Origin of the sequence: Xylophilus sp. ASV27 (genome assembly GCF_016428875.1) — a bacterium.
Lineage (GTDB): Bacteria > Pseudomonadota > Gammaproteobacteria > Burkholderiales > Burkholderiaceae_C > Xylophilus.
In genome coordinates, this window is the sequence record NZ_JAELTO010000001.1 from 55,383 (window position 1) to 111,303 (window position 55,921).

At 68.9% G+C, this 55,921-nt stretch carries 53 protein-coding genes (2 of these 53 only partly in view); 40 read left to right on the forward strand and 13 right to left on the reverse strand.

Going from position 1 to position 55,921, the window contains the following annotated elements:
* The 13 genes from JHD63_RS00265 to cydX all read left to right on the forward strand — a co-directional run.
* Positions 1 to 231: the 3' portion of an ABC transporter substrate-binding protein gene (locus tag JHD63_RS00265; RefSeq protein WP_198968652.1), read on the forward strand. It extends 948 nt beyond the left edge of the window; the window shows 231 of its 1,179 coding nt (coding positions 949–1,179); its start codon lies off the left edge, out of view; it ends in the stop codon at positions 229 to 231.
* Between the two features lie 266 nt (positions 232 to 497).
* Positions 498 to 1,370, forward strand: coding sequence for a branched-chain amino acid ABC transporter permease (locus JHD63_RS00270; RefSeq protein WP_198968653.1), 873 nt, complete (start codon positions 498 to 500; stop codon positions 1,368 to 1,370).
* A complete protein-coding gene (locus JHD63_RS00275; RefSeq protein WP_198968654.1) occupies positions 1,370 to 2,350 on the forward strand; it encodes a branched-chain amino acid ABC transporter permease in 981 nt (326 codons plus the stop codon). The genes JHD63_RS00270 and JHD63_RS00275 overlap by 1 nt, the downstream gene beginning before the upstream one ends.
* Entirely contained in the window at positions 2,347 to 3,132 is a 786-nt protein-coding gene (locus JHD63_RS00280; protein ID WP_198968655.1) for an ABC transporter ATP-binding protein, read from the forward strand. The genes JHD63_RS00275 and JHD63_RS00280 overlap by 4 nt, the downstream gene beginning before the upstream one ends.
* Positions 3,125 to 3,829: an ABC transporter ATP-binding protein gene (locus tag JHD63_RS00285; RefSeq protein ID WP_198968656.1), complete on the forward strand. Its 705-nt coding sequence runs from the start codon at positions 3,125 to 3,127 to the stop codon at positions 3,827 to 3,829. The genes JHD63_RS00280 and JHD63_RS00285 overlap by 8 nt, the downstream gene beginning before the upstream one ends.
* A gap of 16 nt (positions 3,830 to 3,845) precedes the next feature.
* Complete coding sequence (locus JHD63_RS00290) at positions 3,846 to 4,169, forward strand: c-type cytochrome (RefSeq protein ID WP_370590354.1); 324 nt, start codon at positions 3,846 to 3,848, stop codon at positions 4,167 to 4,169.
* A 290-nt stretch (positions 4,170 to 4,459) separates the two neighbouring features.
* The gene (locus JHD63_RS00295; protein ID WP_198968658.1) at positions 4,460 to 4,675 is read left to right on the forward strand and encodes a SlyX family protein; all 216 of its coding nucleotides are present in this window, start codon (positions 4,460 to 4,462) and stop codon (positions 4,673 to 4,675) included.
* An 81-nt stretch (positions 4,676 to 4,756) separates the two neighbouring features.
* The gene (locus JHD63_RS00300; RefSeq protein ID WP_198968659.1) at positions 4,757 to 5,977 is read left to right on the forward strand and encodes a CaiB/BaiF CoA transferase family protein; all 1,221 of its coding nucleotides are present in this window, start codon (positions 4,757 to 4,759) and stop codon (positions 5,975 to 5,977) included.
* A gap of 428 nt (positions 5,978 to 6,405) precedes the next feature.
* Positions 6,406 to 8,103, forward strand: coding sequence for a thiol reductant ABC exporter subunit CydD (cydD, locus tag JHD63_RS00305; protein WP_198968660.1), 1,698 nt, complete (start codon positions 6,406 to 6,408; stop codon positions 8,101 to 8,103).
* Entirely contained in the window at positions 8,100 to 9,809 is a 1,710-nt protein-coding gene (locus JHD63_RS00310) for an amino acid ABC transporter ATP-binding/permease protein (protein WP_198968661.1), read from the forward strand. Before cydD ends, JHD63_RS00310 begins: the two co-directional genes overlap by 4 nt.
* Positions 9,810 to 9,851: 42 nt before the next feature.
* Positions 9,852 to 11,471, forward strand: a complete 1,620-nt coding sequence (locus tag JHD63_RS00315) for a cytochrome ubiquinol oxidase subunit I (RefSeq protein WP_198968662.1) — start codon at positions 9,852 to 9,854, stop codon at positions 11,469 to 11,471.
* Positions 11,468 to 12,622: a cytochrome d ubiquinol oxidase subunit II gene (gene cydB / locus JHD63_RS00320; protein WP_198968663.1), complete on the forward strand. Its 1,155-nt coding sequence runs from the start codon at positions 11,468 to 11,470 to the stop codon at positions 12,620 to 12,622. Before JHD63_RS00315 ends, cydB begins: the two co-directional genes overlap by 4 nt.
* Before the next feature lie 18 nt (positions 12,623 to 12,640).
* A complete protein-coding gene (gene cydX, locus JHD63_RS00325) occupies positions 12,641 to 12,790 on the forward strand; it encodes a cytochrome bd-I oxidase subunit CydX (RefSeq protein ID WP_081267010.1) in 150 nt (49 codons plus the stop codon).
* A 54-nt stretch (positions 12,791 to 12,844) separates the two neighbouring features.
* Here cydX and JHD63_RS00330 read toward each other — a convergent pair whose 3' ends face one another.
* The 4 genes from JHD63_RS00330 to JHD63_RS00345 form a co-directional block, all read right to left on the reverse strand.
* Positions 12,845 to 13,429, reverse strand: coding sequence for a GbsR/MarR family transcriptional regulator (locus tag JHD63_RS00330; protein WP_198968664.1), 585 nt, complete (start codon positions 13,427 to 13,429; stop codon positions 12,845 to 12,847).
* 73 nt (positions 13,430 to 13,502) lie between these two features.
* A complete protein-coding gene (locus JHD63_RS00335; protein WP_198968665.1) occupies positions 13,503 to 14,447 on the reverse strand; it encodes a magnesium transporter CorA family protein in 945 nt (314 codons plus the stop codon).
* The gene (locus tag JHD63_RS00340) at positions 14,444 to 15,568 is read right to left on the reverse strand and encodes a peptidase C39 family protein (protein WP_198968666.1); all 1,125 of its coding nucleotides are present in this window, start codon (positions 15,566 to 15,568) and stop codon (positions 14,444 to 14,446) included. The genes JHD63_RS00335 and JHD63_RS00340 overlap by 4 nt, the downstream gene beginning before the upstream one ends.
* Before the next feature lie 16 nt (positions 15,569 to 15,584).
* A complete protein-coding gene (locus JHD63_RS00345) occupies positions 15,585 to 17,231 on the reverse strand; it encodes a RimK family protein (RefSeq protein ID WP_198968667.1) in 1,647 nt (548 codons plus the stop codon).
* A gap of 355 nt (positions 17,232 to 17,586) precedes the next feature.
* Here JHD63_RS00345 and JHD63_RS00350 point away from each other — a divergent pair, with 355 nt between their 5' ends.
* From JHD63_RS00350 to JHD63_RS00360, 3 genes are all read left to right on the forward strand, one after another.
* Entirely contained in the window at positions 17,587 to 18,003 is a 417-nt protein-coding gene (locus tag JHD63_RS00350) for a GNAT family N-acetyltransferase (RefSeq protein ID WP_198968668.1), read from the forward strand.
* Positions 18,004 to 18,103: 100 nt separating this feature from the next.
* Entirely contained in the window at positions 18,104 to 19,045 is a 942-nt protein-coding gene (gene ylqF, locus JHD63_RS00355) for a ribosome biogenesis GTPase YlqF (RefSeq protein WP_198968669.1), read from the forward strand.
* Positions 19,046 to 19,049: 4 nt separating this feature from the next.
* On the forward strand, positions 19,050 to 20,372 hold the full coding sequence (locus tag JHD63_RS00360; RefSeq protein ID WP_198968670.1) for a chloride channel protein: 1,323 nt from the start codon (positions 19,050 to 19,052) through the stop codon (positions 20,370 to 20,372).
* Positions 20,373 to 20,940: 568 nt separating this feature from the next.
* On the opposite strand, the gene JHD63_RS00365 is transcribed toward JHD63_RS00360, so the two are convergent.
* Genes JHD63_RS00365 through JHD63_RS00385 form a run of 5 tightly spaced genes read right to left on the reverse strand, consistent with a single transcriptional unit; the run spans position 20,941 to position 24,853 of the window.
* Positions 20,941 to 21,309, reverse strand: coding sequence for a response regulator (locus tag JHD63_RS00365; RefSeq protein ID WP_198968671.1), 369 nt, complete (start codon positions 21,307 to 21,309; stop codon positions 20,941 to 20,943).
* A 44-nt stretch (positions 21,310 to 21,353) separates the two neighbouring features.
* The gene (locus tag JHD63_RS00370) at positions 21,354 to 21,773 is read right to left on the reverse strand and encodes an RNA-binding S4 domain-containing protein (RefSeq protein ID WP_198968714.1); all 420 of its coding nucleotides are present in this window, start codon (positions 21,771 to 21,773) and stop codon (positions 21,354 to 21,356) included.
* A gap of 37 nt (positions 21,774 to 21,810) precedes the next feature.
* The gene (locus JHD63_RS00375; protein WP_198968672.1) at positions 21,811 to 23,280 is read right to left on the reverse strand and encodes a sensor histidine kinase; all 1,470 of its coding nucleotides are present in this window, start codon (positions 23,278 to 23,280) and stop codon (positions 21,811 to 21,813) included.
* The gene (locus JHD63_RS00380) at positions 23,277 to 23,966 is read right to left on the reverse strand and encodes a response regulator (RefSeq protein WP_198968673.1); all 690 of its coding nucleotides are present in this window, start codon (positions 23,964 to 23,966) and stop codon (positions 23,277 to 23,279) included. The genes JHD63_RS00375 and JHD63_RS00380 overlap by 4 nt, the downstream gene beginning before the upstream one ends.
* Positions 23,967 to 24,010: 44 nt before the next feature.
* Complete coding sequence (locus JHD63_RS00385) at positions 24,011 to 24,853, reverse strand: GntR family transcriptional regulator (protein WP_198968674.1); 843 nt, start codon at positions 24,851 to 24,853, stop codon at positions 24,011 to 24,013.
* A 62-nt stretch (positions 24,854 to 24,915) separates the two neighbouring features.
* Between JHD63_RS00385 and JHD63_RS00390 the strand changes: the two genes are divergently transcribed.
* From JHD63_RS00390 to JHD63_RS00450, 13 genes are all read left to right on the forward strand, one after another.
* On the forward strand, positions 24,916 to 25,683 hold the full coding sequence (locus JHD63_RS00390) for an SDR family NAD(P)-dependent oxidoreductase (RefSeq protein ID WP_198968675.1): 768 nt from the start codon (positions 24,916 to 24,918) through the stop codon (positions 25,681 to 25,683).
* Position 25,684: 1 nt separating this feature from the next.
* Positions 25,685 to 26,446, forward strand: a complete 762-nt coding sequence (locus tag JHD63_RS00395) for an SDR family oxidoreductase (protein WP_198968676.1) — start codon at positions 25,685 to 25,687, stop codon at positions 26,444 to 26,446.
* 2 nt (positions 26,447 to 26,448) lie between these two features.
* Entirely contained in the window at positions 26,449 to 27,351 is a 903-nt protein-coding gene (locus tag JHD63_RS00400) for a BKACE family enzyme (protein WP_198968677.1), read from the forward strand.
* 8 nt (positions 27,352 to 27,359) lie between these two features.
* Positions 27,360 to 29,435, forward strand: a complete 2,076-nt coding sequence (locus JHD63_RS00405) for a hydantoinase/oxoprolinase family protein (RefSeq protein WP_198968678.1) — start codon at positions 27,360 to 27,362, stop codon at positions 29,433 to 29,435.
* 42 nt (positions 29,436 to 29,477) lie between these two features.
* Positions 29,478 to 31,298 (forward strand): hydantoinase B/oxoprolinase family protein, encoded by a 1,821-nt coding sequence (locus tag JHD63_RS00410; protein WP_233167446.1) that lies wholly within the window; start codon positions 29,478 to 29,480, stop codon positions 31,296 to 31,298.
* Positions 31,295 to 32,365 (forward strand): porin, encoded by a 1,071-nt coding sequence (locus JHD63_RS00415; protein ID WP_198968680.1) that lies wholly within the window; start codon positions 31,295 to 31,297, stop codon positions 32,363 to 32,365. The genes JHD63_RS00410 and JHD63_RS00415 overlap by 4 nt, the downstream gene beginning before the upstream one ends.
* Positions 32,366 to 32,393: 28 nt before the next feature.
* A complete protein-coding gene (locus JHD63_RS00420) occupies positions 32,394 to 33,374 on the forward strand; it encodes a Bug family tripartite tricarboxylate transporter substrate binding protein (RefSeq protein WP_198968681.1) in 981 nt (326 codons plus the stop codon).
* Between the two features lie 64 nt (positions 33,375 to 33,438).
* Positions 33,439 to 34,518 (forward strand): serine hydrolase domain-containing protein, encoded by a 1,080-nt coding sequence (locus tag JHD63_RS00425; protein ID WP_198968682.1) that lies wholly within the window; start codon positions 33,439 to 33,441, stop codon positions 34,516 to 34,518.
* A 174-nt stretch (positions 34,519 to 34,692) separates the two neighbouring features.
* On the forward strand, positions 34,693 to 35,658 hold the full coding sequence (locus JHD63_RS00430) for a Bug family tripartite tricarboxylate transporter substrate binding protein (RefSeq protein ID WP_198968683.1): 966 nt from the start codon (positions 34,693 to 34,695) through the stop codon (positions 35,656 to 35,658).
* A 204-nt stretch (positions 35,659 to 35,862) separates the two neighbouring features.
* Positions 35,863 to 36,414, forward strand: coding sequence for a tripartite tricarboxylate transporter TctB family protein (locus JHD63_RS00435; protein ID WP_198968684.1), 552 nt, complete (start codon positions 35,863 to 35,865; stop codon positions 36,412 to 36,414).
* A gap of 33 nt (positions 36,415 to 36,447) precedes the next feature.
* Entirely contained in the window at positions 36,448 to 37,959 is a 1,512-nt protein-coding gene (locus JHD63_RS00440) for a tripartite tricarboxylate transporter permease (protein ID WP_198968685.1), read from the forward strand.
* Between the two features lie 804 nt (positions 37,960 to 38,763).
* Complete coding sequence (locus tag JHD63_RS00445) at positions 38,764 to 39,291, forward strand: DUF4124 domain-containing protein (RefSeq protein ID WP_198968686.1); 528 nt, start codon at positions 38,764 to 38,766, stop codon at positions 39,289 to 39,291.
* A 163-nt stretch (positions 39,292 to 39,454) separates the two neighbouring features.
* Positions 39,455 to 40,087, forward strand: coding sequence for an ABC transporter ATP-binding protein (locus tag JHD63_RS00450; RefSeq protein WP_198968687.1), 633 nt, complete (start codon positions 39,455 to 39,457; stop codon positions 40,085 to 40,087).
* A 181-nt stretch (positions 40,088 to 40,268) separates the two neighbouring features.
* Here JHD63_RS00450 and JHD63_RS00455 read toward each other — a convergent pair whose 3' ends face one another.
* Complete coding sequence (locus JHD63_RS00455; RefSeq protein ID WP_198968688.1) at positions 40,269 to 41,384, reverse strand: AI-2E family transporter; 1,116 nt, start codon at positions 41,382 to 41,384, stop codon at positions 40,269 to 40,271.
* A gap of 156 nt (positions 41,385 to 41,540) precedes the next feature.
* Here JHD63_RS00455 and JHD63_RS00460 point away from each other — a divergent pair, with 156 nt between their 5' ends.
* The 9 genes from JHD63_RS00460 (at position 41,541) to JHD63_RS00500 (ending at position 52,046) form a co-directional block, all read left to right on the forward strand.
* Complete coding sequence (locus JHD63_RS00460) at positions 41,541 to 43,970, forward strand: DUF3772 domain-containing protein (RefSeq protein ID WP_198968689.1); 2,430 nt, start codon at positions 41,541 to 41,543, stop codon at positions 43,968 to 43,970.
* A 55-nt stretch (positions 43,971 to 44,025) separates the two neighbouring features.
* Positions 44,026 to 44,385 carry an HPF/RaiA family ribosome-associated protein gene (locus tag JHD63_RS00465; RefSeq protein WP_198968690.1) on the forward strand — a complete coding sequence of 120 codons (360 nt, stop codon included), beginning with the start codon at positions 44,026 to 44,028 and terminating at the stop codon, positions 44,383 to 44,385.
* A 62-nt stretch (positions 44,386 to 44,447) separates the two neighbouring features.
* On the forward strand, positions 44,448 to 45,938 hold the full coding sequence (locus JHD63_RS00470) for a sigma-54 interaction domain-containing protein (protein ID WP_198968691.1): 1,491 nt from the start codon (positions 44,448 to 44,450) through the stop codon (positions 45,936 to 45,938).
* A 146-nt stretch (positions 45,939 to 46,084) separates the two neighbouring features.
* On the forward strand, positions 46,085 to 47,281 hold the full coding sequence (locus JHD63_RS00475) for a substrate-binding domain-containing protein (RefSeq protein WP_198968692.1): 1,197 nt from the start codon (positions 46,085 to 46,087) through the stop codon (positions 47,279 to 47,281).
* 85 nt (positions 47,282 to 47,366) lie between these two features.
* Positions 47,367 to 48,131 (forward strand): ABC transporter ATP-binding protein, encoded by a 765-nt coding sequence (locus JHD63_RS00480; RefSeq protein ID WP_198968693.1) that lies wholly within the window; start codon positions 47,367 to 47,369, stop codon positions 48,129 to 48,131.
* Entirely contained in the window at positions 48,128 to 48,856 is a 729-nt protein-coding gene (locus JHD63_RS00485; RefSeq protein WP_198968694.1) for an ABC transporter ATP-binding protein, read from the forward strand. The genes JHD63_RS00480 and JHD63_RS00485 overlap by 4 nt, the downstream gene beginning before the upstream one ends.
* A gap of 89 nt (positions 48,857 to 48,945) precedes the next feature.
* Complete coding sequence (locus JHD63_RS00490; protein WP_198968695.1) at positions 48,946 to 49,929, forward strand: branched-chain amino acid ABC transporter permease; 984 nt, start codon at positions 48,946 to 48,948, stop codon at positions 49,927 to 49,929.
* Positions 49,930 to 50,072: 143 nt separating this feature from the next.
* The gene (locus JHD63_RS00495) at positions 50,073 to 51,143 is read left to right on the forward strand and encodes a branched-chain amino acid ABC transporter permease (RefSeq protein WP_198968696.1); all 1,071 of its coding nucleotides are present in this window, start codon (positions 50,073 to 50,075) and stop codon (positions 51,141 to 51,143) included.
* A 3-nt stretch (positions 51,144 to 51,146) separates the two neighbouring features.
* Complete coding sequence (locus JHD63_RS00500; RefSeq protein WP_198968697.1) at positions 51,147 to 52,046, forward strand: alpha/beta fold hydrolase; 900 nt, start codon at positions 51,147 to 51,149, stop codon at positions 52,044 to 52,046.
* Positions 52,047 to 52,203: 157 nt separating this feature from the next.
* Here the strand turns inward: JHD63_RS00500 and JHD63_RS00505 are convergent, their stop codons facing one another.
* Positions 52,204 to 53,262: a GGDEF domain-containing protein gene (locus JHD63_RS00505; RefSeq protein ID WP_233167448.1), complete on the reverse strand. Its 1,059-nt coding sequence runs from the start codon at positions 53,260 to 53,262 to the stop codon at positions 52,204 to 52,206.
* A 47-nt stretch (positions 53,263 to 53,309) separates the two neighbouring features.
* Positions 53,310 to 54,404 (reverse strand): ferrochelatase, encoded by a 1,095-nt coding sequence (gene hemH, locus JHD63_RS00510; RefSeq protein ID WP_198968698.1) that lies wholly within the window; start codon positions 54,402 to 54,404, stop codon positions 53,310 to 53,312.
* 73 nt (positions 54,405 to 54,477) lie between these two features.
* Here hemH and JHD63_RS00515 point away from each other — a divergent pair, with 73 nt between their 5' ends.
* On the forward strand, positions 54,478 to 55,188 hold the full coding sequence (locus JHD63_RS00515; protein WP_198968699.1) for an HAD family hydrolase: 711 nt from the start codon (positions 54,478 to 54,480) through the stop codon (positions 55,186 to 55,188).
* Between the two features lie 13 nt (positions 55,189 to 55,201).
* On the opposite strand, the gene azu is transcribed toward JHD63_RS00515, so the two are convergent.
* Complete coding sequence (gene azu, locus JHD63_RS00520) at positions 55,202 to 55,654, reverse strand: azurin (RefSeq protein WP_198968700.1); 453 nt, start codon at positions 55,652 to 55,654, stop codon at positions 55,202 to 55,204.
* A gap of 175 nt (positions 55,655 to 55,829) precedes the next feature.
* On the opposite strand from azu, the gene JHD63_RS00525 reads away from it, so the two are divergent.
* Positions 55,830 to 55,921: the beginning of an OmpW/AlkL family protein gene (locus JHD63_RS00525; RefSeq protein WP_198968701.1), read on the forward strand. Its footprint extends 562 nt past the window's final position; only the first 92 of its 654 coding nucleotides appear in the window; it begins with the start codon at positions 55,830 to 55,832; the stop codon falls past the right edge of the window.

Genomic DNA, 55,921 nt, shown 5'->3' on the forward strand with positions numbered 1-55,921 from the left:
TACCAGGCGCTCAAGGCCACCGATGGCAAGGGCGACGGCCCGGCGCTGCTGGCGGCCATGAAGGGCCTGAGCTTCGAGAGCCCGCGCGGCCCGGTCACCATCGACCCGCAGACACGCGACGTGATCCAGGACGTCTACCTGCGCAAGGTTGAGAAGAAGGACGGCAAGCTCTACAACGTCGAATTTGATTCGATCAAGCAGGTCAAGGATCCAGCAAAAGCAGGCAAGTAAGGCGGCGCGCGGCAGGGTTTAAGGCAACGCTGAACAAGTCCCTCGCGTGTCGCGCATCCCTGCTGTGGGCGGTCTGCGGCGTTGCAAATCCTCGCCATAGCTGCGGCTATGGCTGCGGTTTGCGCCTTGCATCCCATCCCACACCAGGGCGCGCGCCACCACGCGGACTTATTCAGCGTTACCTTAAGCGCCGCCGTACCATGCCGAATTCCGGTTGCGCCCTTGGGCCCATGGTGGGCAAGGGCGCTTGTTTTTCCGTCAGCACCATGCTCACCATACTTTTCGACGGCATCGCCTACGGCATGCTGCTGTTCGTGCTTGCGGTCGGGCTGGCTGTGACGCTGGGGCTGATGAACTTCATCAACCTGGCGCATGGCGCCTTTGCCATGGCGGGGGGCTACATCACGGTGCTGGCCATGCAGCGCCTGGGCGTGCCCTTCCTGGCCTGCCTGCCGCTGGCCTTCGTGCTGACGGCGGCCTTGGGCGCCCTGCTGGAGTGCACGCTGTACCGGCCCATGTACAAGAAGCCGCACCTGGACCAGGTGATGTTCTCCATCGGGCTGGCCTTCATGGCCGTGGCGGCGGTGGACTACTTCGTCGGCGGCTCGCAGCAGAACGTGCAGATACCGCAGTGGCTGCGCGGGCGCACCGAGATCGGCGAGGGCGCGCTGCTGCTGGGCATGGGCCACTACCGGCTGTTCATCATCGCCATCTGTGCGGTGCTGACCGTGGTGCTGCAACTGCTGCTGTCCAGGACCCGCTTCGGCAGCCGCCTGCGCGCCGCGGTGGACGACCCGCGCGTGGCCGCGGGCCTGGGCATCAACGTCAACGTGGTGTTCCTGCTGACCTTCGCCATGGGCTCGGGCCTGGCCGGCCTGGGCGGCGCGCTGGGCGCCGAGATCCTGGGGCTGGACCCGACCTTCCCTCTCAAGTACATGATCTACTTCCTGATCGTGGTGGCCGTGGGCGGCACCTCTTCCATCACCGGCCCGCTGGCAGCCGCGCTGCTGCTGGGCATTGCCGACGTGGCCGGCAAATACTACATCCCGAAGATGGGGGCCTTCACGGTCTACCTGCTGATGATCCTGATCCTGCTCTGGCGCCCGCAAGGCCTGTTCACCCGTGGGGGCCGCCGCTGATGGACGCGCCACGCTACCTGGCGGCATTGCGTGCCGGTTCGCGCCCTCGCGCGTGGGAATTCGTGTTGTGGGCGCTGGCCTTTGCCGCGCCGCTGCTGGTGCCGCAGCATGCGCTGATGGTGAACGAGATCGCCATCGTCGCGCTGTTCGCGGTGTCGCTGGACCTGATCCTGGGCTACACCGGCATCGTCTCGCTGGGCCATGCGGGCTTCTTCGGCTTTGGCGCTTACGTCGCGGCGCTGTTCGCCAAGCACGTCATGCCCGACCCCACCGTGGGCCTGCTGGTGGCCATGGCCGCGACGGCGCTGCTGGGCGCGGTGGCCAGCCTCACCATCCTGCGCGGCAGCGACCTGACCCGGCTCATGGTCACGCTGGGCACGGCGCTGCTGCTGCTGGAACTCGCCAACAAGCTCGACTGGCTCACCGGCGGCGCCGACGGCCTGCAGGGCGTGGTGCTGGGCCCGGTGCTGGGCCTGTTCGACTTCGACCTGTACGGCCGCACGGCGGCCTGGTATTCGCTCAGCGTGTTCCTGCTGCTATTCGTGCTGATGCGCCGCATCGTGCATTCGCCCTTCGGCGCCACGCTGATGGCGATCCGCGACAACCGCCTGCGCGCCTCGGCCATCGGCATCCCCGTGGTGTCGCGGCTGGCCGTGGTCTACACCGTGGCGGCGGCCATCGCGGGCGCCGCCGGCGCGCTGCTGTCGCAGACCACGGGCTTTGCCTCGCTCGACGTGCTGGCCTTCGACCGCTCGGCCGACGTGCTGCTGATGCTGGTCATCGGCGGCATCGGCTGGCTCTATGGCGGCATTGCCGGCGCCATCGTGTTCAAGGTGCTGCAGGACAGCCTATCGTCCATCACGCCCCAGTACTGGATGTTCTGGATCGGCCTGATCCTGGTGCTGCTGGTGCTGGTCGGCCGCGACCGCCTGCTGCGGCCGCAGACCTGGTTCCGCGGAGCGAAGGGGACCAAGGCATGAGCGCGGTACTTTCGGCCAAGGGCCTGGTGATGCGCTTTGGCGGCATCGTCGCCACCAACGACGTCAGCCTGGACTTGGAGCACGGCGCGCGCCATGCGCTGATCGGCCCCAACGGCGCGGGCAAGACCACGCTGATCAATATCCTGACCGGCGTGCTGCGGCCCAGCGAAGGTCGCATTCTGCTGGAGGGCGAGGACGTCACCGCCCTTGCGCCGCACCAGCGCGTGCAGCGCGGCATGGTGCGCACCTTCCAGATCAACCAGTTGTTCGACAGCATGACGCCGCTGCAGACGCTGGCCCTGGTGGTGGGGCAGCGGCGCGGCCTGGGCGGCAGGTGGTGGCAGCCGGTCGGCAGCGACGCCGGCGTGGCCGCCCGCGCCGGCGAACTGCTGGAGCAGTTCCGCCTGGCCGAGGTGGCAACGCAGCCCACGCGCCACCTGGCCTATGGCAAGCGCCGCCTGCTGGAAATCGCCATCGCCCTGGCCTGCGAGCCGCGCGTGCTGCTGCTGGACGAGCCGGTGGCGGGCGTGCCGGCCGGCGAGCGCGAGGAGCTGCTGCAGACCGTCGCCGCGCTGCCGGCCGATGTCTCGGTGCTGCTGATCGAGCACGACATGGACCTGGTCTTCAGCTTCGCCAGGCGCATGACGGTGCTGGTCAATGGCACGCTCCTCACCGAGGGCAGCCCCGAGCAGATCGCCGCCGACCCGCGCGTGAAGGAGGTCTATCTCGGCCACGGCAGCGCGCATGCAGCGCCCCACGGAACGGAACTCCAGCATGGCTGAACTGCTACGGGTAGAGAGGCTGCGCGCCGGCTACGGCGAGGCGGTGGTGATCGACGGCGTGTCGCTCGGCCTGGGCGCGGGCGAAACCCTGGCGCTGCTGGGCCGCAACGGCACCGGCAAGACCACCTTGATCAACACCCTGGCCGGCGCCACCCGGCAGCACGGCGGCAGCATCATGCTCAACGGCGCGGCCCTGCACACGCTGGCACCGCACCAGCGCGCCGCCGCCGGCATCGGCTGGGTGCCGCAGGAGCGCAACATCTTCAAGTCGCTCACGGTGCACGAGAACCTGAGCGCCGTCGCGCGCCCCGGCAAGTGGACGCCGGAGGGCGTCTACCGCATGTTCCCGCGCCTGGCCGAGCGCAGGGGCAACCTGGGCAACCAGTTGTCGGGCGGCGAGCAGCAGATGCTGGCGGTCGGCCGCGCGCTGGTGCTCAACCCGCAACTGCTGCTGCTGGACGAGCCGCTGGAGGGCCTGGCGCCGATCCTCGTGGAGGAGCTGCTGCGCGCCATCCGCCGCATCACCCGCGAGGAGCGCCTGGCGGCCATCATCGTGGAGCAGCATCCCCAGGCGATCCTGGCCATCTCCGACCGGGCCGTGGTGCTCGACCATGGCACGGTGGTGCATGCGGGCACGGCGCGGCAGTTGCGCGATGCGCCCGAACTGCTCGAACGCCTGCTCGGCGTGTCGCGCTGAGGCCGGGGCATCGGGGGTGCCGCGGATCGTTGCGCTGTCGCTGCTGCTTGCGCTGGCGGCCGCACCGGTCGCGGCGCAGGAGCCGGCACCGGCGCTGGCGCGCAAGAACGGCTGCATGGCCTGCCACGGCATGGTGCACAAGCAGGTCGGACCGGGCTTCGCGCAGGTCGCGGAGCGCTACCGCCATGACCCGGCCGCGCCGGCACGGCTCGCCGCGAAGATCCGCAGCGGCAGCGTGGGCACCTGGGGCCGGGTCATCATGCCGCGCCAGTCCCATGTGAGCGAGGCCGACGCGAAGCTGCTGGCGCAGTGGGTGCTGTCGCAGCCGCCGGTGCCGTGAATCCGGCGCTTTGGGATCGATTTTTGAGGAAAAGTGGATGTAGCCCAGGTTCCATCTAGGCTGTGTGCTATATATTTCATAGCTAACGTGGCCTGCGGCGATTCCCGGAAAACCGGGCCATGCTTCGCGAACTGGCGCACGTGGGGCCAGCGCTCCGCGTCGCCCCCGCTCAGCGCATCGGGGGGAGTGCGTCTGCACCTGCAGCGCTCCGTAGCAGGGCGCGCCCCGCACTCTACCCGCTGGCGACGGCACCGGTTCCGGCGGCGCGCGAAATCCGGTCCAATATGCCGATGGATTCCACCCGCACCACCGACCAGCGCCTGACCGATCTCGAGGTCAAGGCCAGCTTCACCGAAGACCTGCTGGACCAGCTCAACCTCACCATCTACCAGCAACAGCAGCAGATCGACCGTCTCGTGCGGCAGGTGGGCCAACTGCGTCAGCAGATGCCCGAAGGTGGCGGCGCCGCGCGCAACCTGCGCGACGAGCTGCCGCCGCACTATTGACGCCCGCGCGGCTCGCCTGGCGTGCAACGGCCGGAAGTTCCGGCACCCCAGACTGAACCCGACCGAACCTGCCATCCCCGCATGACCCCCACCGACACCGTTCCTACCGACACTCCCCGCCGCCTGCCGCTGCAAGGCATCCGCGTCGTCGAATTCACCCACATGGTCATGGGACCGACCTGCGGCATGGTGCTGGCCGACATGGGCGCGGAGGTGATCAAGGTCGAACCGATCGAGGGCGACCGCACCCGCCATCTGCTGGGGGCGGGTGCGGGCTTCTTCCCCATGTTCAACCGCAACAAGAAGAGCATCGCCCTGGACCTGCGCACGCCCGGCGGGCTGGAGGTGGCGCACAGGCTCTGCGGCAGCGCAGACGTGGTGACCGAGAACTTCAAGCCCGGCACCATGGCCAAGTACGGGCTGGACTACGCCGCGCTGAGCCGGGTCCACCCGCGCGTGGTCTACGTCAGCCACAAGGGCTTCCTGCCCGGCCCCTACGAGCACCGCACCGCGCTGGACGAAGTCGTGCAGATGATGGGCGGCCTGGCCTACATGACCGGCCGCCCGGGCGACCCGCTGCGCGCGGGCAGCAGCGTCAACGACATCATGGGCGGCATGTTCGGCGCCATCGGTGCCCTGGGCGCGCTGATGCAGCGCATGGGTACGGGCGTGGGGCAGGAGGTGCAGTCCGCGCTGTTCGAGAACAACGTGTTCCTGGTCGGCCAGCACATGCTGCAGTACGCCATCACCGGCCAGGCCGCCGCGCCCATGCCCGAGCGCATCTCGGCCTGGGCCGTGTACGACGTGTTCACGGTGAAGGACGGCGGCCAGATATTCCTGGCCGCGGTCAGCGACGCGCAATGGGCCATCTTCTGCGACGCCTTCGGCTTTGCCGACCTCAAGGCCGACCCGGCGCTGGCCACCAACAACCTGCGGGTGCAGGCGCGTGCCACCATGATGCCCATGCTGCGGGCGCGGCTGGCTGCGTTCACGGTGCAGGAACTGTCGGACATCTTCGAGGCGCGCGGCCTGCCGTTCGCGCCCATCGCCAAGCCCGAAGAGCTGTTCGACGACCCGCACCTGCAGGCCACCGGCGGCCTGGCCGACATCCGGCTGCCCGACGGCGCGCGCGCGGGGGAAACGGCCCAGGCCGCGCTGCTGCCCTTCAACATGGCCGGGCAGCGCCTGGGCGTGCGCCTGCAGCCCCCCACGCTGGGCGAGCACACGCACGAACTGCTCGCAGGGCTGGGCTATGGCGCCGCAGCCATCGCCGCGCTGCGGGAGGGCGGGGCTGTGGGGTGAGACGGGGCCACCCCCAGGCTACGCGCTTCGCGTCTTCGCCTTCCCCCTCAAGGGGACATATCCTGCGGCCCGGCAAAGCCGGTTCCGCGGATGTCTGCGCATGGCCTGCTCCGCGGCCTTTCGTTCCTTTGTGTTTCGCGCGCTGCGGGTGGCAAGTCAGCGCAGTGAATAGCTGAAATGAAACACCCCCAGGCTACGCGCTTCGCGTCTTCGCCTTCCCCCTCAAGGGGACACATCCTGCGGCCCGGCAAAGCCGGTTCCGCGGATGTCCGCGCAGGCCAGGCCTGCTCCGCGGTCTTTCGTTGCCTTGGGCTTCCTGTGCTGCGGGCGGCGCGTGCGCGCCACGGACAACCGGCATGGCAACCCGGGCATCTCGGCTTTGGTATGATTGTTCAAATTTCAGTAATTACTGAAAATACGTAAGAGTAATGAACAAGCCACCACCCCGGTCGCCGTTCCATGCCTTCACGTCGCCCGACGTGGGTGGGGTGGTGCAGGGCGCTGCCGCCTTGTTCTGGCTGCCGCAGGCCGCGTTGCTCGGGCTGGCGGTCCAGGGGCTGGCGTCGGGGCAGGGCTTCGCGGCGGTGCTGTGGCCGGCTGCCGCCATCCTGGTGCTGGGCCTGCTGCGTGCGGGCTGCGAGGCCTGGGGCGCGCGCCGCACCTTTGTTCGCGCGCGTGCGCAACTCAGTGCCCTGCGCGCGCAGGCGGTGCAGTCGTTGGCCGCCGGTTCCCCCCTCGACCGCAGCCGCGCGCACTCGGGCGAGGCCGCCAGCATGCTCGCCGAGCAGGCCGAGGCGCTGGTGCCCTACCTGGTGCGCTACCAGCCGGCGCGCTGGCGCGCGATGGTGGTGCCGCTGGTCATCCTCTGCGCGGTGGCCGCCTTCTCCTGGGTTGCCGCGCTGGTGCTGCTGATCGCGGCGCCCCTGATTCCGATCTTCATGGCCGTCGTCGGCTGGCGCGCCAAGGCCGCGAGCGAGGCGCAGATGGTGGAGATGGGCGGCATGAACGCCTTCCTGCTCGACCGGCTGCGCGGCCTGGCAACGCTGCGCGCGCTCGGCGCGGTGGACGCCACGGCGCAGCGCCTGGGCGACGCCGCGCAGTCGCTGCGCCGGCGGACCATGGCGGTGCTGCGCATCGCATTTCTCTCGTCGGCGGTGTTGGAGCTGTTCTCGGCGCTGGGCGTCGCGATGGTGGCGGCCTACGTCGGCTTCCATCTGCTGGGCACGCTGGGCTTCGGCACCTGGGGGCGTCAACTCAGCCTGGGCGAGGGGCTCTTCGTGCTGCTGCTGGCGCCGGCCTTCTTCGAGCCGCTGCGCGAACTCTCGGCCGTGTGGCACGACCGGGCGGCGGGTGAAGCCGCCAGGGAGTCGCTCGATCGGCTGCAGCGCCACAGCTTGCCGCTGCCGGGCGCGAACGCCGTGCTCACGCGCGCGCCAGTGGGCGGGAAGGGCGCTGCGCTGGCGCTGCACCAGCTGCATTTTTCCTGGCCCGGCAAGCCGGCAGGGGCGCAAGAAGGGCAGCAGGTTTTCGACGGCTTCGAGCTTCGCGTCGCCGCTGGCGAGCACGTCGCGCTGAGCGGCCCGAGCGGCTGCGGCAAGACGGTGCTGCTGTCGCTAATCGCCGGGCTGATTCCGGCCAGCCGCGGCGACATCGTGATCGGCGGCGTGACGCTCGGCGAGCACACCGCAGCCGGCCTGCGCCAGCGCATGGCCTGGATGGGGCAGGCGCCGCATGTCTTCGCCGGTTCGGTGCAGGCCAACGTGGCGCTGGGCCGCGCAGGCGTGGAGGCGCCTCAGGTCACGGCTGCGATGCGCCTGGCCGCGCTCGAACCGGTGGCGCAGGCACACCCGGGCGCGGCGCTGGGCGAGGGCGGCAGCGGCCTGTCGGGTGGCGAGGCGGTGCGGCTCGCGCTCGCGCGCATCGCGGTGCATGCGCAGGCCGATCTGCTGCTGGTCGACGAGCCGACCGCGCACCTGGACACCGAGACCGCCGAGCGCGTGGCCGACGCGCTGGTCACGCTGGCGCGCGGCAAGACCCTGATCGTCGCCACGCACGACCCGGTGCTCGCCGCGCGCATGCACCGCACGGTGCACCTCGGCAAGGAAACGATGGAGCAGGCCGCATGAAGGGCGCCTCGTCTTCGTCCTCCAACTGGCGCGATCTGCGCCTGGTGCTGCGCCCTTTCCTCGCAGCGCAGCCGCGTCCGTTGCTGCTGGGCTGCCTGCTCGCGGCCGTCACCGTGCTCGCCGCAATGGCACTGCTGGGCCTGTCGGGCTGGTTCATCACCGCGACCGCCCTGGCCGGCCTGCATGCGGCTACCGCGTTCACCTTCGACGTGTTCATGCCCTCGGCCGGCATCCGCCTGCTGGCGCTCGGGCGCACCGCGTCGCGCTACGGCGAGCGCCTCGTGACGCACGATGCGACCTTCGCCGTGCTCGCGACGCTGCGGGTGCGGCTGTTCCGTGGCTGGGCCCAGGCCGGCGCCGCGCGCGCGCTGCTCATGCGTCCGGCCCGCCTGTTGTTTCGCCTGACCTCGGACATCGACGCGCTCGAGTCGCTCTACCTGCGCCTGTTCGTGCCGGCCGCCGCGGCGCTGGGGGCCGCCCTGCTGGCCGGCGCGGTGCTCGGCTTCATGCACGCTGGCATGGGCCTGGCGCTGGCACTGTGGCTGGCGCTGGTGGGCTGGGGCATCGCCTGTGTCGTGGCATGGCGCGCGCGCCAGCCGTCCTTGCGGCGCGCCCATGCCATCGAGTCCCTGCGCGCGCGCGCGGTCGACCTCGTGGCGGGCCAGGCCGACCTGGTGATGGCCGGCCGCATCGAGGCCCAGCGCGACGCGGTGATGCACGCCGACCAGCGCCTCGCCCAGGCCGACCTCGCGCTGAACCGGCTCGAAGCCGCCGCCGGCTTCGCCTATGGCAGCGCGAGTACCGTCACGCTGGTGGGCGTGCTGCTGGCCGTGGGCGCGCTGGTGGGCGAGGGCGCCATTGGCGCACCGGCGGCCACGCTGGCGCTGCTCGTGGCGTTCACCGCGACCGAGCCCTTCGCCGCCCTGCGCCGGGGCGCGCTCGATGCGGGCCGCACCTGGCTGGCCGTGCGCCGGCTTGCACCGCGCATGGCCGGAGCCGAAGGCGCCGCCCATGAGCGCCCGCACGACAACGCCTTCGCCGTGATCCTGCAGCGCGTCGGCTTTGCGCACGCCGGCAGCCGCACCGCGGTGTTCAGCGATCTCTCGCTGACCCTGGCGCCGGGCGAGCGCGTCGCCTTGGTCGGTGCCAGCGGCGCCGGCAAGTCGACCGTGCTCGCCGCCATCGCCGGCGAGATCGCGCCGCAGTCCGGCCGCGCCAGCGCGCAGCCCGCCTGCCTGCTCACCCAGCGCACCGAGCTGTTCCAGGACAGCCTGCGCGAGAATCTTCGGCTGGCCAACCCCGACGCCACCGACGCGCAGTTGCATGCCGCCCTGCAGGCCGCCGGCCTCGAGGCCGACGTGCGCGCCATGCCGGCGGGACTCGACACACGCCTGGGCGAGGGCGGCCTGGGTCTCTCGGGCGGACAATGCCGCCGGCTCGCGCTGGCCCGCCTGCTGTTGCGCCCCGTGCCGCTGTGGCTGCTCGACGAACCCACCGAAGCGCTCGACGCGGCCGTCGCGCACGACGTGCTGCGGCGCCTCGCGCAGCACGCCGGACCGCGCACGCTGCTGATCGCCACCCACCTGCGCCGCGAGGCCGCGCTGGCCGAGCGGCTCGTGTGCATGCGCCAGGGCCGCGTCGTGGCCGACCTGCGGCGCGGCAGCGAAGCGTTCGACACGGCGCTGCGCAGCCTGCGCCCCGACTGAGCTCAAAAGCCAAGAAAACAGGGAATACAAAGGAAAGCCACCATGGATCTCGACATCGTCGCGCTATCGCGCCTGCAGTTCGCCGTGACGGCGCTGTACCACTTCCTGTTCGTGCCGCTGACGCTCGGGCTTTCGATCATCATCGCCATCATGGAGACGGTCTACGTGATGACCGGGCGCGTGATCTGGCGCGACATGACGAAATTCTGGGGCGTGCTGTTCGGCATCAACTTCGCGATGGGGGTGGCCACCGGCATCGTGATGGAATTCCAGTTCGGCATGAACTGGAGCTACTACAGCCACTACGTCGGCGACATCTTCGGTGCGCCGCTGGCCATCGAAGGGCTCATGGCCTTCTTCATGGAGGCGACCTTCGTCGGGCTGTTCTTCTTCGGCTGGGACAAGCTCTCGAAGGTGGGCCACCTGACGGCCACCTGGGCCGTGGCCATCGGCTCCAACTTCTCGGCGCTGTGGATTCTCATCGCCAACGGCTGGATGCAGAACCCCGTGGGCGCGGCCTTCAACCCCCAGACCATGCGCATGGAGGTGACCGACTTCGCCGCGGTGCTGACCAACCCGGTGGCGCAGGCCAAGTTCGTGCACACCGTGTCGGCGGGGTATGTGTGCGCCGCCGTGTTCGTGCTGGGCGTGTCGGCCTGGTATGTGCTCAAGGGCCGTCATCTCGAACTGGCCAAGCGCTCGATGACCGTCGCGGCTTCGTTCGGCCTGGCTGCCGCGCTGTCGGTGGCGGTGCTCGGCGACGAGAGCGGCTACCTCTCCGGCGAACACCAGAAGATGAAGCTCGCCGCCATCGAGGCCATGTGGGAAACGCAACCGGCGCCCGCGGCCTTCACCGTCGTCGGCTTTCCCGACCAGGAGGCGCGCGAGACCCACTACGCCATCCACATCCCCGCGGTCATGGGGCTGATCGGCACGCGCTCGCTCGACACGGTGATGCCCGGCATCGACGAACTCGTCAAGCGCGCCGAGGCCCGCATCCGTGAAGGCATCAAGGCCTACGACGCTCTGCAGAAGATCCGCGAGGCCGGCGGAACGGCCAAGGTGACGCAGGGCGTGCGCACCGAATTCGAGGACAACGGCATCAACATGGGCTACGCGCTGCTGCTCAAGCGCTACGTGGAGGATCCGCGCAAGGCCACCGACGAGCAGATCGCCAAGGCCGCATGGGACACCGTGCCGCAGGTGGCGCCGCTGTTCTGGCTGTTCCGCGTGATGGTGGGAATCGGCGTGCTGCTGATCGTGCTGACCGCGACCTTCTTCGTGTTGTCGGCGCGCCGCAAGCTCGACAGCTACCGCTGGCTGCTGAAGATCGCGGTGTTCGCGATTCCGCTGCCGTGGATCGCCATCGAGTCGGGCTGGCTGGTGGCGGAGTTCGGCCGCCAGCCGTGGGTGATCGAAGGCGTGCTGCCGACCGCGGTGGCCGTGTCCAACCTGGGCGTGAAGACGCTGCTGCTCACGCTGGCGGGCTTCATCGCGATCTACACCACGCTGCTCATCATCGAGATGAAGCTGATGCTCAAGGCCATCCGCAAGGGGCCTCAAGCCGAGCATGCGCCCGACGAGGGCGACACGCTCTCGCACATTCCACCGGCCCACGCGGGCGCGGCCATTCCTTCGCCTTCCACCGGGAGCGCAGCATGACCCTCCACACACTCCTCGACTACGACACCCTGCGCTTCATCTGGTGGCTGCTGATCGGCGTGCTGCTGGTGGGCTTCGCCGTGACCGACGGCTTCGACCTGGGCAGTGGCATGCTGCTGCCTTTTGCGGCGCGCAACGACATCGAGCGCCGCGTCGTCATCAACAGCGTGGGGCCGGTGTGGGAAGGCAACCAGGTGTGGCTGATCCTGGGCGGCGGCGCGGTCTTCGCGGCGTGGCCGCAGCTGTACGCGGTGTCGTTCTCGGGCTTCTACCTGGCGATGTTCGTGATTCTCACGGCGCTGATCCTGCGGCCGGTGGCTTTCAAGTTCCGCAGCAAGCGCGAGTCGCCGCAATGGCGCGCGCGCTGGGACTGGGTGCTGTTCTTCAGCGGCTTCGTGCCCGCGCTGATCTGCGGCGTGGCCGTGGGCAACGTGCTGCAGGGCGTGCCGTTCCGCTTCAACGCCGACATGCACATCTTCTACGACGGCGGCTTCTTCGGCCTGCTCAATCCGTTCGCGGTGCTGTGCGGGCTGGTGTCGGTGGCCATGCTGGTGATGCACGGCGCGGCGTGGCTGCTGCTCAAGACCGCCGGCCCGGTCGCCGAGCGTGCACGCACCTGCGGCATGGTCGCCGCGGTGCTCACCATCGTGCTGTATGCGCTGGCCGGCGTTCTGCTGGGCGCGAGCATCGGCGGCTACCGCATCAGCAGCGTGATCGACACGGTGGGGCCGTCCAACCCGATGCTCAAGACCGTCGAACTGCACGCCGGCGCATGGACCGCCAACTACGCGGCGCACCCCTGGACGCTGGCGGCCCCGGTGGCCGGCTTCGTCGGCGCCCTGGGCGCGCTGCTGGGCCTCGCGCTGCGCCGCCCGGTGCTCGCGCTGACGACGGCGGCGCTGGGCATCGCCGGCATCATCCTGAGCGTGGGGGCGTCGATGTTCCCGTTCATCCTGCCCTCGTCGATCGACCCGCGCGCCAGCCTCACGGTGTGGGATTCGTCGTCGAGCCATCTCACGCTGTTCATCATGCTGGTGGTCACGGCGTTCTTCATTCCCATCATCGTGGCCTACACCAGTTGGGTCTATCACGTGCTCTGGGGCAAGGTCGACGAACAAGCCATCCGCGACGAGAGCGGACACGCCTACTGAACGAACGGAGGAAAAAAGATGTGGTACTTCGCCTGGATCCTCGGCCTGCCGCTGGCAGCCGCATTCGCCGTGCTCAACGCCATGTGGTACGAACTCATGGACGACGACGCCGTGCGCAAGGCCAAGCTCGAAACGCCTGAGTCGTCGCAGGGGCAGGAGCGTTTGTAAGCCCTCAGGGCGGCGCGAGCCGCTCTTTCCCCGGGTTCCCGCGTGCCGGCAGCGTCAGTCGGCCGCGGGGCTTTTCTTTTTCGACGCGCCGCCGGTGATCCGGTCCTTGAGCGTCAGCACCTTGGTCACGGTCGCGCCCATGCCCATGAGCTGCATGGCGGTCTCGGGCGCGAGCCGCTGCACGTCGTCGAACCATTTCATGAGCCGGTCGATCAGGTCGTGCATCTCGCGCATGCGCGCCTGGGCGTGGCGCTCGGCGTCGTTCGTCGGCGACTCGAGCAGGGCGTTGCGCAGCATCGACAGCGTGGGTTCGATCTCGCGCCGCCGCCGCTCCTCGGCCAGCACCCGGAAGATTTCCCATACGTCCGCCGGCGCCTCGAAGTATTCGCGCCGGTCGCCCGCGCGATGCCGCAGGTGCACGAGGCGCCACGCCTGCAGTTCCTTCAGGCCCATGCTGACGTTCGAGCGCGAGAACTCGAGCAGCTCGGCGATCTCGTCGGCGTTGAGCGCGCGCTCTGACAGAAACAGCAGCGCATAGATCTGCCCGACGGTGCGGTTGATGCCCCACTTGCTGCCCATTTCGCCGAAGTGGGCGACAAACTGGCGGTTCAGCGGAGGGAGTTCGGTGGAGGACGCCATGCGCGGATTGTCGCGCGGATCGCTGTACTTACGGAAATTTCTGAAAATTCGATGCAGCCAGCGGCGCCGCGCGCTACCGGCGCGCCTGCCGCTTCTCCAGCACACGGATCAGCGCATGCCACATGCCCCAGCCGAGCGCCAGCATGCCGATGGCGAACAGGGCATAGGAGATGCGCCAGTCGATGCCCTGGGTCATCATGCTGAATTCGGACATGCCGCCGATGCCCGCGATCAGGTTGAGCGGCAGGAAGACGATGTTGATCAGCGTCAGCTTCTTGAGCAGGATGCTCACGTTGTTGCCGATGACCGTGCCGCGCGCATCCATCAGGCCGGACACCACCTCGCTGTGGATGCGGGCCTGGCGCGCGCACTGCTGGTTGTCCATGGCCACGTCGTTCAGCAGTTCGATCTGCGCCAGCGTGAAGTCCAGCCGGTCGAGGTGGGCCTGCAGCTTGGCCAGCACGGCGCTGTTGGCCTCGATGGCGTCGATGTAGTAGATCAGGCTCTCGCCCAGCGCCAGCATCTGCAGCAGGTACTGGTTTTCCGTCGAACTGGTGATCTTGTCGCCCAGTTCGGCCGTGATCTGCTTGATCGCCTTGAGGTGGCCCAGGTAGTGCTGCACGGTCTGGTCCAGCAGGTGCAGGAAGACGTCGCTTCCGCTGCCGCAGCCCTGGCAGTTCTGCGCCGCCAGCACGGGAACGCTGCCGTCGGTCACCACCCCCAGGCGGCCCTGGCGCAGGAACAGGCCCATGGAGCCGACGTCGAAGCGCAACTGCGCGGCGACGGAGACGTTCTGCGGCTGCTTCCAGATGATCGACAGGCAACCGGGCGCGAAATCGACGCGCGCCAGTTCGTCGGCGTCCAGCGCGCCGGCCAGGTTGCGTGCATCGATGCCCAGTTGCGCGATGGCGGCCCGCTGCTCATCGGCGTGCGGCGCTTCGTAGAGCGAGACATCCGGGGTCTGGCCGGGTGCTGCAATGGCGGCACGGCCGTCGAGCAGTACGTAGTGGGTGTTCATGCCCGAGCGTCCTGCTTGTAGAGCACCACGGCCGCTGTCTGCCGGTGCCGGCCGTAGCGCGCGATGCGGCTGAACTCGTCCACGCTGATCGATATGCCTGGGTCGTCCTGCGCGGTGGTGGCGATCGGGTCGAGTATGCGGAACACCGCGCCGTCGAAGCCCGTCACCACCACCCAGTGCGGCCCTTTTTCGCCGTGCAGGCGCCAGAGGCTGATCAGCACGACCGGCACGCCGCCTTGCCGCAGGTGGCTCGCGATCCGCTCGGGCGAGACCGGCGCGCTGAACACCGGCGCGGCGGTGGCCTCCAGCTCGGCGCGGAAGTCCGCCTCCACCAGTTCGATGACCTCCTTCTTGCGCGGGTCGCGCACGCTGCCGATGAACAGGCGCGTGCCCGCTGGCGCGTAGACCTGGGCATGGAAGCCGCGCCGCACCGCCGCCATGGCCAGGCCGAAGGGGCCGCAGCCGCCGTGGCCCGCGGCCATGAAGACGGTGGTGGCCTCCCGCCACAGGCGGATCTCGGCGGTGCGGTCGATCCGGGTGCCCGGCTCCAGCGCCGCCATGGCCATCAGCAGTGCGCAGGGACCGCAACTGAAGTCCAGCGTCTGCGCGTAGTAGGGCGTGCGCAGGGCGGCCGACTGCGGCGCGGTGGCGATGTTCCACAGGGAGCGCTGCAGGCGCAGCGCATCCGCGCCATCTTCGTAGTAGTGGGCACGGCGCTCGAACTGCACGAAGCCGTGGTGCGCGAACAGGGCCTGGGCAGCGTGGTTGTCATGGCGCGTTTCCAGGCGCAGCACCGAGGCGCCGGTGGCGCGCGCGCGTTTGATCGCGGCCTCCAGCAGCGTGCGCGCCACGCCCCGGCCGCGGGCCGCGGCGGCCACCGCGATCGAATAGAGCCGGGCCACCGAGGTGCGCCTGCGGCACAGCAGCACCGAAGCTCCCGCGATGCGTCCGCCCAGGCGGGCGACCATGACCGTGGCCGAATCGCTGGCGATCAGCCGATGCCAGCTGCGCAGGGAAATCCGGTCGCCGGCGAAGGTTTCGTTCTCGAGCTGCGCCAGCGCGGCGGCATCCTGCGCCGTGGCTGCCCGCAGGCTCGGCGGGGTCGGGCGCGGCTGATCCATGGCCTGCCTCGCGCGCTCACGCTGCGCCGAACAGAGGGACCACGCCCTTGCTGGCGCTGTGGAGGGGCGTGCGGCCCGGCGCATGTGCGACGGCCTGCGCGGCGGGAGCGCCGATGCGCTGCGGCGGCGACCCACCCGCCCCAGGCCCGGGTGCGACCAGCTTGGCGGCGCCGGCGCCCTGCACCTTGGGCAGGTCGCGGCGGGATTCGAACCGCTCCAGCAGGGTCCTCAGGATCTTGCGGTAGACGTTGTCGCCTTCGCGCGCGTCCTCGACGCCGGCGTCGAGATTGGGGTTGTCGTTGATCTCGATGACGAAGGGCCGGCCCTCGTGGACCTTGATGTCCACGCCGTAGAACCCGTCGCCCACCAGGCTGGCCGAGCGGCAGGCGGCCCGCAGCACCGCGGGCGGCACCTCGTCCAGCAGGATCGCATCGACGTGCCCTTCGACGGACTGGCCGTCCGACGAATGCTGGATGATCTGCCAGTGGTCCCGGCACATGTGGTACCGCGCCGCGAAAAGGGGCCGGCCATCGAGGATGCCGATGCGCCAGTCGAACGGCGTGTACATGAATTCCTGTACCAGGATGACGTCGGACTCCTTGAGCATCTCCTGCGCGATCGCCTGCAACTGCTGCGCGTCCTCGGCCTTCTTGACGCTACGGCTGAACGCTCCGTCCGGCACCTTCAGCACCACGGGGAAGGCCAGTTCGGCGCCGAATCCCGCCATGCTCTGCCGGCTCAGCATGTGGGTCCTGGGGGTGGCCACGCCGTTTTCCTTGAGCAGCTCGGCCAGGAAGGCCTTGTTGGTGCAGCGCAGGATCGAGGTCGGGTCGTCGATCACCGGCATTCCCTCGGACTGGGCCATGCGGGCGAACTGGAAGGTGTGGTGCGAGACGGCCGTGGTTTCGCGGATGAACAGCGCGTCGAACTGGGTCAGGCGCGAGAGATCCTTCTTCTCGATCAATTCGACCGAGATGTCCATCGACTCCGCGATGTCGGCAATGTGCTGCAGCGTGTCCAGGCTGGAGGGCGGCAGCGGGTCTTTCGGGTCATGCAGGATGGCCAGGTCCATGCGGTAGGTGCGCGGCCGCGCCACGGGCTTCCACGCGCGGCGGGTGAATTTCGACAGGCCGCGCAGCAAGGCCGCGTCGCGTTCCGGGCCCACGTCCCTGGGCTCCAGCGGGTGCAGCGCCGATACCTGCCAGCCGTCGGAGGTCTCCAGGCGCTCCAGTTCGATTTCGAGCAGCGGACAACGGAATATCTCGAAGCTCCTGCGCGCCAGCGCCGCGAGCTGCGGATCTTCGATCTCGCCAAAGAACACGTGCAGGGTCAGGCTCTTGACCGACTTCGGCACTTCCTTCAGCGGCCCGACCAGCCGGTTGAGCGAAGGCAGGGACACCGCCTGCAGCTTCTTGCGCTGCAGATCGAGAATGGTCTCCACGCTGGGAGTCACCCGGTCTCCGCGCGCTTCGGCCAGCAGCGAGCAGTAATAACCAATACTCAGATAACTGTAGCTGCGGCAGAGGTTGATTACCTTCCCCGGTCTTTTGCGTATTCGGGAGCCGCCCGATATAAAGGCTTCGGCCGTGGTGATTTCGATGTCGGCGTCATTCCACCGGAAATCGGAAAGTTTCTCCACCACCACCAGATGATTTGAGTCCACGATTATTTCCTGCGTTTGGAAGTTTCAGTGGGCAAGAATATCCTGCGCCTGGCGCGGGCATCGAACCAGTCCATGGCCCGCTGTCCGCATTGGCAGAATGCCACGAAGCCCAGCACCACGATGAGAATGAAGCCTATGTCCTGAAAAATGGAGTCCACAGAGGTATTCGGCCGTTCTGAAGCCGCCACTGTAATCCTGCGCAAGACCGGCGATGTAAATTTCTCATAAATTCAGGCAGCCGCCCCGGCGGGAATGCTGGAAATTTACGAAGAATTTATGTCCAGGCGCATTTTGGATACGGAGAATTTGCGGGCCAGGCGCGAATATCCCCGGGCGGGGAGACCGCCCGAACCATATGAACGACGTCGAGATTTCCTTTGCCCCGAGCCCCCAGGACCTGCAGCAGCTCGCCGCGGCCGTCATCCGCCACGACCGCGCCTCCATCGGCGCCGGCAGCCCCCAGCCGCTGGCATGCTGGCTGCGGGAAGACGGCCGGCTGGTGGGCGGCGCATCCGGCCGCATGGAGCTGCGGCGGCTCTACGTGGAGTTCCTGTGGGTCGATGGCGAGCGCCGCGCTCAGGGCCTGGGTGGGCGACTGCTGCTCAACATCGAGCAGGCGGCGCGCGGCGTGGGCTGCACCGAGTGCCTGATCGAGTCGCTCTCCGGCGCCACCGCTGCCTTCTACCGGCGCGCCGGGTACCGCGACCATGCCTTCATCGAAGACTACATCCCGGGGCTTTCGCTCTACGTGCTGCTCAAGAACCTGGCCTGAGCGCGGAACGCTTTGCTATTGATTGAATAGCGGCATGCCTAGGTAGAATCTGGGCTTCGCCGGTATTTTCCGGAGTTTTCCCGCAGAAAGAACGCTTCGCATGGCCATCCAGTGGTTTCCCGGTCACATGCATGTGACCAAGAAGGCCATCACCGAGCGCGTGAAGGACATCGACGTGGTGATCGAGGTGCTGGACGCGCGCATGCCCGGCTCCAGCGCCAACCCGCTGCTGGCCGAGCTGACCGCAGGGCGCCCCGCGCTCAAGGTGCTCAACAAGCAGGACCTGGCCGACCCGGCGCGCACCGGGCAGTGGCTGGCCCACTACAACGCCGTGCCCGATACCCGCGCCATCGCGCTCGATGCCAGCCAGGCGGCGCCGGCGCGGCAGATCACCGCGGCCTGCCACGCGCTGGCGCCGCTGCGCGGCGGCATGGCCAAGCCGATGCGGGTGCTGATCTGCGGCGTGCCCAACGTCGGCAAATCGACCCTGATCAACACCCTGACCGGTGGGCGCAAGGCCAGGACCGGCGACGAGGCCGGCATCACCAGGCTGGAGCAGCGCATCGTGCTGGCCGACGACTTCTACCTGTGGGACACGCCGGGCATGCTGTGGCCGCGCATCGCCGTGGCGCAGAGCGGCTACAAGCTCGCCGCCGCCGGCGCGGTGGGGCGCAATGCCTACGACGAGGAAGAGGTGGCGCTCGAATTCCTGAACTACGTCAAGCAGCCCTACGCCGCCCTGCTGCAGGCGCGCTTCCGGCTACCGGGCGACGCGGCGCGGATCGCGGCGCTGAAGGACGAGGAGCTGCTGGAGGCCATCGGCCGCCAGCGCGGCGCACTGCAGGGCAAGGGCCGGGTCAGCCTGCAGAAGGCGGCGGAGATCGTGATCCAGGAATTCCGCAACGCCACGCTTGGCCGCATCACGCTGGAGGCGCCCGGGGAGTTCGCCGCCTGGCACGCCGAAGGCCAGCGCCTGGATGCCGAGCGCCTGGCAAGAAAGGCCGCGCGGGCCGAGCGCAACAAGAAGGAGCCGGCCGGCTGAGCCCATGCCCATACTGCCTGACACCGGTCAGCCGCGGCGTTTTCGCCTGTTCCGCCCGGCCGGGCGCACGCTGCGGCTGTGGCTGCTGGCGCTCGTGGTCGGCGCGCTGGCGGCGGCGGCCACGGTGCTGTTTCGCTGGCTCGCACGCGCGGTCGAATGGCTGGCCACCGGGCATACCGGCGGCCTGGTGGATGCGGCCCTCTCGCTGCCACCGTGGCAGCGGGTGCTAGTCGGCGCCGTGGGCGGCCTGCTGGCCGGCGCGGTGCTGGAACGCGGCCGTGCCTGGGCGCAGCGCGGCCCTGCAGGCGATGTGCACCTGGACTACATAGACGCGGCGCGCCATGGCCGGGTGGACCTGAACAACCGCACCACCCTCGTGCGCAGCGTGTCGGCGCTGCTGTCGGTGGGCACCGGCGCCTCCATCGGCCGCGAGGGGCCCATGGTGCAGCTGGCCGCCTGGTTCGCGGCCACGTTGGCGCGCCGGCTGCCGCTGTCGCCTGACGAGCGCAAGGCGCTGCTGGTGTGCGGCATTGCCGCGGGCATCGGCTCGGCTTACCACGCGCCGGTGGCGGGCGTGGTGTTCGTGTTGGAGCTGGCGATGGGCTTCTTCGTGCCCTATGCGGTGGCACCGGTGCTGATCGCCTCGGCCACCTCCAACGCGCTGATCCACTGGCTGGTCGAGCCGCAGCCCCTGTACGCCGTGCCGCAGCTGGACCTGCTGCCCACCAGCCTGGGCGCGGCGCTGGTGGCCGGCGTGGTGTTTGGCGGCACGGGCTGGGCGTTGCTGGTACTGCTGGAGCGGGTCCGCGCGGTGTTTGGCCGCATCGCCTCGCCGGTGGCGCGGCTGGGCCTGGGCGGCCTGCTGGTGGGGCTGCTGTCGGCGGCGGTGCCGCAGGTCTGGGGCAACGGCTACAGCGTGGTGTCGGGCGTGCTGCACGGGCAACTGCTGTGGCAGATGCTGGCGCTGGTGCTGGCGGCCAAGGTGCTGGCGACGGCGCTCAGCGCGGGCAGCGGCGCCATCGGTGGCGTCTTCACGCCCTCGCTGCTGGTGGGCGCGGCCTCGGGCAGCGTGCTGGCGCAGGTGGCGCTGCTCTGGCTGCCCGCGGCCTGGGTCGGCGACCCGCGCGTGCTGGCGGTGATCGGCATGTCGGCCGTGCTGGCGGCGGTCACGCACGCGCCGCTGATGGCCATCGTGATGGTGCTGGAGATGACCCACCAGTTCCAGCTCACCCTGCCGACGATGCTGGCCTGCGGCGTGGCCTATGCGGTGAGCACGCAGTTCGGCGCGCGGCCCTTGTATGGCAACCCGATCGAGGCGCACCGGTAGCGGCGGCACGGCTCCGGATATTGAAGAAAAGTGCCTGAAGCCCAGAATATATCTGGGCTGAATGCTATCTATTTAATAGCGTCTATGCGAAGAGCCGCTCGGCGCGACGGCCGGCCCAACGGCGCAAAAGGCCGCGGGGCAGGCCAAGCGCAGACATCCGCGGAACCGGCTTTGCCGGGCCGCCGGATGTGCCCCCTCGCAGGGGGAAGGCGAAGACGCGAAGCGCGCGGCCTGGGGGACCATCCACTGCGCTTCGCAGCACCTGCAGAGAATAAAACCCAAAGAAACGAAAGGCCGCGGGGCAGGCCAAGCGCAGACATCCGCGGAACCGGCTTTGCCGGGCCGCCGGATGTGCCCCCTCGCAGGGGGAAGGCGAAGACGCGCAGCGCGCAGCCTGGGGGACCATCCACTGCGCTTCGCAGCACCTGCAGAGAATAAAACCCAAAGAAACGAAAGGCCGCGGGGCAGGCCAAGCGCAGACATCCGCGGAACCGGCTCCGCCGGGCCGCCGGATGTGCCCCCTCGCAGGGGGAAGGCGAAGACGCGAAGCGCGCAGCCTGGGGGTGTTTCATACCAACCCGCGGCAGTAGTCCACCAGCGCATCGAATTCAGAGGCCTTGTCGAACACCGCGTCCGCGCCCAGGGACAGGCAGCGGGCGCGGACCTCCTCGGACACCAGGTTGCTCAAGACCACCACCTTCTGCTGGGGCAGGCGCGTGGCGCACCACTGCAGCGCCGCGAAGCCGCTGCCCTGGCGCAGTTGCAGGTCGACGATGGCCAGGTCCCAGCCGCGGTCGTGGCTGGAGAGCCAGTGGGTGACGCTGCGCTCGTTGTCGCCAAAGCCCACGATCTCCACGGGCAGGGACTGGCGCAGCAGCGCGGCCATGGCGTCGCGGGCTTCTTCGTCGTCTTCGATCAGGTAGATTTTGAGCGTCATGGGGCGGAGAAAGGGAAGGGCGGCGGGCGGGGCCGCCGCCGGATTCAATCGTCGAGCGAGGCGCTCCAGCGCGCATTCCAGTCGTGGCTGCGCTCGATCTCGCGGCGGTCGCGCTTGGTCGGGCGGCCCTGGGTCAGGGTGTCGGCGGGTTCGGGCGCCAGGCGGCGCTGCTCGGCGGCACGCTCGCGGGCCTGCACGCTGTCGGCGGTCTCTTCGTAGAGCTGCTGGGCCACGGGTGCAGGGCCGCGCAGGCTGCTGAGCGCGCGGACCACGACGGTGCGCAGCAGCACGCCCTGGCGCACCGCCACGGTGTCACCGGGCCGCAGCTCGCGCGAGGGTTTGGCGGGCGCGCCATTGACCTGCACCCGGCCCTTGCCGATCTCTTCGACCGCCAGGCCGCGCGTTTTGTAGAAGCGCGCGCTCCAGAGCCACTTGTCCAGGCGCAGCGTATCGGGGGCATTCATCGGGCGTGCATTGTCCACCAGCCGCGCGCTGGCCGTGTCAGCCAAGGTCGGGCTCTGCGGTCGGCGCCTCGCCCATGCCGGCCAGGGGCAGGCGCACGCGGGCGTCCAGGCCGGTGACCCGCGAATGCTGCGTGCGGTTCTCCAGCGCGATGCTGCCGCCCAGCACGCTCACGATCTCCTGGCAGATCGCCAGCCCCAGGCCCGAGCCGCCGGGCGTCATGCCGGCGAAGGGCTGGAACAGCCGCCCTTGCAGCTCGGGCGGCAGCCCGGGGCCGCTGTCGGCGATGGTGAGGGCGGCGGCGCGGCCGTCGGCCACCACGGCCACTGCCAGCGCCGCGCCGGGCGGGCTGTGGCGGATGGCGTTGTGCAGCAGGTTGCGCACCAGCTCGCGCAGCATCCAGTCGTGCGCGCGCACCGGCGTGGGCACGGTGGAGAGCGAGAAGTCCAGGTCCTTCTCCGCCAGCAGCGGGGACAGATCCAGGGCCATTTCGCGCACGATGGCAGACAGGTCGCAGGCGCGGGCCGTGTCTTCCTGGCGCGCCTGCTCGACTTTGGCCAGCGACAGCATCTGGTTGGCCAGGGCGGTGGCGCGGTCCACCGTGGCGTGGATCTCCTGCAGCGCCTGCTGCGGCGGCATGTCGCCGCGCAGCGCCGACTGGGTCTGCACCTTGAGCACGGCCAGCGGCGTGCGCAGCTGGTGGGCGGCGTCGCGCATGAAGCGCCGCTGGTGCTCCAGCAGCAGGCGCAGTCGGGCCATGACGGCGTTGGTGGCGTCCACCAGCGGCAGCAGCTCGCGCGGGGCGTCGGGCGCGGCGATGGGGGTCAGCTCGCCCTCGGGGCGCGCCTGCAGGGTGGCGCTGAGCGCGCGCACCGGCCGCGTGGCACGCTGCACCACGAGCACCACCACCAGGGCGATCACCAGCACCAGGCCGGCCTGGCCCTGCAGCGTCTCGACCAGGATCTGCCGCGCCAGCGTGTGGCGCAGCTCCAGCGTCTCGGCCACCTGGATCACCGCCATGGCGCGGCCGCCGGCGCTGGCCACGGGCTGCAGCAGCACGGCCACGCGCACGTCGCGGCCGCGGAAGTGCTCGTCGTAGAACGTGACCAGCGCCGCATAGGGCGGCCGGTCGGGGATGCGGCCGCGCCAGAAGGGCAGTTCCTCGAAGCCGGAGATTAGCCGGCCCTGGATGTCGGAGACGCGGTAGAACAGCCGGCTCTCGTTGTCGGCCTCGAACGCCTCCTGGGCGGAATAGGGCACGGTGGCGCGCAGCACCGCCTGCTCGTCGAAGCCCTGCACGTCCAGCTCCTCGCTGATGGATTTGGCCGCGGCCAGCAGGGTGCGGTCGTAGGCGGTGTTGACGGCGGCCAGCGCCTGGCGGTAGAGGTTGACGGTGTTGAAGCCGATCAGCAGCACCACCGGCAGCAGGATGCCCAGCAGCAGGCGCCGGCGCAGCGAACTCGGGCGCGCCGCGCGCCGCACGCCCGCCCTTGCGTGCGCCGCGCTCATGGGGCGGCCTTGAGCAGGTAGCCCAGGCCGCGCAGCGTCATCAGGGTGGTGCCGGTGTCCGCCAGCTTCTTGCGCAGGCGGTAGACCACGACCTCGATCGCCTCGTACTGCACGTCGGCCTCGCCGGGGAACACCAGCTCGAACAGCCGCTCCTTGGCCACCGCGTGGCCGGGCTGGGCCATCAGCGCCTGCAGCAGGGCCAGCTCGCGCGGGGTGAGCTCCATGGGCTGGTCGCGGTGGTAGATGGCGCCGTCGCGCTTGTCGTGCCGCAGCGCGCCCACGGTGGCCACGCCGGCGTCGACCACGGGCTCGCCGCTGCCCGGCGCGGCGCGGCGGCGGGTGAGGGCGCGCACGCGCGCCTCCAGCTCGTCCAGGTCGAAGGGCTTGGGCAGGTAGTCGTCGGCGCCGGCGTTGAGGCCGGCCACGCGGTCGCCGACGGTGCCGCGCGCGGTCAGCAGCAGCACGGGCGTGCCCAGGCCGCGCCGGCGTGCCGCGGCGAGCACTTCCATGCCATCCATGCCGGGCAGGCTCAGGTCCAGCACGACCACGTCGGGAGGCGCGGCGGCCCAGCCGGCCAGCGCGGCGCGGCCATCGGACTCCACCCGCACGGCCATGCCGCGGCGGGAGAAGGTGCGCTCGAGGGTGCTGCGCAGGACGGTGTCGTCCTCGACGATCAGGACTTGCATGGGCGCCGACCATAGCACCATGCGCCGGGCGGCGCAGGGGTGCTTCAGCCCCTGGCTTTAAGACTGTCGAGCATCGACGGCAATTCGTCGAAGTACCGGGCGAAGGTGCTGGGATGGAGCAGGTCGTTGCGAATCTCTTCGCTGGCCCGCCGCGGGTCCTGCGCCTCAAAGGCCTTGATGATGTTGCCATGGTGGGCCAGGCCAGCCCTGTCGAATTGCGCGGCAGCGCCGGCTTCGTCGACCTGGGTCAGGTTGAACGCCACAACCGGCGCCATTCTGAGCCAGAGGGCCTCGATCAGCGTGAGCAGCGGTTCGTTGTCGGCAAGCCTATAGATCAGGAAGTGGAATTCCATGTTCAGCGCGACATAGCGCTGCAATTGACGGTTGCTCAGGGCCAGATTCATCTCGGCATCGAGTGCGGCCAATTGGTCGATGTGGCGCCTGGACATATGTTCGGCCGCCTGCGCGGCGGCTCTGCCTTCTAGTTCCACGCGCAGGTCCAGGATCTGTTTCACCCTGGTGCGGGACAGGATGGGGATCCGTGCGGACCGGTTCGGCAGGGCTTCGAATGCGCCCTCCGCCATCAGCCGCTTGAGCGCCTCGCGCACGGGCATCTCACTGGTCCCCAGCATGTCCGACAGCTTGGCCAGGGTGACGATGGTTCCCGGATAGAAGGCCCCTCCCAGCACCGCCATCTTCAGAGCCCGGTACGCGCGGTTCTGGGTCGTGTCCGCTGTCGCGTCGGGTTGCAGCGGGGCGAGTTCAAAGGACGCGGAATTGCTCTTCTTGCGACGCGGCGGCTCGCCGGTCGCAATGCCAACAGGGGCTGCTGTTTGATGTTCAGTCATGGCGATTCTTTCGAATCCATGATCGTAAGGGAAATCCATGATCAAATGTTTAAGACTATGTGTGATCATAAATATGTTTTGTGATCAAACAAAGGCTTGAGATGAGGCTCGCGAAGAAGGTTGTGGTCGTCAGTGGCGGTTCTCAGGGCATAGGCGAAGCCATCGCACGGCGGTATGCGAGGGAAGGCGCGCATGTTGCGGTCGTCAGTTCGTCCAGCAGGCCGAAGGCGCAGGCCGTGGTGACCGGCATAGAGGTGGCTGGCGGCACTGCCCGTGCTTACGTCTGCGATGTGCGTGACTCCCGCCAGGTCATTGCGTTGCTCAACGATGTGGAGCGCGACATGGGGCCGGTGGACATCCTCCTGAATGCGGCAGGCGTGTTCTATCCGACCCCCGCTGGCGCGACGGCTGAGGAGGACTTCGACCGGATGGTCGATATCAACTTCAAGGGTGCCTGGAACATGATCAGCGCCGTGGCGCCGGGGATGAAGGCACGCCGAAGCGGAAAGATCATCTGCCTCGCCTCGGTTGCGTCGGTGTACGGCGTCGCGCCCTTTGCGGTGTATTGCGCGACCAAGGCCGCGATTGTCCAGCTGGTGCGGGCGCTGGCGCTGGAGCTGGCGCCGTACGGCGTGCAGATCAACGCGATCTCGCCCGGCAATACGACCACGCCGATGAACGAGGCGCTGCGCGGCGACCCGGCGACGGTCGAGGCGATCGCCGCGGCCACCCCGAGCGGGCGCGCCTTCTCCAGCGTCGACGACATCGCCGCGGTCGCGCTCTTCCTCGCCAGCGACGACAGCCGCGCCATGCATGGAAGCTGCCTGCTGGCGGACGAAGGCATTTCCTGCGGCATGGCGGCGCACTGACATGGCCGAGAACGTACTGGTGACGGGCGGCGCGGACAGCGTCGGCCGCGTGATCGCGGAGGCCTTCCTGGCGCGCGGCGACAAGGTCCACATATGCGACGTCCAGGGCGAGGCGTTGGCGCAGACGCTGGCGGCCAATCCGGCGATGCGCGGAACGCTCGCCAACGTCGGCAACCGCGCCGATGTGGCGGCTGTCTTCGAGGCGGCAAGGGCCTGGATGGGGGATGTCACGGTCCTGGTCAACAACGTTGGCGTCGGCGGCCCGCGCGCGAGGATCGAGGACATCGATATTGCGCAGTGGCAGAGCACGCTCGACATCAACGTCAGCGGCATGCTGCATTGCATGCAGCAGGCCATCCCCGCCATGAAGGCGCGCAGGCATGGCGTGATCGTCAATTTCTCCACCGGATCGACCCGCACGCGCTTGCCGATGCGCACGGCCTACGTCGTATCGAAGTATGCGGTGGAAGGGCTGACGCTCAATGCGGCGCGCGAGCTTGGCCCGCACAACATCCGCTGCAACGCGATCCTGCCGGGCGCCATCAACAACGCGCGCATGCGAAAGATCGTCAGCGATCGGGCCGACGCCCTGGGCAAGCCCTTGGCGGAGGTCACGCAGGACTTCCTGCAATACATCTCGATGCGGACCATGGTGGAGCCGGAGGAGATCGCCGACATGGTGCTTTTCCTCGCATCGAACGGTGCTCAAAAAGTGACTGGCGAGCTGGTCTCTGTCAGCGGCAATGTGGAATGGGAAGACTGAGAATGCAAAAGAAAACGATCCTGACCTGCGCGGTCAGCGGCAATGCCCCCTTCAATGCGAAGCATCCCGACTTCCCGGTGACGCCGGCGGAGATCGCCCGCAACTGCATCGAGGCCGCCAAGGCCGGTGCGTCGGTGGTGCATATCCATGTGCGCGATCCCCAAACGCGGCTCGGCTCGCGTGACCCCGCGCTGTTCCGGGAGGTCGTGGACCGCGTTCGCGCCAGCGATGTCGACATCGTCATCAACCTCACGGCAGGCCACGGCGCGTTCTTTCTGCCGGACCCGCAGGACGAATCGCGCGGCCTGCCTGGAAGCGACATGCTGCCGGCCCTTGAGCGGGTCAAGCACCTGGCCGACTGCTTGCCAGAGATCGCGTCCCTGGACATCACCACCGGCAACCAGGAAGAGGGGCCGGTGCAGTTCGTCTACCTGAACACCACGCGCACCCTGCGCCAGATGGCCCGTGAGTTCCAGCAGCTGGGCGTGAAGCCGGAACTGGAAGTGTTCAGCGCCGGAGACATCCTGTTCGGCAACCAACTGGTGGAGGAGGGCCTGATCACCGGAGCGCCGCTGTTCCAGATGGTGCTGGGCGTCAAGTGGGCGGCTCCCGCCACGGTGGAGACGGTCTTGTATCAGCGGGGGCTTATGGCCGCCGGTGCGCATTGGGCCGCTTTCGGCATCGGACGGCAGCAAATGCCCATGGTGGCGCAGGCCGCGCTGCTGGGGGGCAACGTGCGGGTTGGCCTGGAAGACAACCTGTACCTGTCGCGTGGCGTGTTCGCCACTAACGCCCAGTTGGTCGAACGTGCGGTGCGCATCATCGAAGACGTCGGCCTGTCGGTCGCCACGCCTGCAGAAGCGCGCGAGCAGCTCGGCCTGCGCCGCGGTGCGAACACACGCTAAGGGCACCCATGCGATTTGCTGTCGATACCGGTGGCACGTTCACCGACCTGATCGTCGAGGACGATGCGGGTGAACTGCACATGTTCAAGGCGTCGACGACGCCCGGCGATCCGATACGCAGTGTCATCGACGCCCTGACTGTGGCCAGCGTCAAGTTCGGCATCAGCCTGCGCGAACTGCTGGCCCGCAGCAGCATGTTCATCTACGGCACGACCCACGCGCTGAACGCGGTGGTGACCGGCAATACCGCCCGCACCGCCTTCATGACCACGGCGGGACACCCAGACATCCTCACGCTGCGCGAGGGCGGGCGGGCAGAGGCCTTCAACTTCACGGTGGCATCGCCCGATCCCTACATTCCGCGTTCGCTCACGTGGGAGGTCGGTGGCCGGGTGCTCGCCAGCGGCGAGGAATATGCGCCGCTCGACGAAGCCAGCGCGGTCGCGGCGATGGCTGACATGCGCGAGCGCGGGGTCGAGGCGGTCGCCGTGTGCCTGTTGTGGTCGATCGTCAATCCGGCCCACGAGCTGCGCATCGGTGAACTGCTGGGCCAGCACCTGCCCGGGATCCCCTTCACGCTGTCGCACCAGCTGAATCCGACGCTGCGCGAGTACCGCCGCGCCTCCTCGACCTGCATCGACGCATCGCTCAAGCCCATGATGGCGGCCTACATCGCCACGCTGTCGCAGCGGCTGGCGCAGGCGGGCTTCACCGGGCGCACCCTGGTGGTGACATCGCAGGGCGGCGTGATGGATGCTGCCGCCGTCGCCGCGGCACCGATCTACCTGGTCAATTCAGGGCCCTCGATGGCGCCGGTGTCGGGACGCTATTTCGCAGAGGTCGATGAGCAGACCGACACCGCCATCATTGCCGACACCGGTGGCACCACGTACGACGTGAGTCTGGTGCGGCGCGGCGCAATCCCCTGGACGCGCGAATCCTGGATCGGACTGCCCTTCCTGGGCCACATGACCGGCTTCGCCTCGGTCGATGTCACCAGCGTGGGCGCGGGCGGGGGCTCGCTCGCCTGGGTGGACGACGCCGGCATGCTGCGCGTGGGCCCGCAAAGCGCTGGCGCGGTGCCGGGGCCGGCCTGCTATGGCCGCGGCGGGACCCAACCCACCGTGACGGACGCGTCGGTCGTGCTGGGCCACCTCGACCCGGACTTCTTTCTGGGCGGTGCGATGACGCTCGACCGCGACGCTGCAAGGCGGGCCATCGAGCTACATGTGGCGCAACCCTTGTCGATGTCGGCCGAAGAGGCCGCCTCGGCCGTCATCGAGCTGGCCACCGAGAACATGGTGCAGGCGATCCTGGACATATCGGTGAACCAAGGCATGGATCCAGGAGCCGCCATCCTGATCGGCGGCGGCGGGGCCGCGGGGCTGAATTCCGTACTGATCGCACGGCGGCTGCAGTCGCCACGCTTGCTGATCCCGCAGGTGGGCGCCGCCATGTCGGCAGCGGGCGCGGTGATCTCTGACCTCTCCACGCGCTTCCAGACCTTGCTGTTCACGCGCAGCGACGCGTTCGACCACGCCGGCGTATCGGTGGCGCTGCAAGGGCTGGAGCGGCAGTGCCTGGATTTCGTCCATAGCCAGGGCGAAGACTCCGACCGCCATGCCATCGATTTCTGGGTCGAGGCGCGCTACGCCGAGCAGGTATGGGAAATCACCGTGCCGCTTCCCCGCCCGCGTATCGAGAGTGCGGAGGATCTGGCGGCCTTGGTCGAGGCCTTCCACCAGCAGCACCTGGAGTTGTTCGCCATCCGTGACGACGCTGCCGCTGTGGAATTGGTGGGCTGGGGTGCCATCGTCACCTGCCATGTATGCGGCGCGGCGCAAGGCCTGCGCTTGCGTGACGACCCGCTGGCACGGGCGACGCCGCTCTCGCGGCAAGCCTATTTTCGCGGCCATGGGTTCGTCGATGCCTCGGTGCACCGCTTCGAGGCGATGGAGGTGGGCACGCAGATCCAGGGCCCGGCCATCGTCGAATCGTCTTTCACGACCGTGGTGCTGCAGCCCGGCGCGGCGGCTGAACGGCGCGCCTCGGGCAGCCTGGCGATCACGCCCGGCGCGGGCTGAATGAGCAAGGACCCTCTCCACATGCCAACTACCACATCGCCCATGCCCAACACCGACGGCCTGAGGCTGGCCTTGCTGTCCAACCGCTTCGAGGGCATCGCGCGCAAGATGGCGAACACGCTGCTGCGGTCCTCGCGCTCGGGCGTTATCAATATGGCGCGCGACTTCTCGTGCTGCATTGTCACGCGCGACCACGAGTTGCTGACAGCGGCGGATAGCCTCCCCATCCACGTGCTGTCGGGGCCTGACCTGATGGCCCGCGCGGTGCAGCAGTTTCACCCGCAGCTCAAGGCTGGCGACGCGTTTCTGCACAACTCCCCCTACCACGGCTGTTCGCACGCGGCGGATCACACGATCCTGGTGCCCGTGGTCGACGCCGTGGGCGTGCACCGCTACACCGTGCTCGTCAAGGCGCACCAGGCCGACTGCGGCAACTCGCAGCCGACCACCTATATGGGGGCGGCGCGTGACGTCTATGAAGAGGGCGCCCTGATATTTCCTGCCGTGAAGGTCCAGCAAGACTACCGGGACATCGATGACATCGTGCGCATGTGCGAGATGCGCATACGCGTCCCCAGCCAGTGGCACGGAGACTTCCTGGCGATGGTGGGTGCTGCCCGCATCGGCGAGCGGGAGTTGCTGGCCCTGGGCCAGGAGTTGGGCTGGGACAGCCTGCACGGCTACGAGCGCGACTACTTCGACTACAGCGAGCGCCGCATGGCCGCGGCCATCCGCTGCGTGCCAGCGGGCCGCGCGTCCCAGACCAGCACCCACGACCCGGTGCCCGGCATGGGCGACGAAGGAATTCCCATCCAGGTCGATGTGCAGATCCGGCCCGAGGAGGGGCTGGTCGAGGTGGACCTGCGGCATAACCCGGATTGCCTGCCGATCGGACTGAACCTCTCGGAAGCTTGCTCCCGGACCTCGGCCATGGTCGGCGTGTTCAACAGCATCGACCACAGTGTGCCGAAGAATGCGGGCAGCTTCCGCCGGATTCGCGTGCTGCTGCGGGAGAACTGCATCGTCGGCATACCGCTGCATCCCACCTCATGCTCGGCGGCGACCACCAACATTGCCGACCGCGTCGCCAACGGCGTGCAGAGCGCGATCGCGGGGATTGCCGACGGGATCGGCCTCGCCGAGTGCGGCGGTGTCATCCCGCTGGGCGGCGGCGTGGTGTCCGGATCCAGCCCGGTCACCGGCAAGCCATTCGTCAACCAGGTGATCATTGGTGTCTCCGGCGGCGCGGCCGGACCGTCCGCGGACGCCTGGCAACTCATTGGGCATGTCGGCAACGCCGGCAAGATGTTCATCGACAGCATCGAGCTCGACGAGTTGCGTCAGCCGCTGCACATCCATCAACGGCGCTTTCTCCGCGATACGGAAGGTTCGGGCCGGCATGTGGGCGCCTCCAGCATTCATGTCGAATTCGGTCCCGTCGCAGGCGCCAGCATCACGGTGGCCTATGGCTGCGATGGCGTCGTCAATGCCGCCAAAGGCGTTCGCGGCGGCCTGACGGGGGCATTGGCGTCGCAGGGCTTGCGGGATGAGCAGGGCCGGGCGAGAACCTTGCCGGCCTGGGGCCAGTTGACGCTGTCGGGCAAGGAGCGCGTCTTCTCTTCCTCCAGCGGCGGTGGCGGCTACGGCGAGCCCGCCGAACGCGATGCCACGCGCGTCGCATACGACGTAGCGGAACGCTGGATCAGCGCCGAGCGGGCCCGCGCTGTCTACAAGGTCGAGGTCGATTCCGCCGGGCGGCTGGACGTGGAGAAGACCCTGCTATTGCGGCGCGCCCCCGAGTCAGACCACCCGGGCTTGCACCACCCCATTCCGAACTCCCCCACCCACCAGGAAGCATCGTGAAGAAAGTCCGTTTCTCTCTCTCCGTCGCCGGCACCACGCGGCTGAATGCCCTTGCAAGGGCACTGCCCGTGCTGCTCGCAGCGGCTTGCATGGACTCGCATGCGCAGTCGAGCGTCGGGATATCCGGAGCCATCGACACGGGTGTTGGCTATGTCAGGACCGATAGCAAGCATGTCTGGCAGCAAACCAGCGGCAGCATCGCCGCCAGCAGCCTGGTGTTCCAGGGAAAGGAAAATCTGGGCGGCGGCTACGAAGCGACCTTCTTGCTGCGCTCCTTGTTCGTCTCAGGAACCGGGAATATTTCGGGTACCAAGTATTGGGGATCGGAGTCGAAGGTCGGACTGGGAACGCCCTATGGACGCGTCGAGGCGGGGCGATTGTTCGACCCGACCCACCAGGTGCTGGTGTTCAAGGCGCCATCGCAATCCAACTACGCGGGCGCGTTCAACCTTGCCATTGGGGGCTACTCCCCCTACTGGGACAATTCGGTCCGGTACACCAGCCCCACGGTGCACGGTACCCGCTTTGAGTTCCAGCACAGCTTCGCCATTCTGGACCCCGAGCCGGTGTCGCCCAGCAGGAACGGGGTGGCATCCGCCATGGCGCTGCACTATGAGAACGGGCCCTTGAGCCTGTCGGGCGTGCTGGAAGAAACGCGCACCGACAAGCTGCCCCTGGTCAACTACAAGGCTCAACGCACCATCCTCATGGGGACCTATGACCTCGGTCCGGTGAAGACGCATTTCGGCTACTTTGACGAGCGACATTCCGGGGTCGGCGCGCCAGCGGAATTCGGATTGACGATCCTGGGCCTGAGCGGCAATCCGATGCCGCAGTTGAAGCTGAGCACGGAAGTCGGCCACAAGAATTTCCGGGACGGCGCAGGCAAGGTCAACTTCCTGGGCCTGGGTGCTTTCTACAGCCTGTCCAAGCGCACGATCCTGTACACGGAGGTGGCGCTGGTCCGCAACTCCGGAATTGCGCAGCAAGCCGTCTACCGTGGGATTCCAGTGGCTCCCGGCGAAAACACGTCCGGCTATATGGTCGGCATTCGTCACAGTTTTTGAGTTGCGTGGCAACTTTCCGGAGAGATTCATGAACCCCATCCGCCGGCTGCTGATCGTCAGCCTGACCCTACTGGCCTCCATGGGCGCGGTGCCCAGCGCCAGCGCGCAGTCCTGGCCATCGCGCCCGATCCGCCTCATCGTGCCGTTCGGCGCCGGCGGCGCCACCGATATCTATGCCCGCCTGGTCGCACAGCACCTGCAAACATCGCTTGGTCAGCCGATCATTGTGGAGAACAAGCCGGGCGGGAACTTCGCCATTGGCACGGAGGCCGCCGCCAAGGCGCCGCCGGATGGCTACACGCTGGTAATGGTGACCAGCTCGCACGCGGTGATCGAAAGCCTGGGCGTGAACCGGCAGAAGTACATGCTGATGCGCGATCTGGTGCCGGTCGCAGCCCTGAGCACGGCCGAAGGCGTGCTGGTTGTGCATCCGTCGGTGCCGGCCCACAACGTGAAGGAATTCATCGTGCTGGCCAAGGCCAAGCCGCAGCAGATCAACTATGGTTCGAGCGGCAGCGGCAGCATGCTGCACCTGGAGGCCAAGCTGTTCGAATCGATGACGGAGACATCGATGGTGCATGTGCCCTACAAGACCGGCGGCGCGGCGCGCATCGATTTGCTGGAGGGCCGGGTGGAGGCCATGTTCGACACCATCACGGGTGCGGCACCCTTCATCCGCAACGGCAAGCTGCGCGCGCTCGGCACGACCGGGCCGCACCGGGCGCCGGCACTGCCCGACGTACCGACGCTTGCCGAGGCCGGCGTACCCGGCTATGACGTCCAGGTCATCATCGGGCTGATGGCGCCGGCCGCCACGCCCCGGCCCATCGTCAACCGCCTCAATGCCGAGATCAACACCATCATGAAGCGCGAGGACGTGCGCGACGCCTGGGCCAAGGTCGACAGCCAGATCCTGGTGATGTCGCCGCAGGACTTCGGCAAGGCGCTCAACGCCGAAATTGCCAAGTGGACGCAGATCGTCAAGGCATCGAACATCACGATGGACTGAAGCCGCAATGAACCAGAAGCTAGGCAACAACATCCCGGTGGAAGGGTACTGCGCACCAGCGTTCGTGCACGTGCGCCAGGCACTCGAAGCCAACATGGCGGCCGGAGAGGAAGTGGGCTGCGCCGTGTCCGTGACGGTGGAGGGCGAGACGGTGGTCGATCTTTGGGCCGGCTATGCCGACCCCGAGCGCACGCGGCCGTGGCAGCGCGAGACGATCACCGACATGAAGTCGGTGGGGAAATCCATCTTTGCGCTGTGCATATTGCGCCTGGTGGGGCAGGGGCGTGTTGAACTCGATGCACCTGTCGCGCGCTACTGGCCGGCATTCGCACAGGCGGGCAAGGAACGCGTCAGCGTCCGCCAATTGCTGGGCCACGTGGCCGGCCTGCCTTTCCCGGACGCTGCGCCGATCGGATCGCTGTACGAGCCGGGCGTGGTCGCCGCGGCGCTTGCGGCCCAGAAGCCGGAGTGGGAGCCCGGCAGCCAGCCCTGCTACCACTCGTTCACCTTTCCGCCGCTGTGCGCGGAACTGATCTTCCATGCCACCGGCCGCAGCGCGCACGACTACCAGCGCAACGAGGTTGCGACGCCGCTCGGCGCGGAATACTGGCTCGGCCTGGAGGACGCACAGCACGCGCTGTGCGCCCGCTACATAGAAACGCCGGGAACGCCCAGCCTGGAGGGCATGAAGCGCAACACGGCCTCGCCCCTGTACCGCGCATGGCGACCGCTGCCGCGCGACGAAGACTACAACTCGCCCCAATGGCGGCGCTATGCGGGCCATGGCAACGCACGGGGCATGGCCCGCATCTATGCCGCGCTGGCCTGCGGTGGCACGCTGGAGGGCTACGAGGTGGTGGACCCTGCTGTACTGGCGGAGGCGACCAGACCCCGCTGGGCCGCGATGGATTTCATGACCAAGCGGCCCTTCAGCATGGGGCTGGGCTTCATGCTGGCCGGGCCTGCTTTCTCCATCGGTCTGGGGGAGCGCAATTTCGGCCATCCCGGCATGGGTGGCGCGATTGCGTTTGCAGACCCGGATCGCCGGATGAGCTTCAGCTACTCTCCGAACCGCATGTCTCCAGTGGCGGATACGGGGCCCTGGGCTACCGCGCTCATTGACGCGACGTATCGCTCGCTATGAATGCGGGTTCGTTTTGGTGGCGCTCAACCGCGGCCGCCATCTTGTAGTGACCATAGGTTTGGCGAGACCTACCCACTACGAGGGCTAGGGGCTTTCCCTAGTGCTCCGGACAGCCGATTGACAGCCTGCCGGCGCATGATCCGGCGGCGTTCCTTCCAACATCCAGGAGACCCCATGCGTCGCGATACCTTCCTCAAGTCCATGGCCGCGCTGGCCGCCGCCGGCACCCTGCCGCTGACGGCCCGTGCCGGCGCCAACTTCAAGATGATGCTGCCGGCCAACCCTGGCGGCGGCTGGGACACCACGGGCCGCGCGCTCGGCAAAGCGCTGCAGGAGGCCAGGGTGGCCGATACCGTCACCTACGACAACAAGGGCGGCGCCGCGGGCGCCATCGGCCTGGCGCAGTTCGTCAACGGCAGCAAGGGCGACCCGAACGCGCTGATGGTGATGGGCGCCGTGATGCTGGGCGGCATCATCACCGGCAAGCCGCCGGTCAGCCTGTCGCAGGCCACGCCGATCGCCCGCATCACCAGCGAATACAACGTCTTCGTGCTGCCGTCCAATTCGCCGTTCAAGACCATGGCCGACGTGGTGGCGCAGCTCAAGAAGGACCCGGGCAGCGTCAAGTGGGGCGGCGGCTCGCGCGGCTCCACCGAGCACATCGCCGCGGCCATGATCGCCCGCGCCGTCGGCGTGGATCCGGCCAAGATCAACTACGTGGCCTTCCGCGGCGGCGGCGAGGCCACCGCCGCCATCCTGGGCGGCAACGTGACCATCGGCGGCAGCGGCTTCAGCGAGTTTGCCGAGTACATCTCGGCCGGCAAGATGCATCCCATCGCGGTCACCTCGGGCGAGCGCCTGCAGGGGGTCGACGTGCCCACGCTGAAGGAGCAGGGCATTGCCGTGGAGATCGGCAACTGGCGCGGCGTCTACGGCGCCCCCGGCATCACGGCCGAGCAGCGCAAGGTGCTGATCGACGCCGTGCTGGCGGCTCTCAAGACGCCGGCCTGGGCCGACGCCGTCAAGAAGAACGACTGGACCCCGGCCGTGCTGACCGGCGATGCCTTCGGCAGGTTCGTGGACGAGGAGTTCGCGAGCCTGCGCGACACCATGACCAAGGCGGGCATGGTCGCGGCATAAAGCTCGCCCCCAGGCTACGCGCTTCGCGTCTTCGCCAACCCCCTTCCGGGGGCACATCCAGCGGCCCGGCGGAGCCGGTTCCGCGGATGTTTTGGTATGGCCTGCTCCGCGGCCCTTTGTGCGGGGCGGGAGCGCGTAGCCATTCAATCCCGACGGGCACGCCTTGGCGCGTGCCTTTTTTCCGTCCCTACGAGGTCCAAAAACATGAACTCCACAGACCCTCTCGCGGCAGAGGCGGCGCCGGGCGCCGCGACACCCGCATCTACCTGGCCCCAGACCCTGGTTGGCGTTGGCGTGTTGCTGACTGGCCTGGGCCTGGGTTTTGGCGCGATCAGCATCTCGTCGGACGCGGGCTATGGCGGCGTCGGCCCCAACTTCCTGCCATGGCTGATGGCCGCGGCGCTGAGCGTCTGCGGCGGCTGGATCATCTGGGAGGCCCGCACCGGCGGCTTCCGCGAGCTGGAGACCCCGTCGGGTGCCGCGCGCGGCGACTGGGCCAGCTTCGTCTGGGTGTCGGCCGGGCTGCTGGTCAATGCCGCGCTGATCACCAGCATCGGCTTCATCCTGAGCTGCACGCTGTGCTACGCGCTCGCGGCGCAGGGCCTGCGCCGCGCTGCCGGCCAGCGTGCCGGGCAGCCGCGGGTCTGGCTGACCGACATCGTCACCGGCCTGCTGATCTCGGCGCCGGTGTTCTGGACCTTCACGAAGTTCCTGGCGATCAACCTGCCCGGACTCACCACCACAGGCTGGTTCTGAAATGAAACACCCCCAGGCTTGGAGAACTGATCCATGGAGATCCTGAACGCACTCCTGCAAGGTTTCGCCACGGCGATCACGCCGGTGAACCTGCTCTGGGCCCTGTTCGGCTGCGCGCTGGGCACGGCGGTCGGCGTGCTGCCGGGCATCGGCCCGGCGGTGGCGGTGGCCATGCTGCTGCCGATCACGGCCAAGGTCGAGGTGACGGCCTCGATGATCTTCTTTGCCGGCATCTACTACGGCGCCATGTACGGCGGCTCCACCACCTCGATCCTGCTCAACACGCCCGGCGAAACCGCCAGCATGGTGACCGCGATGGAGGGCAACAAGATGGCCAAGAGCGGGCGCGCGGGCGCGGCGCTGGCCACGGCGGCCATAGGCTCCTTCGTCGCCGGCACCATCGCCACCGTGATCGTCACGCTGTTCGCGCCCTTCGTGGCCGAGTTCGCGGTCAAGCTCGGGCCGCCCGAATATTTCCTGCTGATGCTGCTGGCCTTCACCACGGTGAGCGCGGTGCTCGGCAAGAGCACGCTGCGCGGCCTGAGCGCGCTGTTCGTCGGCCTGGCCGCCGGCTGCGTGGGCATGGACCAGATCTCGGGCCAGGCGCGCTACACCGGCGGCATTCCGGAGATGCTCGACGGCATCGAGATCGTGCTGGTGGCGGTGGGCCTGTTCGCCGTGGCCGAGGTGCTGTACGCCGCGCTGTACGAAGGCCGCACGGTCGAGGGCCAGAACAGGATGAGCCGGGTGCACATGAGCGCACGCGACTGGAAGCGCTCCATCCCCGCCTGGCTGCGCGGCACGGCCATCGGCACGCCCTTCGGCTGCATCCCGGCCGGCGGCACCGAGATCCCGACCTTCCTCAGCTACGCCACCGAGAAGCGGCTGGCCAAGGGCGAGGACCGCGCCGAGTTCGGCACCAAGGGCGCCATCGAAGGCGTGGCCGGCCCCGAGGCGGCCAACAACGCCACCGTGACCGCCGCGCTGATCCCGCTGCTGACGCTGGGCATTCCGACCAGCAACACCACGGCGATCCTGCTGGGCGCGTTCCAGAACTACGGCATCCAGCCTGGCCCGCAACTGTTCACCACCTCGGCCGCGCTGGTATGGGCGCTGATCGCCTCGCTCTACATCGGCAACGTGATGCTGCTGGTGCTGAACCTGCCCATGGTCGGCCTGTGGGTCAAGCTGCTGAAGGTGCCCAAGCCGCAGCTCTACGCCGGCATCCTGATCTTCGCCACGGTGGGCGCCTACGGCATGCGCCAGAGCGCGTTCGACCTGTTCCTGCTGTACGCCATCGGCGTGCTGGGCGTGGTGATGCGCCGCTTCGACTTCCCGACCGCGCCGGTGGTGGTCGGCATGATCCTGGGCCCGCTGGCCGAGGCGCAACTGCGCAACGCCATGTCCATCGGCGAAGGCAGCGCGCTGGTGTTCCTGCAGCGGCCCATGTCGATCACCCTGGTGCTGATCGTGCTGGCCGTGCTGCTGCTGCCGCGCCTGCTGCGCCTCTGGGGCCAGCGCCGCGGCCGGCCGCTGGCGGTTTGAGCTTGGCCGGGTGGATGGCCGAGAACGGGGCCCTGCGCCGGCAGCTGTCCGTGCCGCAGGCGCAACTGGCAGCATAGCCGGGCGCCGCCAAAGGCCATCCTGAGAACCCACCCCGCCGAGCGCGGCAGGCGTGCCGCTGTTCGGCAGGATCGGCGCCGGTCTGCGTCCCAATGCCGCAGTGCAGGCGTTGCAGCGGGTCGCCGCGCAGGCCTTCGTCGCGTGGCGGGCGCAGGCGCTCTGAGGCAACGCCGAACAAGCCGCCGCGACGCGCGAGCGGCTTCTTCCGCGTTGCCCCGACTTATGCCCGGGCGCTGTGCGCCACCCTGTGGATAAGCGCCTGCACAAGCGGCAAAAGCCGCGCCGGCATTGGGTTTGCAGACCCTGCCCAAATCTGCGGCACCCCGGCGCTCGGCATTGCGCAGGCAGCGCTGTTGTCCAGGCGAGTTATGCCCGCGCGCTGTGTGCCACTCTGTGGATAAGGGCGGGGGCAAGCCACGAAAGCCGCGCCAGTATTGGGTTTGCACGCGTTGCCCAAATCGGTGGCAGCGCATCGGCAAGTGCCAGCCCCGGTGAGTCAGCGCGCCCTTGGCATGCCGCATGCTTCGCCCGGAGTCAAGTGCATCGCATTGCATTGCCGGATCTCTGCCCGGAGTTATGCCCGCGCGCTGTGCGCCACTCTGTGGACAGGCCCGGGGACAAGTGGCGAAAGCCGCGCCGGTATTGGGCTTCCACGCGGTGCTCAAACGGCAGGCAAGGGCCTGCGGCTGCGGCGCTACGATGGCGGCCCCTGCAATGGAGAATCCCATGAGCATCCCGTGGCGCATCGCGGTCCTGGCGCTGGCGAGCCTCGCGTCCTCGCCGGCCGGGGCCGTCTACAAGTGCGTCGGGACCGATGGCAAGGTCGCCTACCAGGATGCGGCCTGTCCCAAGGGGGCGAAGTCGACCGGGGTCGAACTGCCCGCCTCGCGCCCGCCGCCCATCGTGCCGGGCAGCACGCCCGGCCAGAGTGAGGCCGACCGGCTCAACGCGCTGAGCGCCGCGAGCGAGCGCGAGCGCCGCGCCCGCGAGCTGGCGCAGCGCATCGTCCCCAACGCCGAGGCGGCGCTGGCGGCCCAGCGCGCGCAGTGCGCCCAGGCGCAGGCCAGTGCCGACCCGGCCCGCGAAACCTATCTGGCCACCATGGCCGAGGCGGCCGAGAAATCCGGTACGGCCGTGCCGCCCGGCCTGTTCACCACCATCGCCGAGCGCTGCGACGCGCGGGAGAGTGAACTGCTGGACGCGCTCGACTACGCGCGTCGCGAATGCGCGGTGTACCAATGCTGGAGGGAGTGATGCCCACCCCCAGGCTGCGCGCTTCGCGTCTTCGCCTACCCCCTGCGAGGGGGCGCATCCGGCGGCCCGGCAAAGCCGGTTCCGCGGACGTCCTGGCATGGCCTGCTCCGCGGCCTTTTGTGCCTTGGGGTTTCATGTGCGCGCGGCGATATGGCTAACTGACATGGAGAAAACTGACGTGGCCGGCATTCTTGCGATCCAGGACCTGCGCTTTGCGTACCCGGGGCAGCCGCCTATCGTGGCCGGCTGGTCGGAGTCGATTGGTGCCGGCGTGACCTTGCTGCATGGGGACATCGGCAGCGGCAAATCCACGCTGCTGCGCGTGCTGGCGGGCGTGTTGCCCGCGTCCGGCCGGCTGACGCTGGCGGGCGTGAGCCTGGAGCGGGACCCCGAGGCCTACCGGCGCCGGGTGTTCCTGTGCGACCGCACGGCCGACGGCTTCGATCAGATGAGCGGGCGCGCATTGACGGCGTCGCTCGGCGCGGACCATGCCGGCTTCGACCAGGACCGCTGGCAGGCGCTGGTCGAGGGCTTTTCGCTGGCCCCGCATATCGACAAGCCCTTGTACATGCTGTCCACCGGCTCCCGGCACAAGGTCTGGCTCGCGGCCGCGTTGGCCTCGGGATGCGCGCTGACGCTGCTGGACGAGCCCACGGCAGGACTGGACGCCGCATCGGTGCGCTGCCTGTGGAGCGCGCTCACGGCACTGGCGCACCAGCCCGCGCGCGCGGTCATCGTCGCCAGCACCGACCGTATCGACCAGGTGCCGCTGGCGGGCTGCGTCGAGTTGCGCTAGGGCGTGTCTCCTTCATTTCGCCCCTGCGCTACAGGCTTTCCCTGCGGGCTGGCCCCGGCATGCGGCGTCTGCTGTGTCGCACGGCTTGCCGATGGCCCTGCTATTGGCCGCGCCGCGCTTGGCGCATCCATCCGCATGCCGGGGCCAGTGCGGGGGTGAAGTAAAGGATGAAACGCCCTCGTCACTCGGCGGGTGGCGGCGGGGCCGCGTCCCTGCGTGCCGCAGCCCGCGCGGGCGCCGAGGCGTCTGCCGCACGCGATGATGGTGCGAACAGGGCCCATACGGCGATGAACATGGCCGCGATCACCGGCCCGATGACGAAGCCGTTGAGGCCGAACAGCGCCATGCCGCCCAGGGTGGAGATCAGCACCACGTAGTCGGGCATCTTGGTGTCCTTGCCCACCAGCAGCGGGCGCAGCGCGTTGTCCACCAGGCCGATCACGACCACGCCCCACACCACCAGCCCCACGCCCTTGGCGATGGCGCCCGTGGCCAGGAAGTAGATCGCCACCGGGCCCCAGACCAGGCCGGCGCCGACGGCCGGCAGCAGCGACAGGAAGGCCATCAGCACCGCCCACAGGATGGCGCCATGGATGCCCAGGAACCACAGCGCCACGCCGCCCAGCGTGCCCTGCACGATGGCGACCACGATGTTGCCCTTGACCACGGCGCGGATCACGGTGGTGAACTTCTCCAGCAATTGCTGTTTGTGGCTGGCGTCCAGCGGGATCGCCTCCTTGATGCGCTGCGAAAGCGCGGTGCCGTCGCGCAGCAGGAAGTACAGCAGGTACAGCATCACGAAGAAGTTGATGATGAAGTCGAAGGTGTTCTGCCCGATGTTCAGTGCCTTGGTGGCAATGGCCTGGCCGCCGGCGGTGATGCTGGCCGTGAACTTCTCCTGCAGGCCGCCCAGGTCGGATATGCCGAAGCGCGCCAGCAGGTCGGTCAGCCACTGCGGCAGCGAGCCCAGCACCTGCTGCGCGTAGCGGCCGATGTCGAGCTCGCCCGATTGCATGCGCTGCACCACGATGGCCACTTCCTGCACCAGCGAAACCGAGATCAGCGCCACCGGAATGATCACGATCACCAGGCAGATCGCCAGCGTCGCGAAGGTGGCCAGATTGGGCCGCCGCGGCATGTAGCGCAGCAGGCGCCGGCGCAGCGGCGCGAACATCAGCGCGAGGATCGCGGCCCAGAACACCGCGCCGTAGAACGGCCAGAGAATCCAGCCGAAAGCCAGCGTGATGCCGACCAGCAGCAGGAGAAAGGTCTTTTGTTCGAGTCGCGTGGAGGTCATGGGCGAAACGGGCCGAGGGCCGAGCGGGCGGAAAAGGCATGCTACCCGCTTCTTCCCGGGCGGATGGGACCTGGAACGAATTGTGACCGTGCCCGCTGCCCGGAACGGACAATGGGCTTCCTTTTTCCATGTCTGCCGCCCCTAAGGATCTGCCGGATGCCCGTCTTGACGCGCCTGTTCCCTCTCTTGCCCCGATGTTTGCCGCTGGCGCGCGCGCTGCTGCTGGGCGCGTGCCTGGCGCTGGCCGCAGGCGGTTCTGCAGCGGCGCCGGCGGCCGCAGTGAATGCCGCTGCCGCGTCCGCCGACGATGTGTTGAGCAGCGCGCGCCAGACGCTGTCGGACATCCAGAAGCGCGTGGGCGGCAACCTTTCCGACGATGAACTGGTGGCGCTGCGCACCAGCGCGCTGCAGGTGCAGACGCAGGCCGACCAGGTGGCGGCGGACCTGGCCCCGGCGCTGAGCAAGGTGCAGGCGCGGCTCGATGAACTGGGGCCGGCGCCCACCGACAAGGGCGTCACGGAGGCGCCCGACGTGGCCACCCAGCGCGCCGGCATGGAGCGGGACCGCCAGCAACTGGACGCCCAGCTCAAGCTCGCACGCCTGCTGTCGGTGGAGGGCGCGCAGGCGGCCGACCAACTGGCCGAGCGCCGCCGCGCCCAGTTCACCGCGCAGATCGGCGAGCGCACCGCCTCCATACTGGCCGCGCCCTTCTGGCGCGAACTGCGTACCAACCTGCCGCAGGACCAGGGCCGGCTCGGGCAACTGGCGTCGGAGCTGGCCGGCGCCGCGCGGGCCACCGCGCCGGGCATCTGGGCGGCGCTGCTGGCGGCGGCGGGGGCCGTGGTCGCGCTGCGCTTCTGGGTGGTGCGGCGGCTGCTGGGCTTCATGGCCGCGCGGGTGCCTGCGGGGCGGCTGCGGCGCTCTCTGATGGCGCTGGTGCTCACGCTGCTGAACGTGGCCGCGCCCACCATGGTGGTACTGCTGCTGCGCGCCGGCCTCACCTGGGAGGCCGAACTGCCCGACGCCCTGGAGCATCTGCTCCTGGGCGGCGTCGGCCTGGTGTGCTTCGGCGCCTACGTCGCCGGCCTGGGCGAGGCGCTGCTGTCGGTGCGCCGGCCTTCCTGGAGGCTGCCGCCCCTGTCCGACGGCGTGTCGCGCGTACTGAAACCCTATCCGCTGCTGCTGGCCGCCGTGATGGTGGCGGGCTGGGTCCTGGAGCAGCTCACCGTGCTGGTCAAGAGCGGCCTGGCCACGGCGGTCGCGCTCGAATGCATCATGGCGCTGCTGATGGGCAGCCTGCTGGCCCACGGCTTGCGGCGCGCCGAGCAGCAGCACCGCGCGGAACTGGCGGCGGCGCAGCAGGGCCAGGCCGCGGCGGCACCCGTGGCGCCCGGCAGCGTGCCCTGGGCCACCGTGGGCGTCACCCTGGTGTGGCTGGTGCTGGCGCTGAGCCTGGCCTGCCTGCTGCTCGGCTATGTGGCCATCGGCAGCTTCGTGGTCAAGCAGATCGCCTGGATTGCCACCGTGGTGGCCTCGGTCTACCTGGTGAACGCGCTGATCGACGACGTGTTCGTGGCCTGGCTCGGCAGCCCGCGCGGTGATGCGGACCTGGCCGGCGAGGACGCCGGTACCCGCATGCGCGCGCAGGGGGCGGTGCTGCTGTCCGCGCTGGGCCGCCTGTCCGTGCTGCTGCTGGCTCTGGTGCTGGTGCTCGCGCCCTTCGGACAGGGGCCGCTGGACCTGGCGCAGCGCGCGGTGCAGTTGCGCGACGGCGTCGCCATCGGCGAGGTACGGCTGCAGCCCGGCACCGTGCTGCAGGCGTTCGCGGTGTTCATCATCGGCGTGGTGCTGGTGCGGCTGGCGCAGCGCTGGCTGCGCGACCGATTCCTGCCCACCACCGGGCTGGACCCGGCCATGCGCGACTCCGCCATCACGCTGCTGGGCTATGTCGGCAGCATCGGCGCTCTCGCGCTGGCGCTGTCGGCCATCGGGCTGGGGCTCGAGCGCATCGCCTGGGTCGCCAGCGCGCTGTCGGTGGGCATCGGCTTCGGCCTGCAGGCGGTGGTGTCGAACTTCGTCTCCGGCCTGATCTTGCTGGCCGAGCGCCCGGTGAAGGTCGGCGACTGGGTGTCGCTGGGCGGGGTCGAGGGCGACATCCGCCGCATCAACGTGCGCGCCACCGAGATCCAGATGGGCGACCGCTCCACCGTGATCGTGCCCAATTCGGAATTCATCACCAAGACCGTGCGCAACGTGACCCTGGGCAGCCCGCTGGGCCAGGTCACGATCAAGTTCCCGATGCCGCTGGACACCGACGTCGAGCGGGTGCGCGAGGTGGTCCTGAACGCCTTCCGGGCCCACGAGGGGGTGCTGGACAACCCCGCTCCCAACGTGTTCCTGGACGGCATCGACAACGGCATGCTGGTGTTCAACGCCAACGGCTCTGTCGGCTCGCCGCGCCAGAGCTACAGCGTGAAGAGCGCGCTGCTGTACGAGATCCTGCGCGGCCTGCGCGAGGCCGGGCTGCCGATGTCCAAGGGACCGACCATGGTGCTGCGGGACGCGGCCGCTGCGCCGGCGGGCTGATCGTTCTGCCTCAGGGCGCATACTGGCACCCTGTCGTCACAAAGGAGTGTTTGCCATGCAAGTACAAGTCCGCGCAAGCAGCGGTATCGAAATCCGGGAAGCCACGGAGCGCTGGGCGTCCGAAGAACTGAACGAAGGGCTGGCGCGCTTCCGCGCGGAGATCACGCGGATCGAGGTGTACCTGAGCGAGGAGCGCAAGAGCGCGGCCGGCACCGAGGACACCCGCTGCGCGATGGAGGCGCGCCTGGCACGGCACCCTGCCGTGACGGTAAGCCACCATGCCGGCGGCGTGGACGAGTCCTTCCGCGGGGCCTTGCGCAAGCTGCGGCATGCGCTGGAGAGCGTGCTGGACCGCGAGGCCGACCACCGCGACCGCCAGTCGATCCGGCATGACCTGGACCCCGTGGCCGACTGAAGGCGCTGGTTCGATGCGCGCACGGTAAATCCGCGCGGCCGGGGCAGCACTACCATCGCCGCATGCCGTCCGCCGCTGCCCCGCCCAGCGCGCTGCCCCTCGATGCCCAGGGCATCCTGGAACTGGCCGCGCGCTCCATGTTCCACCTGTTCTCCAGCATCAGCCAGGGCATGTTCCTGGTCGACCGCGACGCACGCATCGTCTGGGTCAACGAAGGCTACCGGCGCTTCCTGCCGGACCTGGGCTTCTCCTCCATAGACCAGTTCCTCGGCCACCTTGTCGAGGAAGTCATCCCCAACACCCAGATGCGCCGCGTGCTGGAGACCGGCGAGCCCATCCTGATCGACCTGCTCACCAACAAGGCCGGCACCTTCGTCGTCAGCCGCATCCCCCTGCGCGACGAAGCCGGCCAGGTCATCGGCGCCATCGGCATCGTCCTGTTCGACCACCCGGAAACCACCCTGCAGCCGCTCATCAGCAAGTTCGCCATGCTCCAGCGCGAACTCGACGACGCCCGGCGCGAACTCGCCAGCCAGCGCAGCAACCCCCTCTACGCCCAGCGGCGCGCCAAACACACCTTCGCCAGCTTCGTCGGCACCAGCCCCGCCGCCACCGAAATCAAGCGCCAGGCACGCCGCGCTGCCCAATCCTCCAGCCCGGTCCTCCTCCTGGGCGAAACCGGCACCGGCAAGGAACTCCTCGCCCATGCCATCCATGCCGCATCCCCGCGCGCGCACGGGCCCTTCGTCGGCATCAACATCGCCGCCGTGCCTGACACGCTCCTCGAAGCCGAATTCTTCGGCGTCGCCCCGGGCGCCTACACCGGCGCCGACCGCAAAGGCCGCGACGGCAAATTCCGCCTCGCCCATGGCGGCACGCTGTTCCTCGACGAAATCGGCGACATGCCCCTGGCCGTCCAGGCCAAGCTCCTGCGCGCCCTGCAGGAGGGCGAAATCGAACCGCTCGGCTCCAACCGGCTGCAGCCCTTCGACGCGCGCGTCATCGCCGCCACCTCGCGCGATCTCGCCGCCCTCGTGCGCGAAGGCCGCTTCCGCGAAGACCTCTACTACCGCCTCAACGTCCTGCCCCTGCGCGTGCCGCCGCTGCGCGAGCGCCGCAGCGACATTCCGGCCCTCGTCGAAGTCCTCGGCGAAGACATCGCCCTGCGCGCCGGCACCGCCCAGCCCGAACCCACCCCCGACGCCCTCGCGCTTCTGGCCGGCCAGCACTGGCGCGGCAACATCCGCGAACTGCGTAACGTCCTGGAGCAGGCCGCCATGCGCAGCGACACGCAGCAGCTCGACGCCGCCCAGCTCGCAGAAGTCCTGCGCGCCTCGGGCGTCGCCCAACTCGCCCCGGCCGCCCCGCCGCCCGAGGCCGCGCCCCTGCCCGCCGACCTGCTGCGCCCGTTGGGCGAACAAGTCGCCGAACTGGAGCGCCGCGCCATCGCCGCCGCACTCGCGGCCACCGGCGGCAACAAGCTCGCCACCGCAAGGCTGCTGGGCATCTCGCGCGCGACGCTCTATGGGCGTCTGGAAAACCCTGATCAGTAATCATGCAACTGTCTGAATATCAGGCAATTGAACTGTCTGATACTTGGTCAATCATCAGTTGCCGCACCGGGCGGAAGCATAAGAATCAAGGACTTGCGCGCTGGCACGCCCTGTGCAACGGGCCGTCATCACCACCGGAGACACACATGCACCGTCGCAGCCTCATCGCCTGGGCCTCCCTGGCCGCCACCTTCGTCAGCGCCGCCGTCCTGCCGGCCATGGCCCAGGCCAAGGACATCGTCGTGGCCCACATCTACAGCAAGACCGGTCCGCTGGAGGCCTACGGCAAGCAGACCCAGACCGGCCTGATGATGGGCCTGGACTACGCCACCGGCGGCACCATGACGGTCAACGGCCGCAAGATCGTGGTCATCGAGAAGGACGACCAGGGCAAGCCCGACCTGGGCAAGTCGCTGCTGGCCACGGCCTACTCGGACGACAAGGCCGACCTCGCCGTCGGCCCCACGTCTTCCGGCGTCGCGCTGGCCATGCTGCCGGTGGCCGAGGAGTACAAGAAGATCCTGCTGGTCGAGCCCGCCGTGGCGGATTCCATCACCGGCGAAAAATGGAACAAGTACATCTTCCGCACCGGCCGCAACAGCAGCCAGGACGCCATCAGCAACGCCGTGGCGCTGGACAAGCCGGGCGTCACCATCGCCACGCTGGCGCAGGACTATGCCTTCGGCCGCGACGGCGTGAAGGCCTTCAAGGAGGCGCTCAAGACCGCCAGGGTGGTGCATGAGGAATACCTGCCCACCAACACCACCGACTTCACCGCCGGCGCGCAGCGCCTGATCGACGCGCTGAAGGACAAGCCCGGCCGCAAGGTGATCTGGATCGTCTGGGCCGGCGCCGGCAACCCGTTCAAGATCGCCGACCTGGACCTCAAGCGCTACGGCATCGAGGTCGCCACCGGCGGCAACATCCTGCCGGCCATGGCCAGCTTCAAGAATTTCCCCGGCATGGAAGGCGCCACCTACTACTACTTCGGCATCCCCAAGAACCCGGTGAACGAGGCCATGGTCGCGGCCCACTACAAGCAGTTCAAGGCGCCGCCGGACTTCTTCACGGCGGGCGGCTTCTCCGCCGGCATGGCCATCGTCACCGCACTGAAGAAGACGGGCGGCGAGACCGGCACCCACAAGCTGATCTCCACCATGGAGGGCATGAGCTTCGACACGCCCAAGGGCACCATGACCTTCCGCAAGGAAGACCACCAGGCCATGCAGAGCATGTACCACTTCAGGATCAAGGTGGACCCGGCCTTCGCCTGGGGCGTGCCCGAACTGGTGCACGAGATCACGCCGGCGGAAATGCAGATCCCGATCCGCAACCAGCGCTGACGCGGCGCTTCATCGCCAAGGCCGGTTCGGCCCCCGGGCATGCCGGGGCAGGGGCGTGCGCCGCCATCTTCTCAAGGACATGAGTTTGCTGGAAACCCGAGACCTCACCATCCGCTTCGGCGGCCACGTGGCGGTCAACGCCGTGAGCTGCGCATTCGCGCCCGGCACGCTGACCGCCATCGTCGGCCCCAACGGCGCGGGCAAGACCACCTACTTCAACCTGATCTCGGGCCAACTGCGCGCCAGCGATGGGCAGGTGCTGCTGGGCGGGCAGGACCTGTCGCGGCTGCCGGCGTCGGCCCGCACCCGGGCCGGGCTGGGCCGCGCGTTCCAGCTGACCAACCTGTTCCCGCACCTGAGCGTGCGCGAGAACGTGCGCCTGGCGGTGCAGGCCACGCGCGCGGGCGCGCACCGCCGCGGGCTGAACCTCTGGAGCATCTGGAGCGACCACCGCGCCGTGACCGAGCGCGCGGACCAGATCCTCGCCGACGTGGCCATGCTGCCCAGGGCCGAGGCCGCCGTTGCCGGCCTGCCGCACGGCGACCAGCGCAAGCTGGAAGTGGCCCTGCTGATGGCGCTGGAGCCGCAGGTATTCATGTTCGACGAGCCCACGGCCGGCATGAACGCGGCCGAGGCGCCCGTCATCCTCGACCTGATCCGCAGGCTCAAGCAGGACCGGACCAAGACCATCCTGCTGGTCGAGCACAAGATGGACGTGGTGCGCGAGCTGGCCGACCGCATCATCGTGCTGCACAACGGCACGCTGGTGGCCGACGGCCTGCCGGCCGAGGTGATCGCATCGCCGATCGTGCAGGAAGCCTATCTGGGCGTTGCCAGGGAGGCCGCATGAGCGCGGACAACCTCCTGACCCTGGATGGCGTCCACACCCACATCGCCGCCTACCACATCCTCCACGGCGTGGACCTCGCGGTGCCGCGCGGGCAGGTCACCATGCTGCTCGGCCGCAACGGCGCGGGCAAGACCACCACGCTGCGGACCATCATGGGCCTGTGGCGCGCGTCGCGGGGCAGCGTGCGCTTCGCCGGCCAGGACATCGGCCAGTGGCCCACGCCGCGCATCGCCGAGCTGGGCATTGCCTACGTGCCCGAGAACATGGGCATCTTCGCCGACCTCACGGTGAAGGAGAACCTGCTGCTGGCCGCGCGCGGCGCGCGCACCGCGCAGCAGATCGACGGCGCGCGGCTGCAGTGGATCTTCTCGCTGTTCCCGGCGGTGGAGAAGTTCTGGAACCACCCCGCGGGCAAGCTCTCCGGCGGGCAGAAGCAGATGCTGGCGGTGTCGCGCGCCATCGTCGAGCCGCGCGAGCTGCTGATCGTGGACGAGCCGAGCAAGGGCCTGGCGCCCGCCATCATCCACAACATGATCGAGGCTTTCGCCCAGCTCAAGGCGCAGGGCGTGACGATCCTGCTGGTGGAGCAGAACCTGAGCTTCGCCGAGCGCCTGGGCGACCGCGTGGCGGTGATGGACAACGGCCGCGTGGTGCATGCCGGCGCCATGCGGGCGCTGGCCGAGGACGCGGCGTTGCAGCATGCGCTGCTGGGCCTGGCGCTATGAGGCCGCATCGCTCCGTTTTCAAGGAAAAAAATGCCTGTAGCCCAGGTAAATACTGGGCTTTTAGCTATCAATAAAGGAGTAGTCAACGCATGAGGACCCTCGACTTCGACTGGAAGCCGCTGGCCCTGGTGCCGGTGCTGGCGCTGCTGGCGCTGCCGCTGGTGGGCTCGCCCTCGACCTGGCTCACGCTCACGGTGGCGGGGCTGGCCATGGGCATGATCGTCTTCATCATCGCCTCGGGCCTGACGCTGGTGTTCGGGCTGATGGACGTGCTCAACTTCGGCCACGGCGTCTTCATCGCGCTGGGCGCCTTCGTGGCGACCAGCGTGCTCGGCAGCATGGCCGACTGGACCGGCTCCGACCAGCTCTGGCGCAACCTGGTGGCGGTGCTGCCGGCCATGGTGGTGGCCATGCTGGTGGCCGGCGCCCTAGGCCTGGCCTTCGAACGCTTCATCGTGCGGCCGGTCTATGGCCAGCACCTGAAGCAGATCCTGATCACCATGGGCGGCATGATCATCGGCGAGGAGCTGATCAAGGTCATCTGGGGCCCGCAGCAGATCCCGCTGCCGCTGCCCGCGGCCATGCGCGGCGCGCTGCTGATCGGCGACGCGGCGGTGGAGAAGTACCGCCTCATCGCGGTGGCGGTGGGGCTGCTGGTGTTCGGCCTGCTGGCCTGGACGCTGGGGCGCACCAAGGTCGGCCTGCTCATCCGCGCCGGCGTGCAGGACCGAGAGATGGTCGAGTCGCTCGGCTACCGCATCCGGCGCCTGTTCGTCGGCGTGTTCGTGGCCGGCAGCGCGCTGGCCGGCCTGGGCGGCGTGATGTGGGGCCTGTACCAGCAGAACGTGGTGCCGCAGATGGGCGCGCAGGTCAACGTGCTGATCTTCATCGTCATCATCATCGGCGGCCTGGGCTCCACCGGCGGCGCGCTGATCGGTGCGCTGCTGGTGGGCCTGATGGCCAACTACACCGGCTTCCTGGTGCCCAAGGTGGCGCTGTTCTCCAACATCGCGCTGATGGTGGCCGTGCTGTTGTGGCGGCCGCAGGGCGTCTATCCGGTCACCAACCCATAGGCCGAGGCACACCCCATGCTCCGCACCGTGTGTCTCCGCACACCCCCTGGCAGGGGGCACCACCGGCGGTCCGGCAAAGCCGGCCCCGCGGTGTTCTCGAAAGAAAACCTACGGGCGCGCCTTCCGGGCGCCGAGGAAAAAGCATGCTGAACCGACTTCTCTCCGGTGACATGCCGCGCAGCCGCGTGCTGGCCGTGGTGCTGCTCGCGCTGCTGATCGGGCTGGCCTTCGCGCCCTTCCTCTTCCCCGGCGTCAAGGCGCTGAACGTGGCGGCCAAGGTGCTGGTGTTCGTGGTGCTGGTGGCGGGCTTCGACCTGCTGCTGGGCTACACCGGCATCGTGAGCTTCGCGCACACCATGTTCTTCGGCATCGGCGCCTACGGCATCGCCATTGCCACCACGCGCCTGGGCGCGACCTGGGGCGCGCTGGCCGTGGGCCTGGGCGGCGCGCTCGCGCTGTCGCTGGCGCTGGCACTGGCGGTGGGGCTGTTCTCGCTGCGGGTGCGCGCCATCTTCTTCGCCATGATCACGCTGGCCGTGGCCTCGGCCTTCCAGACGCTGGCCTCGCAACTGTCGGACCTGACCGGCGGCGAGGACGGCCTGAGCTTCAAGGTGCCGGCCGTGCTGTCGCCCGCGTTCGAGTTCGCCGAGGAGCCGTTCCTGGGCGTGTCGCTCGACGGCCGGCTGCTGTGCTACTACCTGCTGTTCGTGCTGGCGGTGGCGCTGGTGCTGGCGCTGCTGCGCATCGTCAACTCGCCCTTCGGCCGCGTGCTGCAGGCGATCCGCGAGAACGAGTTCCGCGCCGAGGCCATCGGCTACCGCGTGGTGGTCTACCGCACCATCGCCAGCGTGCTGTCGGCGCTGTTCGCCTGCGTGGCCGGCGCCATGCTGGCGCTCTGGCTGCGCTACAACGGGCCGGAGACCTCGCTCTCGTTCGAGATCATGCTCGACGTGCTGCTGATCGTGGTCATCGGCGGCATGGGCACGATCTACGGCGCGGTGGTGGGCTCGGTGCTGTTCGTGGTGGCGCAGAGCTACCTGCAGGATCTGCTGCGCCTGGGCAGCGAGGCCGCGAGCGCGCTGCCCTGGCTGGCCGCGCTGCTGTCGCCGGACCGCTGGCTGCTGTGGCTGGGCTTGCTGTTCGTGCTGTCGGTCTATTACTTCCCCACGGGCGTGGTCGGGCGCCTGCGAACCCTTTCCAGGCGACCGGGCTGAGCCATGCCTTCGTTGCCTCTACACACCGTGCAAGCGCGCTCCGGCTACGCCACCTGTGCCGGCTATGAAATCCACTACATGGATTGGCAGCCCGCGGCCGCGCCGCGCATGCCCGTCGTCGTGGCCTGGCATGGATTGGCCCGCACCGGGCGCGACATGGATGCGCTGGCCGCGCACCTGGCGGGCCGTGGCTATCGCGTGGTCTGCCCCGACATGCTGGGCCGCGGCCTGAGTCAGTGGAGCCAGGCGCCGCGCGACGAATACCGCCTGCGCTTCTACGCCCGCATCGCCGCCGAATTCTTCGACGCGCTGCGCATCGAGCGCGCCCACTGGATCGGCACGTCCATGGGCGGGGCCATCGGCACGGTCTGCGCGGGCGGCATCTTCGAACCCGCGCTGGCCGGGCGCATCGTGAGCCTGCTGCTCAACGACAACGCGCCCGAACTGGCCCAGCCGGCGCTGGACCGCATCAAGGCCTACGCCGGCGCGCCGCCGGCCTTCGACCGCGTGAGCGAGCTGGAAGCCTTCTTCCGGCAGGTCTACCGGCCCTACGGCTGGCTCAGCGATGCCCAGTGGCGCCTGCTGACCGAAACCAGCACCCGCCGCCTGCCCGACGGCCGCGTGACCCCGCACTACGACCCGCAGATGGTGCGCCAGTTCACCGATCACGTGGACGACTACCGCATCTGGGAGCACTACGAGCGGCTGCGCATCCCCGTGCTGTGCCTGCGCGGCGAAGCGTCGGACCTGGTGCTGCCGGACACCACCGAGGCCATGCGCCGCCGCGGCCCCGGCGCGCTCGGTCTGCTGCAGGTGGTGGAAGTACCGGGCTGCGGCCACGCGCCGGCACTCAACGTGCCGGCGCAGTACGCCATGGTCGATGCCTTTCTGGAAGGGCGCTAGGCGACTCGCGGGCGGTCAACGCCTGATTTCATGCTACTGAATATGTAGCTTTATGCCCTGGCGGAATCATGCTTCCACATCAGAAAAGTATTGAAATGAAGGTCGCAGCAGGGCTTGATGCTATTTTATTTGCAGCAAAAATGCGCCGGCGCCTGGCTCAGTGCCCTGTCGACACCCGGTTGCGCCCCAGTTCCTTGCTGCGGTAGAGGCCGCGGTCGGCGCGGGCGATGGCCTCCCTCAGTGCTTCTTCCGCCGCCAGTTGGGCAACGCCGAACGACGCCGTGCAGGCGACGACCGTGTCGCCGTAGCGGATCGTGTTGGCGAGCACCGCCTTGCGCATGCGCTCGGCCAGCAGGACGGCCGCGGCCTCGTCGGTGGCTGGCAGCACGAACAGGAATTCCTCGCCGCCCCAGCGCGCCAGGATGTCCTGTTCGCGGCACAGCGCCGCGAACAGCGCGCCGACCTGCGCGAGCACGTGGTCACCGGCCTCGTGGCCGTAGTGGTCGTTGACCTGCTTGAAGTGGTCGATGTCCGCGATCACCAGCGAACTGGGTATTCCCATGCGATGCGCCTGCGCGATCGCCGGCCCGGCCTGCGCCAGCAGGTTGCGCCGATTGGACAGGCCGGTGAGCGGGTCGGTGGTGGCCATCTCCATCAGCTTGCGCTCCGCGCGGCGCACCGTGAGGTAGTAGAAGCGCGCCGTGTAGGCCGCCATGGCGAACACGATGGCCACGTTGAAGCTGTGCACCGTCAGCAGCCCGGCGCTGCTGAGCGGCGCCAGCGCGCCGGTCATCTGGGACACGGCATGCAGGCCCAGGTAGTAGAGGTAGAGCAGCAGCAACAGCAGGAGCGAGCCGCGCCGCGAGCCGCTGACCACGATGGCCGGAATGAACATCAGCAGGTAGTAGTGAAAGCCGCTGTCCCAGCCGACCAGCAGGGTGCCGATGGCCGCGTGCCCCAGCACCTCGAGCCAGATCAGCAGCAGCGCAGGCGTGTTGATGCGCTTGAGCAGCAGCCAGTAGGCACCGCCGTAGAGGGCGATGCTCGCGACGTTGACCCAGGCCAGCAGCGGCGAGCCGAAGAACAGGAACAGCACCAGCAAGACGACGTCGACGCCGGCGGCGACGACCGTCACCCGCCGCGACATGATCCAGAACGCGCCGTGCGCGAGTCTGCTGCCGGAGTCGGCGCTACGTTGCGGCCTGGGGGAGGGCAACCTGGACTCGCTGGTCGGCTAGCCGTCAGGACTGCGGGCTGCGCGGCTCATGCCGCCGCGCCCCGTTCCCGCGCGCGCGCTGCCGAGGCCTCCAGCGCGCGCGCATCGGGCACCCGCCGCGTCGGCCAGCCGGCCATGTGCTGCTGGGCGATGCCGCTGAGCGCGGCAATCCAGGGGTGGCTGTCGTTCAGGCAGGGGATGTAGTGGAACTGCTCGCCGCCCGCATTCATGAAGGCGTGGCGGGCCTCCATGTTGATCTCCTCCAGCGTCTCCAGGCAGTCGCTGGTGAAGCCGGGGCAGACCACGTCGACCCGCTTGACGCCCGACTGCGCCAGTTGCACCAGCGTGGGCTCGGTGTAGGGCTCCAGCCACTTGGCCTTGCCGAAGCGCGACTGGAAGGTGACCTTCACCTCGTGTTGGTGCAGGCCCAGTTCCGAGGCCAGCAGGCGCGCGGTCTTCAGCGCCTCGCAGTGGTAGGGGTCGCCCAGCTTCAAGGTGCGTTCCGGCACGCCGTGGAAGCTCATCAGCAGCACCTCGCCGCGGCCCTCGGCGCGCCAGTGGGTTTCCACGCGCGCGGCCAGGGCGGCGATGTAGCCGGGGTCGTCGTGGTAGCGGTTGACGAAGCGCAGCTCCGGCAGGTGGCGCTGGCGCGCGCTCCAGGCGTTCACCGCGTCGATCACGCTGGCCGTGGTGGTGCCCGAGTACTGCGGGTAGGCCGGCAGCACCAGGATGCGGGTTGCGCCCTCGGCCTTGAAGGCGTCGAGCTGCTCCGGGATGGACGGGCTGCCGTAGCGCATGGCGTAGCGCACCAGCACCTGGTGGCCGGCCTCGCCGAGCCAGCCGCGCAGCATCAGTGCCTGCTTCTCGGTCCAGACCTTCAGCGGCGAGCCCTCGGGCGTCCACACGCTCCTGTACTTGGCCGCGGACTGGGCGGGGCGCGAGCGCAGGATGAAGCCGTACAGGATCGGCTTCCACAGCAGCGGCGGGATCTCGACCACGCGCTGGTCCGACAGGAACTGCTCCAGGTAGCGGCGCACGTCGGCCGGCGTGGGCGTGTCCGGGGTGCCGAGATTGCACAGCAGCACGCCGATGCGGGGCGTCTGGCCGTGGGTGAAAGGGGGTTCGGGGGCGAAGGGGGGCAAGAGGAGTCCTGGGGCAGCGCGAAACGCGGCGCGTGGGCGGCAAAATGGGAATGTCCGCTATTTTCGACCAGCCATGCCCTCGCATTCCACCCTAGATGTATCGAAAGTTCGCGCAATCAGCCTGGACTTGGACGATACGCTGTGGCCGGTCTGGCCCGCCATCGGCCGTGCCGAGCAGGTGCTGCACCGCTGGCTGGGCCGGCATGCGCCGGCCACGGCGGCCCGGTTTGCCGACCCGGCGGCGCTGCGCGCGGTCCGCGCCCGCATGGAGCAGGCGCTGCCCCACCTGCGGCACGACCTGAGCGCGCTGCGGCGCGAGTCCATCCGCCACGCGCTGCAACAGGCCGGCGACGACCCGGCGCTGGCCGAAGCGGCCTTCGAGGTCTTCTTCGCCGAGCGCCAGCGTGTGGACTTCTACGAGGACACGCCCGGCGCCCTGGCGCGCCTGGCCGCGCGCTGGCCGCTGGTGGCGCTGTCCAACGGCAACGCCGACGTGCACGCCGTGGGCATCGGCCAGCACTTCCATGCCAAGGTCGGGGCGCGCGAATGCGGCTTCGCCAAGCCGGATGCGCGCATCTTCCAGGTCGCCGCCGACGCCGCCGGCGTGCCGCGCGAGGCCATGCTGCACGTGGGCGACGACGCCGCCCTGGACGTGCTCGGCGCGCTGGAGGCCGGCGTGCAGGCCGCCTGGCTCAACCGCAATGGGCTGGCCTGGGAACATCCGCGGCGGCCGCAGGCGGAGGTGGCGGACCTCGCGGCGCTGTGCGACCTGCTGGGAAGCTGACCGACCCGGCGGCCTACTTGACCAGCTTGAGCGTGCCCTTCATGAGCGCGGCATGGCCGGGGAACGAGCAGAAGTAGGTATAACTGCCATCGGCCGCGAGCTTGGCCGTGGAGAAGGTGACGCTGTCGCTCTCGCCGCCGCCCACCAGCTTGGTGTGGGCCAGCACGCGGGCATCGCCGGGCTTGACGTAGTTCTGCGCGGCGCCGGCGGCGATGCCGTCGGTGATGACCGCCTGGACGTCGGCCGTCTTGCTCAGCACCCAGTTGTGGCCCATGGCCTGCTTGGGCATCTTGCCGCTGTGCTTGAGCTTGACCGTGAACTCCTTGCAGCTCTTGCTGACCTCGATCACGGACTTGTTGAACTGCATGGCGTCGTTGCCGTCGATCTCGACGGCGCAGTCGGCGGCGAAGACGGGAGCAGAGGCGAAGGCCAGCACGGCGAGTGCGGCGAGACGATATCTGAGCATGGGTGAGGGTCTCCAGAAAAAATGGGGTGCGCGCAACGTTGCGCGCTTGCGAGGCTATTGTGATGGCCTGCCGCCGCGGACCCGTGATCTGGATCAAGGACGCATCGCGTCGCTTTGCCGACACTGGCTTCAGTCGCCGGTCACGTCGACCGGCCCTCACTGAAGAGAGAACACCATGAGAAGCATCCTTGCGCGCGCCATCGTCGGCACCTCCCTCGGCGTCATGTCCATCCTGCCCGCGGCGGCACAGGAGGCACAGGGCAACTG

Excerpts from the sequence above, each read along its gene's own strand:
- JHD63_RS00450 (WP_198968687.1), top strand. The coding sequence starts at position 39,455 with ATGGAGAAAACTGACGTGGCCGGCATTCTTGCGATCCAGGACCTGCGC.
- JHD63_RS00275 (WP_198968654.1), top strand. The coding sequence starts at position 1,370 with ATGGACGCGCCACGCTACCTGGCGGCATTGCGTGCCGGTTCGCGCCCT.
- JHD63_RS00495 (WP_198968696.1), top strand. The coding sequence starts at position 50,073 with ATGCTGAACCGACTTCTCTCCGGTGACATGCCGCGCAGCCGCGTGCTG.
- JHD63_RS00490 (WP_198968695.1), top strand. The coding sequence starts at position 48,946 with ATGAGGACCCTCGACTTCGACTGGAAGCCGCTGGCCCTGGTGCCGGTG.
- JHD63_RS00455 (WP_198968688.1), bottom strand. The coding sequence starts at position 41,384 with ATGACCTCCACGCGACTCGAACAAAAGACCTTTCTCCTGCTGCTGGTC.
- JHD63_RS00370 (WP_198968714.1), bottom strand. The coding sequence starts at position 21,773 with ATGAATGCCCCCGATACGCTGCGCCTGGACAAGTGGCTCTGGAGCGCG.
- JHD63_RS00420 (WP_198968681.1), top strand. The coding sequence starts at position 32,394 with ATGAACCCCATCCGCCGGCTGCTGATCGTCAGCCTGACCCTACTGGCC.
- JHD63_RS00365 (WP_198968671.1), bottom strand. The coding sequence starts at position 21,309 with ATGACGCTCAAAATCTACCTGATCGAAGACGACGAAGAAGCCCGCGAC.
- JHD63_RS00435 (WP_198968684.1), top strand. The coding sequence starts at position 35,863 with ATGAACTCCACAGACCCTCTCGCGGCAGAGGCGGCGCCGGGCGCCGCG.
- JHD63_RS00515 (WP_198968699.1), top strand. The coding sequence starts at position 54,478 with ATGCCCTCGCATTCCACCCTAGATGTATCGAAAGTTCGCGCAATCAGC.
- cydX (WP_081267010.1), top strand. The coding sequence starts at position 12,641 with ATGTGGTACTTCGCCTGGATCCTCGGCCTGCCGCTGGCAGCCGCATTC.
- JHD63_RS00430 (WP_198968683.1), top strand. The coding sequence starts at position 34,693 with ATGCGTCGCGATACCTTCCTCAAGTCCATGGCCGCGCTGGCCGCCGCC.
- azu (WP_198968700.1), bottom strand. The coding sequence starts at position 55,654 with ATGCTCAGATATCGTCTCGCCGCACTCGCCGTGCTGGCCTTCGCCTCT.
- JHD63_RS00390 (WP_198968675.1), top strand. The coding sequence starts at position 24,916 with ATGAGGCTCGCGAAGAAGGTTGTGGTCGTCAGTGGCGGTTCTCAGGGC.
- JHD63_RS00295 (WP_198968658.1), top strand. The coding sequence starts at position 4,460 with ATGGATTCCACCCGCACCACCGACCAGCGCCTGACCGATCTCGAGGTC.
- JHD63_RS00460 (WP_198968689.1), top strand. The coding sequence starts at position 41,541 with ATGCCCGTCTTGACGCGCCTGTTCCCTCTCTTGCCCCGATGTTTGCCG.
- ylqF (WP_198968669.1), top strand. The coding sequence starts at position 18,104 with ATGGCCATCCAGTGGTTTCCCGGTCACATGCATGTGACCAAGAAGGCC.
- JHD63_RS00300 (WP_198968659.1), top strand. The coding sequence starts at position 4,757 with ATGACCCCCACCGACACCGTTCCTACCGACACTCCCCGCCGCCTGCCG.
- JHD63_RS00475 (WP_198968692.1), top strand. The coding sequence starts at position 46,085 with ATGCACCGTCGCAGCCTCATCGCCTGGGCCTCCCTGGCCGCCACCTTC.
- JHD63_RS00285 (WP_198968656.1), top strand. The coding sequence starts at position 3,125 with ATGGCTGAACTGCTACGGGTAGAGAGGCTGCGCGCCGGCTACGGCGAG.
- JHD63_RS00445 (WP_198968686.1), top strand. The coding sequence starts at position 38,764 with ATGAGCATCCCGTGGCGCATCGCGGTCCTGGCGCTGGCGAGCCTCGCG.
- JHD63_RS00380 (WP_198968673.1), bottom strand. The coding sequence starts at position 23,966 with ATGCAAGTCCTGATCGTCGAGGACGACACCGTCCTGCGCAGCACCCTC.
- JHD63_RS00270 (WP_198968653.1), top strand. The coding sequence starts at position 498 with ATGCTCACCATACTTTTCGACGGCATCGCCTACGGCATGCTGCTGTTC.
- JHD63_RS00330 (WP_198968664.1), bottom strand. The coding sequence starts at position 13,429 with ATGGCGTCCTCCACCGAACTCCCTCCGCTGAACCGCCAGTTTGTCGCC.
- JHD63_RS00500 (WP_198968697.1), top strand. The coding sequence starts at position 51,147 with ATGCCTTCGTTGCCTCTACACACCGTGCAAGCGCGCTCCGGCTACGCC.
- JHD63_RS00385 (WP_198968674.1), bottom strand. The coding sequence starts at position 24,853 with ATGGATTTCCCTTACGATCATGGATTCGAAAGAATCGCCATGACTGAA.
- cydB (WP_198968663.1), top strand. The coding sequence starts at position 11,468 with ATGACCCTCCACACACTCCTCGACTACGACACCCTGCGCTTCATCTGG.
- JHD63_RS00440 (WP_198968685.1), top strand. The coding sequence starts at position 36,448 with ATGGAGATCCTGAACGCACTCCTGCAAGGTTTCGCCACGGCGATCACG.
- JHD63_RS00310 (WP_198968661.1), top strand. The coding sequence starts at position 8,100 with ATGAAGGGCGCCTCGTCTTCGTCCTCCAACTGGCGCGATCTGCGCCTG.
- JHD63_RS00465 (WP_198968690.1), top strand. The coding sequence starts at position 44,026 with ATGCAAGTACAAGTCCGCGCAAGCAGCGGTATCGAAATCCGGGAAGCC.
- JHD63_RS00315 (WP_198968662.1), top strand. The coding sequence starts at position 9,852 with ATGGATCTCGACATCGTCGCGCTATCGCGCCTGCAGTTCGCCGTGACG.
- JHD63_RS00405 (WP_198968678.1), top strand. The coding sequence starts at position 27,360 with ATGCGATTTGCTGTCGATACCGGTGGCACGTTCACCGACCTGATCGTC.
- JHD63_RS00335 (WP_198968665.1), bottom strand. The coding sequence starts at position 14,447 with ATGAACACCCACTACGTACTGCTCGACGGCCGTGCCGCCATTGCAGCA.
- JHD63_RS00485 (WP_198968694.1), top strand. The coding sequence starts at position 48,128 with ATGAGCGCGGACAACCTCCTGACCCTGGATGGCGTCCACACCCACATC.
- JHD63_RS00360 (WP_198968670.1), top strand. The coding sequence starts at position 19,050 with ATGCCCATACTGCCTGACACCGGTCAGCCGCGGCGTTTTCGCCTGTTC.
- JHD63_RS00395 (WP_198968676.1), top strand. The coding sequence starts at position 25,685 with ATGGCCGAGAACGTACTGGTGACGGGCGGCGCGGACAGCGTCGGCCGC.
- JHD63_RS00340 (WP_198968666.1), bottom strand. The coding sequence starts at position 15,568 with ATGGATCAGCCGCGCCCGACCCCGCCGAGCCTGCGGGCAGCCACGGCG.
- cydD (WP_198968660.1), top strand. The coding sequence starts at position 6,406 with ATGAACAAGCCACCACCCCGGTCGCCGTTCCATGCCTTCACGTCGCCC.
- JHD63_RS00400 (WP_198968677.1), top strand. The coding sequence starts at position 26,449 with ATGCAAAAGAAAACGATCCTGACCTGCGCGGTCAGCGGCAATGCCCCC.
- JHD63_RS00280 (WP_198968655.1), top strand. The coding sequence starts at position 2,347 with ATGAGCGCGGTACTTTCGGCCAAGGGCCTGGTGATGCGCTTTGGCGGC.
- JHD63_RS00375 (WP_198968672.1), bottom strand. The coding sequence starts at position 23,280 with ATGAGCGCGGCGCACGCAAGGGCGGGCGTGCGGCGCGCGGCGCGCCCG.
- JHD63_RS00350 (WP_198968668.1), top strand. The coding sequence starts at position 17,587 with ATGAACGACGTCGAGATTTCCTTTGCCCCGAGCCCCCAGGACCTGCAG.
- JHD63_RS00410 (WP_233167446.1), top strand. The coding sequence starts at position 29,478 with ATGCCCAACACCGACGGCCTGAGGCTGGCCTTGCTGTCCAACCGCTTC.
- JHD63_RS00470 (WP_198968691.1), top strand. The coding sequence starts at position 44,448 with ATGCCGTCCGCCGCTGCCCCGCCCAGCGCGCTGCCCCTCGATGCCCAG.